The organism is Citrobacter sp. T1.2D-1 (genome assembly GCF_950098555.1).
Lineage (GTDB): Bacteria > Pseudomonadota > Gammaproteobacteria > Enterobacterales > Enterobacteriaceae > Citrobacter_A > Citrobacter_A telavivensis.
This window is the reverse complement of record NZ_CATNHH010000001.1, coordinates 170857-228527: the sequence shown is the minus strand read 5'-3', so window position 1 is coordinate 228527 and position 57671 is coordinate 170857. Positions and strand designations below refer to the sequence as shown.

The 57671-nt window shown below is 54.5% G+C and carries 50 protein-coding genes and 3 tRNA genes (2 of these 53 only partly in view); 30 read left to right on the top strand and 23 right to left on the bottom strand.

The window, feature by feature from the left end:
- From stbD to QQZ17_RS01075, 5 genes are all read right to left on the bottom strand, one after another.
- Nucleotides 1–995: the 5' portion of a fimbrial usher protein StbD gene (stbD, locus tag QQZ17_RS01095; RefSeq protein WP_152402330.1), read on the bottom strand. The gene continues 343 nt to the left of window position 1, outside the view; only the first 995 of its 1338 coding nucleotides appear in the window; its start codon is at nt 993–995; its stop codon lies beyond the left edge, outside the window.
- Between the two features lie 6 nt (nt 996–1001).
- Nucleotides 1002–3554: a fimbrial outer membrane usher protein gene (locus tag QQZ17_RS01090; protein ID WP_284554096.1), complete on the bottom strand. Its 2553-nt coding sequence runs from the start codon at nt 3552–3554 to the stop codon at nt 1002–1004.
- Nucleotides 3535–4293: a fimbria/pilus periplasmic chaperone gene (locus QQZ17_RS01085; RefSeq protein ID WP_152402334.1), complete on the bottom strand. Its 759-nt coding sequence runs from the start codon at nt 4291–4293 to the stop codon at nt 3535–3537. Before QQZ17_RS01085 ends, QQZ17_RS01090 begins: the two co-directional genes overlap by 20 nt.
- A gap of 52 nt (nt 4294–4345) precedes the next feature.
- Nucleotides 4346–4879, bottom strand: coding sequence for a fimbrial protein (locus QQZ17_RS01080; RefSeq protein ID WP_152402337.1), 534 nt, complete (start codon nt 4877–4879; stop codon nt 4346–4348).
- A gap of 834 nt (nt 4880–5713) precedes the next feature.
- A complete protein-coding gene (locus QQZ17_RS01075; protein WP_152402339.1) occupies nt 5714–6637 on the bottom strand; it encodes a nickel/cobalt efflux protein RcnA in 924 nt (307 codons plus the stop codon).
- Between the two features lie 119 nt (nt 6638–6756).
- On the opposite strand from QQZ17_RS01075, the gene rcnR reads away from it, so the two are divergent.
- Nucleotides 6757–7029 (top strand): Ni(II)/Co(II)-binding transcriptional repressor RcnR, encoded by a 273-nt coding sequence (rcnR, locus tag QQZ17_RS01070; protein WP_042999451.1) that lies wholly within the window; start codon nt 6757–6759, stop codon nt 7027–7029.
- Between the two features lie 27 nt (nt 7030–7056).
- On the opposite strand, the gene QQZ17_RS01065 is transcribed toward rcnR, so the two are convergent.
- Complete coding sequence (locus QQZ17_RS01065) at nt 7057–7368, bottom strand: hypothetical protein (protein WP_152402341.1); 312 nt, start codon at nt 7366–7368, stop codon at nt 7057–7059.
- A gap of 20 nt (nt 7369–7388) precedes the next feature.
- Entirely contained in the window at nt 7389–8090 is a 702-nt protein-coding gene (locus tag QQZ17_RS01060; protein WP_152406264.1) for a helix-turn-helix transcriptional regulator, read from the bottom strand.
- 593 nt (nt 8091–8683) lie between these two features.
- Here QQZ17_RS01060 and QQZ17_RS01055 point away from each other — a divergent pair.
- Together QQZ17_RS01055 and QQZ17_RS01050 are read left to right on the top strand one after the other, a co-directional pair.
- The gene (locus QQZ17_RS01055) at nt 8684–9487 is read left to right on the top strand and encodes a winged helix-turn-helix domain-containing protein (protein ID WP_152402343.1); all 804 of its coding nucleotides are present in this window, start codon (nt 8684–8686) and stop codon (nt 9485–9487) included.
- Nucleotides 9474–9944, top strand: coding sequence for a hypothetical protein (locus QQZ17_RS01050; protein WP_152402344.1), 471 nt, complete (start codon nt 9474–9476; stop codon nt 9942–9944). The genes QQZ17_RS01055 and QQZ17_RS01050 overlap by 14 nt, the downstream gene beginning before the upstream one ends.
- A 29-nt stretch (nt 9945–9973) precedes the next feature.
- Here the strand turns inward: QQZ17_RS01050 and QQZ17_RS01045 are convergent, their stop codons facing one another.
- Nucleotides 9974–11203, bottom strand: coding sequence for an amino acid permease (locus QQZ17_RS01045; protein WP_152402345.1), 1230 nt, complete (start codon nt 11201–11203; stop codon nt 9974–9976).
- A gap of 142 nt (nt 11204–11345) precedes the next feature.
- A complete protein-coding gene (locus QQZ17_RS01040) occupies nt 11346–11801 on the bottom strand; it encodes a multidrug/biocide efflux PACE transporter (RefSeq protein WP_152402346.1) in 456 nt (151 codons plus the stop codon).
- A gap of 101 nt (nt 11802–11902) precedes the next feature.
- On the opposite strand from QQZ17_RS01040, the gene QQZ17_RS01035 reads away from it, so the two are divergent.
- From QQZ17_RS01035 to kduD, 4 genes are all read left to right on the top strand, one after another.
- Nucleotides 11903–12790 (top strand): LysR family transcriptional regulator, encoded by an 888-nt coding sequence (locus QQZ17_RS01035; protein ID WP_152402347.1) that lies wholly within the window; start codon nt 11903–11905, stop codon nt 12788–12790.
- 99 nt (nt 12791–12889) lie between these two features.
- Nucleotides 12890–14068 carry an acetyl-CoA C-acetyltransferase gene (locus QQZ17_RS01030; protein WP_125369812.1) on the top strand — a complete coding sequence of 393 codons (1179 nt, stop codon included), beginning with the start codon at nt 12890–12892 and terminating at the stop codon, nt 14066–14068.
- Nucleotides 14069–14480: 412 nt separating this feature from the next.
- Nucleotides 14481–15317 (top strand): 5-dehydro-4-deoxy-D-glucuronate isomerase, encoded by an 837-nt coding sequence (gene kduI, locus QQZ17_RS01025; protein WP_042288966.1) that lies wholly within the window; start codon nt 14481–14483, stop codon nt 15315–15317.
- 55 nt (nt 15318–15372) lie between these two features.
- Nucleotides 15373–16134, top strand: a complete 762-nt coding sequence (gene kduD / locus QQZ17_RS01020) for a 2-dehydro-3-deoxy-D-gluconate 5-dehydrogenase KduD (RefSeq protein WP_042288962.1) — start codon at nt 15373–15375, stop codon at nt 16132–16134.
- Nucleotides 16135–16190: 56 nt separating this feature from the next.
- On the opposite strand, the gene QQZ17_RS01015 is transcribed toward kduD, so the two are convergent.
- Nucleotides 16191–16517 carry a cupin domain-containing protein gene (locus QQZ17_RS01015; RefSeq protein WP_152402348.1) on the bottom strand — a complete coding sequence of 109 codons (327 nt, stop codon included), beginning with the start codon at nt 16515–16517 and terminating at the stop codon, nt 16191–16193.
- A gap of 141 nt (nt 16518–16658) precedes the next feature.
- On the opposite strand from QQZ17_RS01015, the gene QQZ17_RS01010 reads away from it, so the two are divergent.
- On the top strand, nt 16659–17351 hold the full coding sequence (locus tag QQZ17_RS01010) for an aspartate/glutamate racemase (protein ID WP_152402349.1): 693 nt from the start codon (nt 16659–16661) through the stop codon (nt 17349–17351).
- On the opposite strand, the gene QQZ17_RS01005 is transcribed toward QQZ17_RS01010, so the two are convergent.
- Nucleotides 17338–18273, bottom strand: a complete 936-nt coding sequence (locus QQZ17_RS01005; protein WP_152402350.1) for a LysR family transcriptional regulator — start codon at nt 18271–18273, stop codon at nt 17338–17340. The genes QQZ17_RS01010 and QQZ17_RS01005 overlap by 14 nt on opposite strands.
- A gap of 117 nt (nt 18274–18390) precedes the next feature.
- On the opposite strand from QQZ17_RS01005, the gene lysA reads away from it, so the two are divergent.
- Nucleotides 18391–19653 (top strand): diaminopimelate decarboxylase, encoded by a 1263-nt coding sequence (lysA, locus tag QQZ17_RS01000; protein ID WP_152402351.1) that lies wholly within the window; start codon nt 18391–18393, stop codon nt 19651–19653.
- Nucleotides 19654–19758: 105 nt separating this feature from the next.
- Here the strand turns inward: lysA and QQZ17_RS00995 are convergent, their stop codons facing one another.
- Both QQZ17_RS00995 and galR read right to left on the bottom strand, forming a co-directional pair.
- Nucleotides 19759–20772 carry a LacI family DNA-binding transcriptional regulator gene (locus tag QQZ17_RS00995; RefSeq protein WP_152406265.1) on the bottom strand — a complete coding sequence of 338 codons (1014 nt, stop codon included), beginning with the start codon at nt 20770–20772 and terminating at the stop codon, nt 19759–19761.
- Between the two features lie 13 nt (nt 20773–20785).
- A complete protein-coding gene (galR, locus tag QQZ17_RS00990; protein WP_152402352.1) occupies nt 20786–21814 on the bottom strand; it encodes an HTH-type transcriptional regulator GalR in 1029 nt (342 codons plus the stop codon).
- Between the two features lie 590 nt (nt 21815–22404).
- Between galR and aas the strand changes: the two genes are divergently transcribed.
- On the top strand, nt 22405–24564 hold the full coding sequence (gene aas / locus QQZ17_RS00985) for a bifunctional acyl-ACP--phospholipid O-acyltransferase/long-chain-fatty-acid--ACP ligase (RefSeq protein ID WP_152402353.1): 2160 nt from the start codon (nt 22405–22407) through the stop codon (nt 24562–24564).
- Nucleotides 24557–25753: a lysophospholipid transporter LplT gene (gene lplT / locus QQZ17_RS00980; RefSeq protein WP_152402354.1), complete on the top strand. Its 1197-nt coding sequence runs from the start codon at nt 24557–24559 to the stop codon at nt 25751–25753. Before aas ends, lplT begins: the two co-directional genes overlap by 8 nt.
- A gap of 33 nt (nt 25754–25786) precedes the next feature.
- Here the strand turns inward: lplT and QQZ17_RS00975 are convergent, their stop codons facing one another.
- The 4 genes from QQZ17_RS00975 to mutH form a co-directional block, all read right to left on the bottom strand.
- On the bottom strand, nt 25787–26827 hold the full coding sequence (locus tag QQZ17_RS00975; RefSeq protein WP_152402355.1) for an NADP(H)-dependent aldo-keto reductase: 1041 nt from the start codon (nt 26825–26827) through the stop codon (nt 25787–25789).
- Nucleotides 26828–26934: 107 nt separating this feature from the next.
- Nucleotides 26935–27153: a lipoprotein YgdR gene (ygdR, locus tag QQZ17_RS00970; protein WP_046486633.1), complete on the bottom strand. Its 219-nt coding sequence runs from the start codon at nt 27151–27153 to the stop codon at nt 26935–26937.
- A gap of 137 nt (nt 27154–27290) precedes the next feature.
- Entirely contained in the window at nt 27291–28004 is a 714-nt protein-coding gene (locus QQZ17_RS00965; RefSeq protein ID WP_042322411.1) for a TerC family protein, read from the bottom strand.
- A 64-nt stretch (nt 28005–28068) separates the two neighbouring features.
- Nucleotides 28069–28764: a DNA mismatch repair endonuclease MutH gene (gene mutH, locus QQZ17_RS00960; RefSeq protein WP_046486629.1), complete on the bottom strand. Its 696-nt coding sequence runs from the start codon at nt 28762–28764 to the stop codon at nt 28069–28071.
- Between the two features lie 684 nt (nt 28765–29448).
- Between mutH and rppH the strand changes: the two genes are divergently transcribed.
- From rppH to recD, 12 genes are all read left to right on the top strand, one after another.
- Entirely contained in the window at nt 29449–29979 is a 531-nt protein-coding gene (gene rppH, locus QQZ17_RS00955; protein ID WP_152402358.1) for an RNA pyrophosphohydrolase, read from the top strand.
- 12 nt (nt 29980–29991) lie between these two features.
- A complete protein-coding gene (ptsP, locus tag QQZ17_RS00950) occupies nt 29992–32238 on the top strand; it encodes a phosphoenolpyruvate--protein phosphotransferase (protein WP_152402360.1) in 2247 nt (748 codons plus the stop codon).
- A 148-nt stretch (nt 32239–32386) separates the two neighbouring features.
- Complete coding sequence (gene lgt, locus QQZ17_RS00945) at nt 32387–33262, top strand: prolipoprotein diacylglyceryl transferase (RefSeq protein WP_152402362.1); 876 nt, start codon at nt 32387–32389, stop codon at nt 33260–33262.
- Nucleotides 33263–33268: 6 nt separating this feature from the next.
- Nucleotides 33269–34063 (top strand): thymidylate synthase, encoded by a 795-nt coding sequence (gene thyA / locus QQZ17_RS00940; RefSeq protein WP_152402364.1) that lies wholly within the window; start codon nt 33269–33271, stop codon nt 34061–34063.
- A gap of 184 nt (nt 34064–34247) precedes the next feature.
- Complete coding sequence (locus QQZ17_RS00935; RefSeq protein WP_152402366.1) at nt 34248–34718, top strand: prepilin peptidase-dependent protein; 471 nt, start codon at nt 34248–34250, stop codon at nt 34716–34718.
- Entirely contained in the window at nt 34709–35272 is a 564-nt protein-coding gene (locus tag QQZ17_RS00930) for a prepilin peptidase-dependent protein (protein WP_152406266.1), read from the top strand. The genes QQZ17_RS00935 and QQZ17_RS00930 overlap by 10 nt, the downstream gene beginning before the upstream one ends.
- Entirely contained in the window at nt 35269–35676 is a 408-nt protein-coding gene (locus QQZ17_RS00925; protein WP_152402368.1) for a DUF2509 family protein, read from the top strand. Before QQZ17_RS00930 ends, QQZ17_RS00925 begins: the two co-directional genes overlap by 4 nt.
- Complete coding sequence (locus QQZ17_RS00920; protein ID WP_152402371.1) at nt 35661–35981, top strand: prepilin-type N-terminal cleavage/methylation domain-containing protein; 321 nt, start codon at nt 35661–35663, stop codon at nt 35979–35981. The genes QQZ17_RS00925 and QQZ17_RS00920 overlap by 16 nt, the downstream gene beginning before the upstream one ends.
- Before the next feature lie 15 nt (nt 35982–35996).
- Nucleotides 35997–39365 (top strand): exodeoxyribonuclease V subunit gamma, encoded by a 3369-nt coding sequence (gene recC, locus QQZ17_RS00915; protein WP_152402373.1) that lies wholly within the window; start codon nt 35997–35999, stop codon nt 39363–39365.
- Between the two features lie 113 nt (nt 39366–39478).
- Complete coding sequence (ptrA, locus tag QQZ17_RS00910; protein WP_152402375.1) at nt 39479–42367, top strand: pitrilysin; 2889 nt, start codon at nt 39479–39481, stop codon at nt 42365–42367.
- A complete protein-coding gene (gene recB / locus QQZ17_RS00905; protein ID WP_152402377.1) occupies nt 42360–45905 on the top strand; it encodes an exodeoxyribonuclease V subunit beta in 3546 nt (1181 codons plus the stop codon). Before ptrA ends, recB begins: the two co-directional genes overlap by 8 nt.
- Nucleotides 45902–47719, top strand: a complete 1818-nt coding sequence (gene recD, locus QQZ17_RS00900; RefSeq protein WP_152402379.1) for an exodeoxyribonuclease V subunit alpha — start codon at nt 45902–45904, stop codon at nt 47717–47719. Before recB ends, recD begins: the two co-directional genes overlap by 4 nt.
- A 100-nt stretch (nt 47720–47819) precedes the next feature.
- Here the strand turns inward: recD and argA are convergent, their stop codons facing one another.
- Nucleotides 47820–49151, bottom strand: coding sequence for an amino-acid N-acetyltransferase (gene argA, locus QQZ17_RS00895; protein WP_042322440.1), 1332 nt, complete (start codon nt 49149–49151; stop codon nt 47820–47822).
- Nucleotides 49152–49385: 234 nt separating this feature from the next.
- Here argA and amiC point away from each other — a divergent pair, with 234 nt between their 5' ends.
- A complete protein-coding gene (gene amiC, locus QQZ17_RS00890) occupies nt 49386–50639 on the top strand; it encodes an N-acetylmuramoyl-L-alanine amidase AmiC (RefSeq protein WP_152402381.1) in 1254 nt (417 codons plus the stop codon).
- A gap of 71 nt (nt 50640–50710) precedes the next feature.
- Here the strand turns inward: amiC and QQZ17_RS00885 are convergent.
- From QQZ17_RS00885 to QQZ17_RS00875, 3 genes are all read right to left on the bottom strand, one after another.
- A tRNA-Met gene (locus QQZ17_RS00885) sits at nt 50711–50787 on the bottom strand.
- Nucleotides 50788–50880: 93 nt separating this feature from the next.
- Nucleotides 50881–50957, bottom strand: a tRNA-Met gene (locus tag QQZ17_RS00880).
- Nucleotides 50958–51051: 94 nt separating this feature from the next.
- A tRNA-Met gene (locus tag QQZ17_RS00875) sits at nt 51052–51128 on the bottom strand.
- A gap of 207 nt (nt 51129–51335) precedes the next feature.
- Here QQZ17_RS00875 and mltA point away from each other — a divergent pair.
- A complete protein-coding gene (mltA, locus tag QQZ17_RS00870) occupies nt 51336–52433 on the top strand; it encodes a murein transglycosylase A (RefSeq protein ID WP_042322444.1) in 1098 nt (365 codons plus the stop codon).
- Between the two features lie 108 nt (nt 52434–52541).
- Nucleotides 52542–53348 (top strand): tRNA cyclic N6-threonylcarbamoyladenosine(37) synthase TcdA, encoded by an 807-nt coding sequence (tcdA, locus tag QQZ17_RS00865; protein WP_152402383.1) that lies wholly within the window; start codon nt 52542–52544, stop codon nt 53346–53348.
- Nucleotides 53349–53372: 24 nt separating this feature from the next.
- Here the strand turns inward: tcdA and csdE are convergent, their stop codons facing one another.
- Nucleotides 53373–53819, bottom strand: coding sequence for a cysteine desulfurase sulfur acceptor subunit CsdE (gene csdE / locus QQZ17_RS00860; RefSeq protein WP_152402385.1), 447 nt, complete (start codon nt 53817–53819; stop codon nt 53373–53375).
- Nucleotides 53819–55024: a cysteine desulfurase CsdA gene (gene csdA / locus QQZ17_RS00855; RefSeq protein WP_152402387.1), complete on the bottom strand. Its 1206-nt coding sequence runs from the start codon at nt 55022–55024 to the stop codon at nt 53819–53821. The genes csdE and csdA overlap by 1 nt, the downstream gene beginning before the upstream one ends.
- 192 nt (nt 55025–55216) lie before the next feature.
- Here csdA and QQZ17_RS00850 point away from each other — a divergent pair, with 192 nt between their 5' ends.
- The 4 genes from QQZ17_RS00850 to rlmM form a co-directional block, all read left to right on the top strand.
- Nucleotides 55217–55444, top strand: coding sequence for a YgdI/YgdR family lipoprotein (locus tag QQZ17_RS00850; RefSeq protein ID WP_042322452.1), 228 nt, complete (start codon nt 55217–55219; stop codon nt 55442–55444).
- 351 nt (nt 55445–55795) lie between these two features.
- Nucleotides 55796–56713, top strand: coding sequence for a glycine cleavage system transcriptional regulator GcvA (gene gcvA, locus QQZ17_RS00845; protein WP_152402388.1), 918 nt, complete (start codon nt 55796–55798; stop codon nt 56711–56713).
- Between the two features lie 18 nt (nt 56714–56731).
- Entirely contained in the window at nt 56732–57127 is a 396-nt protein-coding gene (locus QQZ17_RS00840; protein ID WP_046486574.1) for a DUF423 domain-containing protein, read from the top strand.
- A protein-coding gene (gene rlmM / locus QQZ17_RS00835) for a 23S rRNA (cytidine(2498)-2'-O)-methyltransferase RlmM (RefSeq protein ID WP_152402390.1) crosses the window boundary here: on the top strand, nt 57120–57671 show its 5' portion. 549 nt of this gene lie beyond the right edge of the window; only the first 552 of its 1101 coding nucleotides appear in the window; the start codon lies at nt 57120–57122; the stop codon falls past the right edge of the window. The genes QQZ17_RS00840 and rlmM overlap by 8 nt, the downstream gene beginning before the upstream one ends.

The window sequence follows — 57671 nt, the reverse complement described above, 5'->3', positions numbered from 1 at the left end:
GCCGCCGTCAGGTTATTCACCAGAAACCCCATCGCCACATTCGCTTTGCTGGTGGTCGAGACCGCGGTACTGGAAATCGCGCCGGTTTCGCATTCGACGGTGATGTTAAAGGGCGTCTGCGCCGTGCCGCCGCCGCTCAGTTCACCAACGCTAATCGGCGGCAGGCGGACGATGGCGGGATAGTCGTCGATCCGACAGGCGGCGCCGCGCACAAAGTAACTTTGACTGGTGAGCGTCCAGCCGCCTGGCCACTGCATGGCACCCCAGCCGTCGTAATTGGTTCTGCTGTCTGCGCCGTCAAAGAGTCCGGAACTCATGCCACCGCCGTGAAAGGCGATATAGCCCGCCGGCCCCGCGTAGGTATAGCCATAGCGATTTGAACCGTTCACGCCTTTCGACGCGTCATCAACCCGAAAAAGCTCAACGAAAACATCGCTGAAGGCGCTGCCCGGGATGTAAATATAGGTCCCGTCATTAAACATCTCGCTTTCAGGGATGAGGCGTGTTTTCCAGTAGCGCGAGTAGTATTGCCCGGTTTTCAGGTTCGTCAGTCGGAGCGCCACGTTTTTGACGTAGGTGTAGTACGCGCCTTCAATACCCGCAACCGCTTCTCTGCCGCCCCAGGCGTCATCGCCGTTGGTGGCGTAATACTCATACACTTTGCCGATTTCTGCGACATCACAGCGGAAATAGATTTGGTTGGCGTTGACGCCCTGGGTGCGGCCGTTAGGCACAAAGCTGGCCGTTGAGCTGGCGAGCAGCGTGCCTTCACTCTGAAAGCCGGTGCCGCTGCTTAAGGTGATGACGCCGGGCAATCCCAGTTTGCCTTTTACTTCGCTATCGCCAACGCCACCCCAACTGGCGCCGACGTAGCCTGCGTCTTTTGCCACCTGCGACAGGTCGTTGGCTGAGGTCACCCTTTTACAGGCAGACCATGCGGGCGGTGTCAGTACGACAGCGACCAGCAGTAGCGGGAGGACAGAGGATAATTTCATGAGTCATCATTCCTGGCGACAAGGTAGCGTGAGTTGATACAACGGCGTGTCGCTCGTCGTCGGCAATTGATACCAGACCTGGCACCGCTGAGCGGCATTTTTGCCCCACTTAACAAACAGCACGCCGGACTGCGCGGCGATTCGGGCGTAGATTTGGCCGCCCTGACCCATGATGCCCACGTCGTCACCGTTGCCGTCCGTGACGTCCGCGCCCATCGGCGGCAGGCTGCCGTCGGGCAGGGTGGTATTGATCAGCGTCGCTTTGCCGTGAGTGGTCTTGAACGTCACGCGGGAAATCGCCCCTGCATAGGGGACAAGGCGCTTGCTGCCGCCCTGAAGTTCGACGTCATCGGCCATATTCTGGCTGTCGAGACTGATGGTGTTATAGCGATAGGGCGTTAGGGACGGGAGGATCGCGTAGCCGAAACGGTCTACCGTCGCGCCCTGACCATTACGTATCGTCGCACCGCGTGCGCCCGGGGCCTCTACCAGTGCGAAGGTGTCGCTGGTATACGGGCCAGCGGTAATTCCGCCGCGATGGGCGACCAGCGTACCGGACATGCCCAACCCATACTGCTGATAGCTGTCACCCCGGGAGGCCCAGGCGCGGAAGGCACCGACGGAGGTGCGGCGTTCAATATTACCGCCCCAGGTTGAGCTGTCGCCGCTATCATTGTTGTGCTCAATACCGCTGTAGAGCGCCCACGAGGTGGTACTTTTCTCGCCCGTTGTCCCACTCATCCCGACCGTTGCCGTCCGGCTGTCGCGACTGCGGTTCATGTCCAGATTGATCTGCGAACGGCTGGAGCCAAAGTCGAACGGAATCGAAATCCCCAGCGACACGGTGTTTTCGGTGTATTTACGCTGGTTCTCATTATCGAAATCGCGATCGTTGACGCTGCTGAAGTAGCGGCTGGAGTAAGTGCTACGCTGGCGTGCGGCGCTGACATTGAAGCTGATATCCCGCCAGCTATTGCTGTAGCCGAGCTGTAGTTGAGTGATGCGTGAGGCGTTGTTGTAGTAATCCGACGTGCTGCCGGTAAAGCTCAGCATGCCCCAGTTGCCCATCGGCTGGCTGAGGGTCGCCGAGAAGTTGTTCCGCTGATTGAGCGTGTCGGAGTAGTAGGTGGTGCCGCTTTTTTCCTGGCGACGCACGCCGAGTACGTCCTGCAAATCGCGATAGCCGCTGGTGGAATAGCGATACGCTGCGAGGACCAGGTTGGTTCCGGTGGTGAAGGTTTTACTATAACTCGCCTCGACGCGCCAGCCCTGTTGCTTCTCGTCATTTTCTACACGGGCGCTGGAAAATACCGTGTTCAGACCGAAGGCGCCGACAGAGGTCGCCAGCACGCCGCCCGCGAGAATGGCCTGATAATTATCCGCCAGTCGCGACCCCATGTTGGCCGTCAGCACGTTGCTCATCCCGCGCTGCAACACACCTTCTATAAACTTATTTTCCACGCTGTAGTACTGACGAACGTAGCCCATCGCCAGTTCGTAGTTCCAGTTACCGGGACGAATCGAGTCTGGTACGGCAGAGTAGGGGACGGTAAAGCGCGATACCTGTCCGTTGGCGTCAATCACATCGACCGTCAGATCGCCCTGACCGCGGGTGTTGTACAGATCGTTAATGACGAAGGCTCCGGGCGCGACAGTGGTCTCGTAGATGACTTTTCCCTGCTGGCGCACAACGACATGGGACGTTGTGGTGGCGACGCCGCGCACTTCCGGCGCATAGCCCCGTTTTCCCTGTGGCCACATGCGCTGATCGGTGCTGAGCTTGACGCCGTTGAATGACAGACTGCCAAACAGACTGCTGTTGGTGTAGTTATCACCGAAGGCAATGATGCTGTCCAGTTGCGGCAAAGGCCGTTGTACCGAGCTGGCGACCGCATTGTATTTGTAGTGACCTCCCGTCTGATTGTCATCGGCGTAGCGCAGGTTACCCTGATGACGAACCTGCCAGAGGCCAAGGTTGATCCCACCGTTGATATTGCTCCACAGATAGTCATAGCGCAGATGGCTGTCCGTGTTTTCGGTATGGTAAAAATTGGTGTTGTGGCGCAGAAACAGCGCGGTTTCACCGGCATCCCATTCGGATACCGGAATGAAGCCTCTTGGCGAATGTAACAGCCCCGCCTGAGGAATCACCATGTTCAGGCGTAACGTGCTTAAATCCACTTCCCAGTTGATTTTCTGTCCCAGACTGTCAATTGGCAGACACGCGTCGGGCGTAGAATTTTGCGTTGTACGAATAGCACTGGCGGCAATCAGTTCAGGTGACAGACAGGGCTGAACCCGCGCATTGTCGCCTTCCGGTTTTACCAGCGTGATTGACTCCTGGTGACGAATCAACTGGTTATTGAGATAGACGTCGAGCACATAGTTGCCCGTTGAAAGCGCGTCATCTCGCTGATTAAAGCGATCCAGATCCAGTGTCTTACCCACATCGGAACCCTGCAAAAGCGCCGGGTCAAAGTAATATTCCGCGCACGCCGTCGCCGGGGTTAACGCCAGGCCTATCAGGGGCGCGACGACGTTATAGCGGATAGTCGGCACTGATGCGTGCTCCCTGATCGTTGATCAAGGTAACGCGTACGCGCTGTGCGTCAGCGCCAGAGGTACGCGGAAAGTGAAACGTTTCGCTGGCAAAGGGCGAAATCATGTCGTTTTTGGGGTGCAGAATTTCCGATGAGCGACCGGGTTGCAGGACCGCAACCGTGACAAAATAAGGCTGGTTATTTTTTATGCTTATCGCCAGTTCTTTATTTCCGCTAATACGTTTGACCTGCAGATTTTCCAGCATTTTTTGCGGATCGCCGACGAGACCTGCCGGGCGATAAAAAAGTTTAACCCGATTGCGCAACATAATCAGCAGACTGTTTTGTTTTTCTGTGTGGGTCGCGGATTGTCCGGCATTGGCGGGCGGGATCTGCATGAAATTAAAATAGACCAGCGATTCCCTGTCCTGAGGTAATGCTTTCCCCCGGGTGTAAACAATACGAATGATTTGCCCTTCTCCAGACTGAATACGAAATGCCGGAGGTGTGGCAATAAACGGAACCTGCGCAGATTTATCCGGACCATCGGCCATATTGCCGTTATCGAACCAGCTCTGGACAACATAGGGAATGGCATCTTTATTTTTCAGATGCACATCGGTAGATTTCGCTGCACCATTATAAATAATACGCGTTCCTGTCATCGTAATACTGGCATTCACGTGGCTACAGCAGGCGCTAAAAAAGAGAAACAGGCAACCTGAAATAAACGGACGATAACGATGAGAAGTTCGCATTGTATTTTCCCTGAAGGTGGGTGGCGGGAGTTCATTCCCGCCAGGACTACTTTTACTGATAAGAAACGGCGTATTGCAGTGAGGCCAGCACCGTACCGGTGGTGGCGGCACCACCGCTGTAATACTGAGCTTTATAGGTCGCGCTCGCGGAGTCCTTGTTAGCGGCGAGAGAGAGGTCGCCGGTACCGGTAAAGGCGCTGCGGAAGTCAATTTCATCGCCGCTGGTATCGAGGATTTGGATCTCCACATCTGTCGCAGAGCCCGTGCTGCCGAGGTTCCCGGTGGCTGAACTGATGTTGTTGCCAACGAAGACCGTTGAGATCTGCACGCCAGAAGGTGAGCCGGTACAGTTGCTCACACCAACATCAAATGTCGTCGCGCCAGCCACCTGATTGGCATTCAGTTCGGTGGCCGTCACGGTCGGCAGCAATACCACCGGAGAGGCATCAGAGCCATTTACCGATATTGAACAGGTCTCGTCACTCACTTCACCCATAAACGTAATGGTGTTGTCAGAGGCTAGTGCATTCGTGGAAAAGAGCGCAGAGGCCATCAGCGCCGAAAGGAAGGCACGATTTAAGGTCATAATATAAACTCCATTTTTTTCAGTCGTGTTGATTTACCCTGCGGGACAGGGTTCTTCCATGCGCAGGGACATTTATCGCGATGGCTCTGTGCGGGAATGGGGACAAAATAAAATAATTGGTGATTTTCTTAAAAGGTGAATGCTTCCTGTATCAGGAATATCGTAACGGCAATGATTATATTTTCGTAGCGAGAATAAATTCACCCTGGTTAATCAGTTAATTTGTCTGCGTGGATATTACCGAGAATATCCATAAAGAGGAAAATCGTTTAAAACGAACAGATAGATTACTGGTGATAGGTTGAGTCTATTAAAATCTGGAAATAGATCGGCGGTAGCTTTATTAGGAATTTTAGATTATTAGATGATTAATGTTGAAGTGTTTCGCCGGGTGAAAAGCGTATTCCCGCCTGACAGGTTCCCGGACCAGGAAAATTCACACGCTATACATAAAGAAAAATGAATAGTGCACCGTGCTAATTATTTTGCTGATGACATTCAGGGATGAGAATTTTATTTGATTACAGAGTTGTTTCTGGAAGCTTAATGTCGGGGGTTCCAGTAATCGCGGACTGCTCAACATCAAAAAACAAGAAAAAATTTTTTCCTCTGCAATTGATGTCGCGTCATTTTTGCCAGGTTCATGGCAAAAAACGCGGTGTCAGACCCTGAAAGAGATGACTTTTGACAATTTTTTCACCAGCAATTTGTGCCATGCGGTACGCGTTGATTCTTTTGCGCTGACAAACCCTTATCTTCACAACGAGAAAAATGAGGTTTTTTTGGAAAGATGAGTGAGCACAGCGACAGGCGCTGTGCGTCAGAAACGTATTTTCAGGAAGCGTGAACAATCCCCATGTAGCCATGAATGCCCATATAAAGGCCGACCAGACCGATTAGCAGGCTGGAAAAATAGGGCGCTTTTCTTGCCAGTGCGTTGAATCCACTCCAGCGTTTGGCGACCTGGTGGACGCTAACTGCCGCACCCACGCCGACCGTCACCAGCGTTATAGCCAGTCCCAGACTAAAGCAGAGCACCATCGTTGCACCGAGAGTAAAGGCTTTCAACTGGATACAAATCAGCAGCACGGTAATCGCTGCGGGGCAGGGGATCAGCCCACCTGTCAGACCGAACAGCAAGATTTGCCCATTGGTCACCTCTTTGCCGTGAAAACGGCGCTGAATATCACTGGCATGCGCGCGCTCGTGGGCGTCCTGCCAGGCTTTCGATCCTTCCGACAGTTCCGCCAGAACGTTGTGGTTGTGCTGATGCTCGCGATCGTGATGCGCGTGATCGTGGTGGTCATGATGATCGTGAGCATGATGATCGTGATGATGATCGTGATGATGATCGTGGTCATGGTCGTGATGAGGGGCATGAGCGTGGTCGTCATGCTGCATATCGGTGAGCCAGTTTCGCTCCCCCTGCCACGTCCGCCAGAACATCCAGGTCGCAGTGCCCAGAATAATAAATGCGGAAATCAGTTGCAGCCAGGGCTCCACGGACTCTGCGGTAAACGCCCGACTGATATACATGCCGCCAAGAGCAATCAGCCAGACCACGGCGGTATGGGAGAGCGTTGCCGCCAGTCCCAGCATCACCGCCTGTTTGATGGTCCCTTTAATGGCGATGATAAATGCCGCCATCATCGTCTTCGAGTGGCCGGGCTCCAGTCCATGCAGCACGCCGAGAAGAATCGCGCTGGGAATAAAAAACCACGCGTTACCTTGCTGAAGAAGTGTTGAAAATTCGCCCATGATAATGATTCTTAGTTGCCTGTTTTGCCAGATTCTACCCCCCCCCAGTACCAAATACTACCCCCCAGTAGCAGCGTAATGCTATAATCCACAACGATTTATGTTAATGAGGTGTTGCGATGTCACATACCATCCGGGATAAGCAGAAACTAAAAGCCCGAACCAGCAAAATTCAGGGACAGGTCGTTGCGCTGAAGAAAATGCTCGACGAACCCCATGAGTGTGCCGCTGTGTTGCAGCAGATCGCCGCGATACGCGGGGCGGTAAATGGATTAATGCGGGAAGTGATCAAAGGGCATCTGACCGAGCATATCGTTCATCAGAGTGATGAAGAGAAGCGAGAAGAGGATCTGGACGTGGTTCTTAAGGTTCTGGATTCCTATATAAAATAGCCGGGAACGTTGTCCCGACTCTGTGTCTTAGCAATACACTACAGCCTGATTCCGCTGGGAAATATAGCGCTCAACGTGCTTATAGCCACTAATGGATTCCAGCGCATGCAACAGGCAGCAGACCGCCCGGGCATTCGTTCGATCGGTTTCGTCTTCACTATGACTTTGCAACGCCTCTTCGCATAGCTTGCGCACGGCAGGTGGAAAGGCGAGTTTTTGCAGAGAGCGCTCCAACTCTCCAAAGGCGAGCTCATTACGTGCCGTAAAGAGCGATAACAATATCGCACTCAGCGCGCGCGTTTCTTCTTCGTAGTATCCCACTTTATATCCCTTGTCCATTTCGTTCCCTGTTGTCGGACTCATCTGCGTCTTTGCAAATGCACTGCTGTACCATCCGTCTCTTTAAGCAACAGCGGATAAGATGACTTATCGCCAGAAACCGGATGCGAGTGAATAAACAACGAATTGATTCGTCCACCCATTCTTTTTTCAATTCTTTGCTTGTAGGCGTAGATGCTGCGGATATCCATGTCCAACAGTTGAGCGATCTGGTGCGGATTGCTGCCTGCAACCATATGGCCCAGAATGGTGAACTCCATCTGCGTCAACGTATTCCCTTTGGTGAACGACAAATGCCGTCCGATAAACACCTGGCGGATCTTCTCATTGGCGACATCCAGTCCGTCATCGTGGTAAATGATGGCGGAAATCGCAGGATGTTTTTTACGCCAGTAGTTGGCGAGCGACTGCATGTTGCGATCGCTTATCAAAATAATGCCCATGCGCGTGCTTGCGAGATATTCTATCCACTCTATATCCAAAAACAGGCGTAAAAAGCTGATAGAGAAATCTACAAAAATATAGCCACTAAGTCTGGCGTTGTGATTATTATTTAAAATCCCTTCAATGACCCCCTTATTAAAATAAATGCTTTCTTCTGGCCACATGCAAAAGCAAGCATTGGCACAATACTGTAAGCGGGGTGATTTTTCGGGCATTATTTTACAATGCAAGGTACAACTGCTGCATGTCAAATTCTTTAATTTAACGTCCAGCCCCATATTGAGAGCCTCCCTATCCGTAGATGATTTCATAATTTCATCCGTTTTAAAACATGTCAATACTCAACAAAATGCAACTTTGATAGAGAGAAAATCCGAAAATTTATTTATTGCTATTATTCTTAATCGTGACTTTTGTTAGGGCGTTGCCTCTGTATCAATTCAGGTTTCTATCGGGGTCATTCTCCAACGGGCGAAGCATGAAAAAACGCCTCCAGGAATTTTGTAACAACCACCAGGAAAATCTATATTGCAAAAATGTTTAAGTTTTATCGCTAAATGGCATTAATGGCAAAAAGTTGAACTTATGTTAAATTGTCTGAAACAATTGTAACAATGCTTTTGTCTTTTATTAAGTAATGCTATTTATCTGTTTGTCCGTTTTTTAAACGTGAAACAATAATAATGAGTGCTGAGTGATAAAGCATCTAAAATGGTCTTAATTAAGAATACATGATCTTTTTCAGCTGGAAGTGTATTGATTTATAAGAAATTTTATTTTTGAGCTATGACCGCACTGACATATCTATTATATATTTGGTGATCTCTGTATAAGATTTTTGTAGCATGTCATTCATCAAGTAAATGCGAGAATGCACACCGTGTTTGAGAAGTACACGCACACAACATTATATACAATTAATAACCTGGTTGACTTTCACCCGGGTGACAGAACGCTGACAAATAAAAATACGCAAAAAACGGTCATTCTTCAAAACCCTGCGAGTTTCATTCTTTTATATCTCCTCACAAATTGTGGGGTTGTTATTCCACAAACCCAGCTCGTAGAGGTGGGCTGGGGGGATAAAAACACTATCACCTCCGTCAATACGTTATATCAGACGGTGCTCACGCTCAGAAATGCGTTAACTGAAGTCGGGTTGCCGCGCGATCTGATTAAAACCGTTGCCCGGCGCGGTATGATGATGACCGCGGAAATTCAACGTACGGAGATGGAATCGGTTGATAATGCGGGAGAGAGCGTTACCGGGGAGGAGCCAACATCACCCGCGCTGACGGCACCTCCGCTCAAAATGCGGCCTTCAAGGGAAACGCTAATGGTGGGTGCCGTTTTACTGTCGGTATTGCTGATCGGTGTCGGCCTTTCTTTTGGTTTGTTATATCCGACGGCAGAATCGCTGTTTTCTTCCTATGCTATTGTTGATACCACCTCCTTTTCATCCTGTACCCTGTTACTGAAAGGCAATAGTACGCTAAATACTCGCTATGCAACATTCCTGACAAGACACCCGGATATCTGTCAGAACCATAAATATGTGTATCTCTCGGGAATGAACAGCGCGAAAAATATTGCGGCAGTCGCCTGTCAGTTAGATATAAGGGAAAACCCTCAGACCAAATGTACGACGTGGTACTCGATTAATGATAAAAATTAAAATAGTAGTATTCATTTCACTGGTTGTAGTAGTGATATTGGCAGGCGCAGGTTATTGGTATTCACATAAAGGCAAAAGTGGGATTGATTGCCAGGGTCGCGTGGTATGGGAAATTAATAATGAGGAGTTCCGGGGAGACGTCGCCTACCAGATGCAGAATAACCAGGGGATAGTCACAATCACCGGCGATTTGCATACGCCGGAAGCTGATAATTATAAAATTAGCCGGATTATCTATTTCACTTATTACAAGGTGCGGGACAACTATGTTATTAGCAGCAATAACCTCGTGCGGTTTCCGAGTGATAATTTAGAGGCGAAAAAAGGATACCGGTCACTGCCCTCGCTCTATCTCTCCGAGCGCGCTTCTTTCTCGCTATTGATTAAACGTTATCGGGAAGGGTGGGTCTTTACGACGGTAGGCGCCCCTTCGCTGCTGTGTCGCAGTATTGAGTAAACGGCCCGGACGAGCCGTTTACTCCAGCATTAGCCGAGAAACATCACGGACACGCAGAGCAGGCCGACAATCAGGGTGATCAGATTACCAGGAGAACGGTACGGTTTTAACGCCGGGATCAGGTATGTCGACAGGGTCGGCATAATGAACAAAATCATGGCGATGAGCGGTCCGCTGATGGCGTAAATCATCGAGATGGCATTCGGGTTGATGCAGCAGACAATAAAGGTGATAGCTGACACCAGCATGATGGACAGGGCGCGGTTAAAGGCCCGGCTTTTCTTCACACCAACCTGTTGCAGACCGGTTTTGACCACCTCGGTTGCCCCTTCGATAACGCCAAAGTAGGTGCCGAGAAAGGATTTCGACATTGCCACCACGGCGACGATGATACCCGAAACAGAGAGCCACGCCGGGGCGGCAGGCATCATGGATAAGGCCGAAAGGATAGTGACGCCCTCATTTTTGGCGGCTTCGATATACGACGGCGGAATCGATAACAGGCAGCTAAAGACGAAGAACAGCACGCTTAAGCAGATAATCAGATAGGCTACCTTCATGATTTTTTTGCATTTACCCATGGCCAGCTCGCCATATTTCTCACGTCTGTCGATGGCAAACGTGGAGATAATAGGCGTATGGCTAAAAGCAAAAACCATCACCGGAATCGATATCCAGACCTGACGCAGGGTGTGCTGATCGAACGCCATTTGTCCGGTGAGTAACGAGGGTTGCCAACTGCCGGTCAGATACAGCGAGAGAAATAAGAAGTAAGCGATCAGCGGGAACACCAAAAATCCCATCACCCGAATGGTCGCATGGCGGCCCATCAGAAAAATCAGGTTCAGGGTTAACACCACACCGAGGCTGACGCCCATGCGGATGCCCAGGCTAATCTCAAGATACCGGGCTAACTGCTCTGTCAGGGAGTTGGTTATGGCGACGGCATAAATCAGAACCACAACAAAAAAGGCAACAAAGTACAGCGCGGTGATGAGGCTGCCGATCTTCTTACCATAATAATGTGTCACCGCGCCGGTGATCCCTTCTCCTGCGGAGGTTTTAGACGAGAGAATGAACTGACATAAGGCTCTGTGCGGCCAGTATGTGAGAGGCCAGGCGACCAGGGCGGTGACAAACAATACCATCGCGCCCGCGGAGCCAAGCTGGATGGGGAGAAACAGGGTTCCTGCGCCAACGGCAGTCCCATATAACGCAAAGCTCCAGAGCGTCTCTTCTTTTGACCAAATTTTCGACATTTCTTGAACGTATCAACTATAAAATAAACAAAAAGAAGCGCAATTTACCATAAATGAGCGGGCGGGCGTGAGGACTGAACGGGAGAAGGGGTGGCAACGGGCCTTGCCGGAACCCAGGTGATTCCGGCAAATGTGAGAATTATCAGGCAGTCACGCGCTGTTCGCGACGCTTCATAACGCGTACGCGTAACGTGTCGTAAGCCCAGTTGTAGAACATGGTGTAGGGCAGGAAGAACAGGAAGAAGCCAATCTCCAGCGTAAAGGCCTGTATCAGGCTAACGTTCAGCACGTACGCCACGATACTCACGCCAATGACGATAAAGCCGCTTTCAAACCCCAGCGCGTGAAATGCACGCACTTTCGCCGTTCGCTTCACCAGATGTGAAGGCCAGAAACGGTCAAACAGCGCGTTGTAGATGATGTTCCAGATCATCGCCGTGGTCGCCAGCAGGATCGTCAGTCCGCCCATTTCCAGCACCGATCGCTGCATTAACCAGGCCGTGGTCGGTGCCAGGATCGCCGTGGCAATCCCTTCAAAACATACGGCGTGGAAGACACGCTCCAGTAACGAACGACGTTGAACCGCATTGTGTTGCATAACTTACCTTTATTAAAAACGCCCGGATAACGGAATAGAGGGTATTTTATCGCTTTATATGATATCTAAAAGATAGTATCCATCGATAAAGTAGATAGTTTATGCGTTACTCACCTGAAGCTTTAACCGCATTTGTCGAGACCGTTTCCTGTGGGTCTTTCTCGGCTGCAGCACGCAGACTGCGTAAAAGTCAGTCCACCATTAGCACGGCGATTGCCCATCTTGAAGCCGATCTTGGCGTTCAACTTTTTGACCGTTCCTCGCGTCAGCCGGTGCTGACGGAAGAAGGAAAGAAAGTGCTCGTCTACGTTCAGGCGATTCTCTCGGCCAGCGAGCGTCTCGATGAGGTAGCGCTTTCGCTGGCCGGAGAAACCGAAGCGCGGCTGACGTTTGTGCTCTCCGATACCCTGCACCCCGATGTGCTGGAGGAACTGATGGTGCAGTTTGATCGCCAGTTTCCGCATACCGAGTTTGAATGTTTGATTGGTGAGGATGTGGACGTCATCGATCTGTTGCAAAAAGAGCGGGCGCAGGTCGGTTTGATTGAAGCCAGGGACCACTATCCCACGGATATCGGTGCGACGCGCTTGCCAATGCAAACGTGGATGGGGCTCTACGTTGCCGCTTCCCATCCCCTGGCGAAAGAGAAGAAACTGCAATGGGATCAACTGCACGTCTGGCGTGAGTTGCGCCTTAACACCTACATCGATCGTGGCGCTCCGCTTGCCCGTGGTCCGGTGTGGTCCGCGCCGAACTATTTGCTGTTGTTGAGTATGGCAGTACAGGGTTTTGGCTGGTGCGCGCTCCCCTGTGCGTTGGTGGAGGAATTTGCGGCGGAAAAACCACTGATGCAACTCGATGTTCCGGGATGGCCCAAAGCGATTGCTATCGATCTGCTCTGGAACAAAAAATCACCGCCCGGCGCGGCGGGGAACTGGCTTAGATACCATTTACAGCAAGGCAGTGTCCCAGGCCGCGGGGCGTTATAACGATTTCCTTTGTGATAAAACTCACTTTTCTTAAACAATCAAGATAACTATTTTTAACAATCCTCTACTATTGCGGTGTTATTTTGCGCTGAGGTCGTAATGAAAGAGGTGGTGATAGTCGGGGCGTTGCGTACGCCAATTGGTTGTTTTCAGGGGACGCTGGCACGTCATTCTGCCGTGGAATTGGGCAGTATGGTGGTCAAAGCGTTGATTGAAGCCAGCGGCGTGAAGGCGCATGCCGTTGATGAAGTGATCCTCGGGCAGGTGCTGACGGCGGGGGCGGGACAAAACCCGGCGCGTCAGTCAGCAATCAAAGGGGGATTACCGAATACCGTTTCTGCTATCACCATCAACGACGTTTGTGGCTCAGGGCTTAAAGCGCTGCATCTTGCCACGCAGGCGATCCAGTGTGGCGAAGCGGACATTGTGATTGCGGGTGGGCAAGAGAACATGAGCCGTGCGCCGCATGTCCTCACCGACAGCCGGACCGGCGCGCAGTTGGGCAACAGCCAACTGGTCGACAGCCTGGTGCACGATGGCCTGTGGGATGCCTTCAATGATTACCACATGGGCGTGACTGCCGAGAATCTGGCGCGTGAATACGGCATCAGCCGGGAACTGCAGGATGCGTATGCCCTCAGTTCGCAGCAAAAGGCGCGAGCGGCCATCGATGCCGGTCGCTTTAAAGCGGAAATTGTTCCGGTTGCCACCCAGCGTAATGGGCAAACCGTGATGGTTGATACTGACGAGCAGCCGCGAACCGATGCCAGCGCAGAAGGTCTGGCGCGGCTGGATCCGGCCTTCGAACTGTCAGGATCGGTGACCGCCGGCAATGCTTCTTCGATTAATGATGGCGCAGCGGCGGTGATGATGATGAGCGAGTCCAAAGCGCAGGAGCTGGATTTGCCCGTGCTGGCCCGCATCCGCGCTTTTGCCAGCGTCGGCGTAGATCCTGCTCTGATGGGCATTGCCCCCGTGTATGCTACTCGCCGCTGTCTGGAGCGGGTCGGCTGGCAGCTGGCCGATGTGGATCTCATTGAAGCGAATGAGGCGTTTGCCGCCCAGGCGCTTTCCGTGGGCAAAATGCTGGAGTGGGACGAGCGCCGGGTGAACGTCAATGGCGGCGCGATTGCCCTTGGACATCCGATTGGCGCTTCCGGCTGTCGTATTCTGGTTTCTCTGGTTCACGAAATGGTCAAACGCAATGCCCGCAAAGGTCTGGCGACGCTGTGCATTGGCGGTGGGCAAGGCGTAGCATTAGCCATCGAACGCGATTAACTCCCCTTTTTTCTCTCCCTCTACATTCCCTTTATACCCGTTATGCCGTGCGAGAAATCGTGACGGCATTACTGCGTTTTGTTTTGTATTCCCTTCATTATTAGCATCAGACAGATGAACTAAGCGAATGAACATACAGCGGTTTGCCTGGGAGCGTGGGTGTCGCAGACTCGGGGTTAAATCCTATTTCTTTGTTTTACTATACGATTTTACCCCTGCGCTTAATCATGGAATGAATCGATCGTGATCGGAATTACACTTTTGACAATAAGATGCAGAAAAAGTGAAACGATGTTTTATTTGTAATTGAAAACGGGTTCCTGGAGGACTATCATGGGCGCATAACGTAAAACGGAACAGCGTTTCGCTCTCCGTCGAGGAATTCCCGCTCAGTACATCACTGGAGGTAAATGTGGACGTAAGACAAAGTATTCACAGCGCGCACGCCAAAACACTGGATACCCAGGGGCTACGCAAGGAGTTTTTGGTTGAGAAAGTGTTCGTGGCTGACGAATACACAATGGTTTACAGCCACATTGACCGCATCATCGTCGGCGGCATTATGCCGGTGGCAAAAACGGTCTCCGTCGGCGGCGAAGTCGGTAAACAACTCGGCGTGACCTATTTCCTGGAACGTCGTGAACTGGGTGTGATCAACATCGGCGGCGCAGGCACCATCACCGTCGACGGTCAGTGCTATGAAATCGGCCACCGCGACGCGCTGTATGTCGGCAAAGGGGCAAAAGAAGTGGTCTTCGCCAGCGTGGATAGCGCGACGCCAGCCAAGTTCTACTACAACTGCGCGCCGGCTCATACCACCTACCCAACCAAAAAAGTGACGCCTGCCGATGTTGCGCCCGTGACGTTAGGCGACAATCTCACCAGCAACCGTCGCACCATCAATAAATATTTCGTGCCGGATGTGCTGGAGACCTGCCAACTGAGCATGGGCCTTACCGAACTGGCACCGGGCAACCTGTGGAACACTATGCCGTGCCACACCCATGAACGCCGCATGGAAGTGTACTTCTATTTCAATATGGAAGAAGACACTTGTGTCTTCCATATGATGGGGCAGCCTCAGGAAACGCGTCATATCGTTATGCACAATGAACAGGCGGTCATTTCGCCAAGCTGGTCGATCCACTCCGGGGTGGGCACCAAAGCCTATACCTTCATTTGGGGCATGGTCGGTGAAAACCAGGTCTTTGATGACATGGACCACGTTGCGGTGAAAGATCTGCGCTAGTCGCGGGCGCTCATAACGCCTGTCCGTGACAGGTATGAAAAACTAAGGATTTACAATGATTTTGAATGCATTCTCTCTCGAAGGTAAAGTCGCTGTCGTGACCGGTTGTGATACGGGTCTGGGCCAGGGCATGGCGCTCGGTCTGGCGGAAGCCGGCTGCGATATCGTCGGGATTAACATCGTTGAACCGACCGAAACCATCGAGCGAGTGACCGCACTGGGCCGTCGCTTTTTGAGCCTGACCGCAGACCTGCGTCAGATCGACGGGATCCCGGCGCTGCTGGAGCGTGCGGTTGCTGAGTTTGGTCATATCGATATTCTGGTTAACAACGCTGGCCTGATCCGCCGTGAAGATGCGATCAATTTCAGCGAAAAAGACTGGGATGACGTGATGAACCTGAACATCAAGAGCGTGTTCTTTATGTCTCAGGCGGCGGCAAAACATTTCATCGCGCAGGGTAACGGCGGCAAAATCATCAATATCGCTTCCATGCTCTCCTTCCAGGGCGGTATCCGCGTCCCGTCTTACACGGCTTCCAAAAGCGGCGTAATGGGGGTAACCCGTCTGATGGCGAACGAATGGGCGAAGCACAATATCAACGTCAACGCGATCGCACCGGGTTACATGGCAACCAACAATACCCAGCAGCTGCGTGCCGATGAACAGCGTAGCGCTGAAATCCTCGACCGCATCCCGGCTGGCCGTTGGGGTCTGCCGAGCGATCTGATGGGACCGGTGGTGTTCCTGGCATCCAGCGCATCGGATTACATCAACGGCTACACCGTGGCTGTTGACGGTGGCTGGCTGGCACGTTAATTCGCCCCCGTTTATCGAAAAACCCTGCCATCGCGCAGGGTTTTTTATTGATGAAATCAGGCGTTGAGAAAATCCTCGCGAACCGGTGTAAAAGTATCCAGCAGGGTTCCCGGTTTCAGGCAGACACAGCCGTGCACAATATCCGGTTGCTTATATAACGTATCCCCTGCGCGTACCACCTGCTTCTCGTCACCGATGGTAAATTCAAATTCACCGGATAAGACATAGGTCAGTTGTTCATGAGGATGATGATGCAGCGGGCCGATCGCCCCTTGTTCGAAATTCACCTCAACGGCCATCATGTTGCCATTATGCGCGAGGATGCGGCGGGTGACGCCATTGCCCAGATCTTCAAGCGTCGTCTCGTTATGGAAAACAAACATGCGGGATCCTGTTAGTGTTTGAAACAATGTTTCATTCAAGCTAACTCAGGCACGCGATAAAGAAAACGGCAGATCGAATGAACTGGAAACTTGATCACAAGTTTGCTTCACTGCTGTAAATCACTGATGAAGGAGCAGGTAATGAAGACGATCGGCTTGTTAGGCGGCATGAGTTGGGAATCGACGATCCCGTACTACCGGTTAATTAATGAAGGGATCAAACAGCAACTGGGTGGGCTTCATTCTGCGAGCCTGCTGCTGCACAGCGTTGACTTCCATGAGATCGAAGCGTGTCAGAGTCGCGGTGAGTGGGACAAAGCCGGAGAGATACTTGCGCAAGCCGCGATCGGGCTGCAGCAGGCGGGGGCGGAAGGGATCGTCTTATGTACCAACACGATGCACAAAGTGGCGGAAGCCATTGAATCGCGCTGCTCGCTGCCTTTTCTACATATTGCCGATGCAACCGGTCGCGTCATCTCCTCGCAGGGAATGCGCCGGGTTGCACTGCTGGGTACGCGTTACACCATGGAGCAGGATTTTTATCGCGGTCGTCTGGAACAGCAGTTTGCTATTGAGAGCCTGGTGCCAGATGCGCAGGCTCGGGCGAAGATCAACCAGATTATCTTTGATGAGCTTTGCCTGGGACACTTTACCGAGACCTCGCGCCAGTACTATGTCGAGGTGATTGAAGACCTCGCGGCGCAGGGTGCAGAGGGCGTCATTTTTGGCTGCACCGAGATTGGCCTGTTGGTACCGGTAGAGCGCAGTCCAATTCCCGTGTTCGACACCGCCGCGATCCATGCCGCAGACGCCGTGACGTTTATGCTGTCGTAACCGGTCCGAGGATCTGCTCCAGCGCCGTCACCAGAAGGTGATGGCGGGTTTGCAGATGATCGCTGAAGGCCTCGACCAGTGCGGAAGCGGGACGGTGGACCGGACGAACCAGGCTGACGGTAAACGGCACGGAAATACTGAAACGGCGCACGACCACGCCGCTCGCCGCATAATCCAGCGCGGTGAACGGGTTTACGACTGAAAGACCAACGCCGGCGCGCACCATTGCGCACACTGACGCCGCGCTGTGGGTCTCCACGACCATTCGCCGTTTAACGTCGTGCTCATTAAACAGCGCGTCCAGCAGCTTCCGGTAACTGTCCGTGCGCGACAGGCTGATGTAGTTCTCCCCCTGAAAATCCTGCGGCGTTAATACCGGCTTTTCCGCCAACGGATGCCCCGGCGGCAGCACGCAGACTTCATCGAGCGAGAAGAGTTCCGTACGTTGCGTTCCGGCAGGCGTATGCAGCGTCTCTGTTAACCCCAGATCGTGACGCTGGGCGGAAAGCCACTCTTCCAGCAGCGGTGACTCCTGAGGCACGATGTTCAGGCTGACGTCCGGGTAGCGGGCGAGAAACGGCTGAATCAACGCAGGCAGCAGCGACTGCGAAAAGACCGGCAGACAGACAATCGACAACTCTCCCTGGCGAAACTCCCGCAGGCTTTCCGCCGCGCTGACAATTCGATCCAGCCCGTACCAGGATCGCTGAACCTCTTCAAACAGACGTAACCCCTGGACCGTCGGATGCAGGCGACCGCGTGTGCGTTCAAACAGCGTTAATCCCAGCACTTTTTCAAATCGTGCCAGTTCGCGACTGACGGTGGGCTGTGACGTATGCAGCAGTCGCGCGGCTTCAGTCAGGTTTCCGGCGGTCATGACCGCATGAAAAATTTCAATATGACGTAAGTTAACGGCAGCCATAGTCACCTCGTTTGATTCAACCCATATCATTTTTGCATAGAGTCGATATAAAACGATATTTTTTATTCTCTTCGTACTGTGGCGTAATGATAAAAAACGTCATGTCCGGAGTCCGTTATGCCTCATTCACTGTATTGCACCGATACCGATCTCACTGCGGAAAACCTGCTCAGGTTGCCGGCTGAATTTGGCTGTCCGGTCTGGGTTTACGACGCACAGATCGTTCGTCGCCAGATTGCGGCGTTGCAGCAGTTTGATGTGGTGCGCTTCGCGCAGAAAGCCTGCTCCAATATTCATATTCTGCGTTTAATGCGTGAGCAGGGCGTCAAAGTGGACTCTGTGTCATTAGGCGAAATCGAGCGTGCGCTGGCGGCGGGATACGATCCGCAAGCGCACCCGGATGACATCGTTTTTACCGCCGATGTGATTGATAGCGCCACGCTGGCCCGCGTCAGCGAATTGCGCATTCCGGTCAATGCCGGCTCTGTCGATATGCTCGATCAGCTTGGACAGGTTTCGCCGGGCCATCGTGTCTGGCTGCGCGTTAATCCTGGTTTTGGTCATGGTCACAGCCAGAAAACCAATACCGGTGGCGAAAACAGTAAACATGGCATCTGGCATACCGATTTGCCGCAGGCGCTGGCGGTGATGCAGCGCCATCAGTTGAAACTGGTCGGTATTCACATGCACATTGGTTCAGGCGTTGACTATGAACATCTGGAGCAGGTGTGTGGCGCGATGGTGAGTCAGGTGGTTGATTTTGGTCAGGATCTGGAGGCCATTTCCGCCGGTGGCGGCCTGTCGATTCCTTATCACGATGACGAAGAGGCGGTGGACACCCGGCATTACTTTGGCCTGTGGAACGCCGCGCGCGAGCAGATCGCCCGTCATCTGGGACATCACGTGAAGCTGGAAATTGAGCCTGGACGTTTTCTCGTCGCTCAGTCAGGCGTACTGGTTACCCAGGTACGCAGCGTGAAGCAGATGGGCAGTCGTCATTTCGTGCTGGTGGATGCGGGTTTTAACGATCTGATGCGCCCGGCGATGTACGGCAGTTATCACCATATTACCGCGCTGGCGGCGGATGGCCGCTCGCTGGAGAAGGCACCGCGGGTCGATACGGTCGTCGCAGGACCACTGTGTGAATCGGGCGACGTCTTTACCCAGCAGGAGGGAGGCAAGGTGGAGACGCGTGCGCTGCCGGTCGTGGCACCGGGAGATTATCTGGTGCTGCATGATACCGGCGCATACGGTGCGTCGATGTCGTCGAACTACAACAGCCGTCCGCTGTTGCCGGAAGTGTTATTTGACAACGGTCAGGCGCGACTGATTCGCCGTCGCCAGACCATTGAAGAACTGTTAGCGCTGGAAGTGTTTTAATTTCTTGTCGGGCAGCGGCTTATCCGGCCTGCGGAGTTACCGTCGTTTGTAGGCCTGATAAGCGAAGTGCCATCAGGCATTGCGTCGCGCAGATAACATTACGATTTATATGTTAAAATACGGCCCGGTGGTCACCGAGTCGCGCAGGACCAGCGTGCCGGTAAAGGGCGGGATCGGTTCAACCTCTTCACCATTGACCATGCGAATTGCCTGGTCAATGGCGGTGGTGATCATCGTGTCGATGGGGAGATAAACCGTCGACAGTCCTGGCTCAAGCCATTTCGCACTCGGCGCATCGTCAAACCCAAACAGCGACACATCCTGCGGAATGTTAAGCCCGGCCTGGTGCAGGGCTTTCGATGCGCCCAGCGCCATATCGTCGTTACAGGCGAACAGGGCGCTGAACGTTACCCCTTCCCGCAGCAGTTCGTTACAGGCGTCATAGCCGCGCGTCATGCTGGAATCGCCATACTTCACCTTCGCCGGATCCCAGGCGATGCCATTTTTCTCCAGCGCCTTACGGTAGCCCATCAGACGCGACTTCCCGGTCGGCGTGTGTCCCGGCACGGTAATACAGGCAATCTCGCGGTGTCCCTGAGAAATCAGGTAATCCACCGCCTGAAATGCCGCATCTTCCTGTTCAAAAAAGATGGCGCGTTCACGGGCGAGGCTGACGTCGCGGTTGATGATAATCAACGGCATCGTAATCGAATCCGCCAGCGCCAGGATCGCCTTTTCGCTCATATAACGGGTGTAGAGAATGATGGCGTCACACTGCCGGTCGGCCAGCATCTGCACCGCTTCCTGTTCGCGCTCTGGTGTATCGTGACCATCGGTGACAATCAACTGCTTGCCATGAGATTCAGTCTGCCGCGAGGCCTGCTGTAGCAGGCGGCCAAAGTAGAAGCCATCAAAGGTCGATACGACCAGTCCAATGCTGTTGCTGGTCCGGTTCGCCAGCGATCGGGCCAGAAAGTTTGGGCGATAGTCCAGCGCCTGCATCGCCTTAAACACTTTCTGACGTGTACTCTCTTTAACCTGACCGGTGCCGTTCAGCACGCGAGAAACGGTGGCTTTCGAGACACCGGCACGACGGGAAACATCCAGCATTGTTATCATGACGCGTTCCTGATTACTCGTTTGATGACGCATTGCCCGACTCCACTGGCGTCGTCACGGAATGGCGACGGACCAGCGTAGGGCTGAAGACATGGGTGACATCCGGCAGCGGACGTTTTTCCGCCAGCGCGAGCGCCAGTTCTGCGGCCTGCGTCGCCATCGTCACGATGGGATAACGCACGGTGGTCAGCCGCGGGCGAACGTAACGCGAAACCAGCACATCATCAAAGCCGATAAGCGAAATTTCCGCCGGGACGTCCACGCCGTTATCATTCAGCACGCCCATTGCGCCTGCGGCCATGGAGTCGTTATAACAGGCTACTGCAGTGAAGTTTCTGCCCCGACCCAGCAGTTCGGTCATCGCCTGCTCCCCGCCGCTCTCATCCGGCTCGCCAAACGTCACAAGGCGATCGTTAACCGGGAGATGGCTCTCTTCAAGGGCATCGTAATAGCCTTTGAGGCGATCTTCCGCATCCGAAATAGAATGATTCGAGCAGAGATAGCCAATGCGGGTGTGGCCCTGTTGGATCAGATGACGGGTCGCCAGCCAGGCGCCGTAGCGGTCATCCAGCGCCACACAGCGTTGTTCGAAACCGGGCAGGATCCGGTTGATCAGCACCATGCCGGGCATTTGCTTCATTAATGACGCCAGATCGGCATCCGGGATCATCTTGGCGTGAACGACGAGCGCTGCGCAGCGGTGACGAATGAGTTGCTCGATCGCCTGGCGCTCTTTTTGTTCATTATGGTAGCCGTTGCCAATCAGTAAAAAATTCCCAGTGTTATAGGAGACCTGCTCCACGGCTTTCACCATCGCGCCGAAAAAAGGGTCGGAAACATCACCAACCACCAGGCCTATGGTCTCGGTGGACTGCTGCGCCAGCGCGCGCGCGTTGGCGTTGGGATGGTAGCTGAGCGACTCCATCGCACTGGTTACCGCCAGGCGTGACGCCTCGCTGGCTTTGGGGGAATGGTTGATGACGCGGGAAACGGTGGCGACTGATACACCAGCCAGTCGGGCTACATCCTTTATGGTCGCCATGACAGTACCTATTGTGGGTAAACGCTTACATTCTGTCAGTGTTACGGAAAACGTCTGCTGGTTCAAGCAGATTGCCTGTTACGACGCGGCAAATGTGAGCAACACCCTCGGAATTAAGACAAAAATCGAAAGATGCAAACCATTAGTTACACTTTGCGAAGGGCTGTTGCGATTGTTCGCTGGCGACGTTTCCTGGCGGCTTGATAAAGTTGAGATCCCAGAGGTATTGATAGGTGAAGTCAACTTTCGGGTTGAGCACACGAATTACACCAACCTGCGCCAGTTGCGCAGGTTTTTTTTTGCGATTTCCGCAATCTGTAACAGTAAGCGATAATTTACACAACTGGTTGCATTTCCCTTCATTCCTTTGCGTTTTCTCGCTGGCGAAGCGGTCACGTACCGACCACAATCAAGATCCCAGAGGTATTGATTGGTGAGATTATTCGGTACGCTCTTCGTACTCTGTCTCTTGCACCAACCTGCGCGGATGCGCAGGTTTTTTTTCGCCCCGACTTTACTGTCGCTCCTGTTGCCTTGTTCGTGTAATCTGCCACCATTATTTTACCGAATCGTGCGCAAAGGGAGTTGAAATGTTATTTGGCTTTTTCCGTAACCTGTGCCGTGTGCTCTACCGGGTACGCGTGACGGGGGATATGCAGGCGTTACAGGGAGAGCGCGTCGTAATCACCCCTAACCACGTTTCTTTTATCGACGGTATTCTGCTGGCGTTGTTTCTGCCGGTACGCCCGGTGTTCGCGGTCTACACCTCAATTAGCCAGCAGTGGTACATGCGCTGGTTAACCTCGCTGATTGATTTTGTGCCGCTCGACCCGACGAAGCCGATGGCGATTAAACATCTGGTTCGCCTGATCGAGCAGGGTCGTCCGGTAGTGATTTTCCCGGAAGGACGCATATCGGTGAGCGGCTCGCTAATGAAAATCTACGACGGTGCCGGATTTGTCGCCGCGAAATCCGGCGCGACGCTGGTGCCGGTACGGATTGAAGGGGCAGAGCTCACCCATTTTAGCCGCCTGAAAGGGCTGGTGAAACGTCGCTTCTTCCCGCAGATCCATCTGCATGTTTTGCCGCCAACTCGTCTGCCTATGCCAGACGCGCCGCGCGCGCGCGATCGTCGTAAAATTGCTGGCGAAATGCTGCATCAAAAAATGATGGAAGCGCGAATGGCGGTGCGCCCGCGCGAAACGCTGTATGAATCGCTCCTGGCAGCGAAGTACCGCTATGGCGCGAGCAAGCACTGTATCGAAGACATCAACTTCAAGCCGGACAGCTACCGACAGTTGCTTACTAAGACGCTGTTTGTCGGGCGTATTCTGGAAAAATACAGCGCAGAGGGCGAAAAAATTGGCCTGATGCTGCCGAATGCCGCCATCAGCGCGGCGGTGATTTTCGGCGCGGTGTCTCGCCGTCGTATCCCGGCAATGATGAACTACACGGCGGGCGTCAAAGGGCTGACCAGCGCCATCACCGCCGCGGAAATCAAAACCATTTTTACCTCCCGTCAGTTCCTGGATAAAGGCAAACTCTGGCACTTGCCGGAGCAACTGACGCAGGTTCGCTGGGTCTATCTGGAAGATCTCAAAGCTGATGTGACCACCGCAGACAAGCTGTGGATCTTTGCGCACCTGCTGATGCCGCATCGGGCGCAGGTCAAACAGCAGCCGGAAGAGGCGGCGGTGATCCTTTTTACCTCTGGCTCTGAAGGCCATCCAAAGGGCGTGGTGCATAGCCACAAGAGCCTGCTGGCTAACGTCGAGCAGATCAAAACCATTGCTGACTTCACTGCCAATGACCGCTTTATGTCGGCGCTGCCGCTGTTTCACTCCTTCGGCCTGACGGTGGGGCTGTTTACGCCGCTGCTCACCGGCGCTGAAGTGTTCCTCTATCCCAGTCCGCTGCATTATCGCATTGTGCCGGAACTGGTTTACGACCGGAACTGCACGGTGCTGTTCGGCACCTCCACGTTTCTTGGGAACTATGCGCGCTTTGCCAATCCGTATGATTTCTATCGCCTGCGCTATGTGGTGGCGGGAGCGGAGAAACTCCAGGAGAGTACAAAACAGCTCTGGCAGGACAAGTTTGGTCTGCGCATTCTCGAAGGTTACGGCGTGACGGAATGTGCGCCTGTAGTCTCGATTAACGTCCCGATGGCAGCGAAGCCTGGAACCGTAGGGCGGATCCTGCCCGGCATGGACGCGCGCCTGCTGGCGATCCCCGGCATTGAAGAGGGAGGACGTTTGCAACTGAAAGGACCAAACATCATGAACGGTTACCTGCGCGTGGAAAAACCGGGCGTGTTGGAAGTGCCGGTGGCGGAAAACGCTGCGGGAGAACTGGAGCGCGGCTGGTATGACACCGGAGATATCGTGCGCTTTGATGAACAGGGATTCGTGCAGATTCAGGGACGTGCCAAGCGCTTTGCGAAAATTGCCGGTGAGATGGTCTCGCTGGAGATGTTGGAGCAACTGGCGCTTGGTATATCGCCGGAGAAAATGCATGCAACGGCTATCAAGAGTGATGCCAGCAAAGGCGAAGCGCTGGTGCTCTTTACCACCGACAGCGAACTGACGCGTGACGTTTTACAGCAGTACGCCCGCGCGCACGGCATCCCTGAACTGGCGGTGCCGCGCGATATCCGTTACCTGAAACAACTCCCGTTACTCGGCAGCGGTAAGCCGGATTTCGTTACGCTGAAAAGCTGGGTTGATAATCCGGAAAAACAAAATGCCTGAGTCAGTACATACCAATACCTCTGTCTGGTCGAAAGGGATGATGTCGGTTATCGCGGCGCAGTTTCTCTCGGCGTTTGGCGATAACGCCCTGCTGTTTGCCACGCTGGCGCTGCTGAAGGAACAGTTCTATCCGGACTGGAGTCAGCCGATTCTGCAAATGGTGTTTGTGGGCGCTTACATCCTGTTTGCGCCATTTGTGGGGCAGGTCGCTGACAGCTTTGCCAAAGGTCGGGTGATGATGTTCGCCAACGGCCTTAAACTGCTGGGGGCGGCAAGCATCTGCTTTGGCTTCAATCCGTTTCTCGGCTATACGCTGGTGGGCGTTGGCGCGGCGGCTTACTCACCGGCCAAATACGGCATTCTGGGTGAACTGACCACCGGCGATAAGCTGGTGAAAGCCAACGGTCTGATGGAAGCATCCACCATTGCGGCGATCCTGCTTGGCTCGGTGGCCGGTGGGGTGCTGGCCGACTGGCATGTCATTGCCGCACTGGTTGCCTGTGCGCTGGCCTACGCCGGAGCCGTGGTGGCAAACCTCTCTATTCCCAAACTGGCCGCCGCGCGTCCTGGGCAGTCCTGGCATCTGGCAAAAATGACCCGCAGTTTCTTCTGCGCCTGTGTTTCACTGTGGCGCAACGGCGAAACACGTTTCTCGCTGGTGGGCACCAGTCTGTTCTGGGGCGCGGGAGTGACGCTACGTTTCCTGCTGGTGCTGTGGGTGCCGGTGGCGTTAGGCATTACCGATAACGCCACGCCAACCTATCTTAACGCGATGGTCGCGGTCGGTATTGTGGTCGGGGCGGGTGCCGCTGCCAGACTGGTGACGCTGGATACGGTGGTGCGTTGCATGCCTGCGGGGATCCTGATTGGCGTCGTCGTGCTGATTTTTTCTCTGCAACACGCGCTGCTGCCTGCCTATGCGCTGCTGATGCTGATTGGTGTGCTGGGCGGCTTCTTTGTGGTACCACTGAATGCGCTGTTGCAGGAGCGCGGTAAGAAGAGTGTCGGCGCGGGTAATGCGATTGCGGTACAGAACCTCGGTGAGAACAGTGCGATGCTGTTGATGCTGGGGCTCTACTCGCTGGCGGTATGGGTAGGGATCCCGGTCATTGCCGTGGGTATCGGTTTTGGCGGTCTGTTCGCACTGGCCATTGCGGCGCTGTGGATCTGGCAGCGCCGTCAGGCGTAATCAACGCGCCGGAATTCCTCCGGCGCGCTTCTGTTACGGTGCAGGATAGGTGTAAACCTGATGCACCGCTTCAATTTCTGCCAACACCTCTTCGCTTAACTCCAGATGTAAGCTCTCAACGTTGGTTTTCAGTTGTTCCATGGTGGTGGCGCCAAGCAGCGTACTGGCAACAAACGGCTGACGACGAACGAATGCCAGCGCCATCTGCGCCGGACTGAGGTTATGGCGTCTGGCTATCTCCACATACGCAGCCACGGCTTTTTGCGTCTGCTCGCCGCTGTAGCGGGTAAAACGACTAAACAGCGTATTGCGCGCCCCGGCCGGTTTCGCGCCGTTCAGGTATTTACCGGTCAGCGTGCCAAATCCCAGACAGGAATAGGCCAGCAGTTCGACGCCTTCGTACTGGCTCACTTCCGCCAGTCCCACTTCAAAACTGCGGTTGACCAGACTGTAAGGGTTCTGGATGGTGACAATGCGCGGCAGGTCATGTTTATCCGCCAGGTGCAGATAGCGCATCACGCCAAAGGCCGTTTCATTTGAGACGCCGATGTAGCGAATCTTACCCGCGCGCTGAAACTCGGCCAGCGCATCCAGCGTATCCAGCAGCGACACCACCGGCGCGGCATCGGTCCAGCTGTAACCGAGCTTGCCAAAACAGTTGGTCGGGCGCTGCGGCCAGTGAACCTGGTAGAGATCCAGATAATCGGTTTGCAGACGCTTCAGGCTGTCGTGCAGCGCTTCGCGGATGTTCTTACGATCCAGTGCCTGGTTCGGACGAATGCTGTTGTCGTTATTACGCGACGGGCCGCTGACCTTGGAGGCGACAATCAGTTTTTCACGGTTGCCATGTTTGGCCAGCCAGTTTCCGACGTAAGTTTCGGTGAGCCCCTGGGTTTCCGGGCGCGGCGGGACCGGGTACATTTCGGCCACGTCGATCAGGTTAATGCCGTTGGCGACGGCATAGTTGAGCTGTGCATGTGCGTCGGCTTCGCTATTTTGTTCACCAAACGTCATTGTGCCCAGCCCCAGTGTACTAACTTCAAGCGAGCTGTGGGGTATACGGTGATATTGCATAGCCGTTTCCTTTTTATAATCACGACATAAGGATTATAAAAATGGCTGAGGGAAGGGAAAAAGGGAAGAAAAATTGTTAAGGCCAGCAGCGTGGCTGACCTCAACCCTCAACGTTCAATGATCTGAGAAACCTCGTCACGGTTAATTTGCATGGCGTTGCCCTGCTGGTCGTGGTAGCTCACCAGACCGGTATCATCGTCAATCTCGGGTTTCCCGTCGGTCAGGATCATCCGACCATCTTTGGTCGCCATCACATAGTCGCTACTACAGCCGGAAACAGCAAAAGCCAGTCCAACTGCGGAAATTATCACTGCCCATTTTTTCATCCATTTATCCTCACGTGGCCTGCGTCTGATAATAGTCTAGTAATAACCTGACGTTATGGGCAGGAAAAGCAGGAAAATCTTAAACTGGGAGGGGAAAAGGAAAGAATTTCGCTCCCCAACGGGAGCGAAAAAGACAATTACAGCGGGTTTTTTTTATTTCGCAACAGGTTCAGGCTCTCGACCGCAATCGAGAAGAACATGGCGAAATAGATGTAACCCTTCGGCACGTGAACATCGAAACTTTCCAGAATCAGGGTGAAGCCCACCAGAATCAGGAACGACAGCGCCAGCATCTTCACGGACGGGTGTCGGTCGACAAACTCGCCAATAGGACGTGCTGCAAACATCATTACGCCAACGGCAATCACCACCGCCGCCATCATAATGAACAGATGATCGGACAAACCGACCGCCGTGATCACCGAGTCCAGACTGAAGATGATGTCGAGCAGCATGATTTGCACGATTGCTCCCAGGAAGGAGGTGACGCGCATGTTCATCCCTTCTTCTTCACCTTCAATGGATTCGTGGATCTCCTTACTCGCTTTCCAGATCAGGAACAATCCGCCGAGCAGAAGGATCAGGTCGCGGGCGGAAATGGCCTCACCAAACACGTCAAACAGCGGATTGGTCAGCCGGGTCACCCAGGCGATGGAGGCCAGCAGCGCCAGACGCATGATCATCGCCGCCGCAAGACCCAGACGTCGGGCATGTGCGCGTTGCGCAGTCGGGAGTTTTGCAACCACCAGAGAGAGGAAAATAATATTATCGATCCCAAGCACGATCTCCAGCAGCGTCAGCGTACCGAGCGCAAGCCAGGCGTTAGGATCGGTTATCCATGCAAATAACATTGAACAAAGTCCTGCCAAAAAAAAGAAGCGCTAATTATATGCTTCCGGGGCACCGGGCGAAAGTCTAACGCTGCTGTAACAAAAAGTGGCGTTCCAGCAGGGCGCGTGTGAAGTTCTTTTTCAGATAAAAACCACGCGGCAACGTCAGTATTGGCTCGCCCTGGGCGCCGATGGCCTCGGTGAGCGCTTTGGCGTTTGCCGCCTTTGGTCTCAGTTGTAAAAATTCGCCATGCCGGGCGGTAATGCGTTCAACCTGACCGAGCACAATCATGTCCATTAACTCTTCCCAGTCCAGACGCAACTGACGGTCTTCTTCTTCATCGGGACTCCACAGCACCGGCGAACCCACCCGCCGTTGTGCGAGGGGAATGCTGCGCTCGCCTTCTACCGGGATCCACAGCACTCGCTTCAGTTTGTGCCGCACGTGGCTGGTTTCCCACGTTACGCCACTGTTTCCCGTCAGCGGCGCGACGCAGACAAAGGTGGTTTCGAGCGGGCGCCCAAGGCTATCCACAGGAATGGTTTTCAACTCGACGCCGAGTGCGGCGAAATCCTGCTCAGGCTTACTTCCGGCGCTGGCGCCCAGCCAGAGTTCCAGCAACACGCCGATCCAGCCTTTGTCCCGCTTGAGATCTTTCGGCGCAACAATGCCCGCCAGCGCAGCCAGTTCGCCTAACGAATAGCCCGAAAGCTGCTGCGCCTGCTGGAGCAGAAGGGCTTCAGATTCCGGCGGAAAGCGTAAAGGATGGAGTCCGGACATGGCGTCATACCTTAGGTGAAAAAATAAACAATGATTTTATACCGTGGAAAAGAAGTTTATCGTTTTCCACATGTGATATCCAATGCCATGATTTATATTGATTTTTAGTTTACGGCATCACGTGTTGCGCAACACCAGAATGGGTTTTCCATTTCTGGTCACTGAAAATAAACAGGATCTTACACCATGTTATCCACAGAAAGATGGGATAACTGTGAAAAACCCCGACTACTGTTTCCATTTACAGCCTTGACGTGCGACGAAAATCGAATTTTCACACAATTTGTGTTTAACTTATTGGCACAATCTGTGGATAAAGTCGGCGCTGTTCGATCTTTCATCAGCCTGAGGATCGTCAGTGTGATACTTGTCACTTTTTTGCCTGATAACAGGTGGGATGACCAAGTAACCTCATGAATATAAGAAAAGATTTTTTTCACCCTGTCGGCAGTTTATTCAAACTGTACCGGTTTTTCCCGGAGTAATTCCGTACTTCTTCACAACTCTATCCACAGAAAAGGTGAATAAAATCGCCCATATGGGTGAGTGTCTGTTTATAACTTTGTCTTTAACTGTGAGTTATTCAATTGTTATTAGATGCACACCGTCTTAACTCAGTGGTTTACCGTCTGTCAGGAGTGTGAAACAATCATTCTCATATAAGGTTTATATTGAGGTAGTCCGGTGATTGATGACGATGGCTACCGCCCAAATGTAGGTATCGTAATTTGTAATCGTCAGGGGCAGGTGATGTGGGCCCGGCGGTTTGGTCAGCACTCCTGGCAGTTCCCACAGGGTGGGATAAACCCAGGAGAATCAGCAGAACAGGCGATGTACCGGGAACTGTTTGAAGAAGTAGGGTTAAGCCGTAAAGATGTGCGAATCCTTGCCTCTACTCGCAACTGGTTGCGTTACAAGTTACCAAAACGTTTGGTGCGTTGGGATACAAAGCCGGTATGTATCGGCCAGAAACAAAAGTGGTTTCTTTTGCAGTTGATGAGCGGGGACGCGGAAATCAATATGCAAACCAGCAGCACTCCTGAGTTCGACGGCTGGCGTTGGGTAAGTTACTGGTACCCGGTCCGGCAAGTGGTTTCATTTAAACGCGATGTCTACCGCAGGGTGATGAAAGAGTTCGCAAGTGTTGTGATGGCGCTTCAGGAAACGACGCCGAAGCCGCAAAGTACACCTGCTTATCGACGTAAAAGAGGTTAAGCCACGCAAATTATGCTCACCCGCCTGCGCGAAATAGTCGAAAAGGTGGCCAGTGCTCCGCGTCTTAATGAAGCGCTGAATATTCTGGTTACTGACATCTGTCTTGCGATGGATACAGAGGTCTGCTCGGTTTATCTGGCCGATCATGACCGGCGTTGTTATTACCTCATGGCGACGCGGGGGCTTAAAAAACCGCGCGGTCGCACTGTCGCACTCGCGTTTGATGAAGGTATCGTCGGCCTGGTTGGCAGGCTGGCGGAACCTATCAACCTTGCCGATGCGCAAAAACATCCCAGTTTTAAATATATCCCCTCGGTAAAAGAAGAGCGCTTCCGTGCCTTCCTCGGGGTGCCGATCATTCAGCGTCGTCAACTGCTGGGCGTCCTCGTTGTACAGCAGCGTGAACTGCGCCAGTATGACGAAAGTGAAGAATCTTTCCTCGTGACGCTCGCCACGCAGATGGCGGCGATCCTGTCACAATCTCAGCTTACCGCCCTGTTCGGCCAGTATCGCCAGACGCGTATTCGTGCGTTACCGGCGGCACCGGGCGTGGCGATCGCAGAAGGCTGGCAGGACGCGACGCTGCCGCTGATGGAGCAGGTGTATCAGGCCTCGACGCTGGATCCTGCTCTGGAGCGTGAGCGCCTGACCGGTGCGCTGGAAGAGGCGGCAAATGAGTTTCGCCGTTACAGCAAGCGTTTTGCCGCAGGCGCGCAGAAAGAGACCGCTGCGATATTCGATCTCTATTCACACCTGCTCTCCGACGCCCGCCTGCGACGCGAACTGTTTACCGAAGTCGATAACGGTTCGGTGGCAGAGTGGGCGGTCAAAACGATCATCGAAAAGTTTGCCGAACAGTTTGCCGCGCTGAGCGATAACTACCTCAAAGAGCGTGCGGGCGATCTGCGTGCGCTGGGTCAGCGACTGCTGTTTCATCTTGATGATTCCGTACAAGGGCCAAATGCCTGGCCAGAACGCTTCGTGCTGGTGGCTGACGAACTCTCCGCCACGACGCTGGCGGAACTGCCGCAGGACCGACTGGCGGGTGTTGTGGTTCGCGACGGGGCGGCCAATTCCCATGCTGCCATTATGGTGCGTGCGTTGGGCATTCCCACCGTGATGGGGGCTGATATCCAGCCGTCTGTACTGCACCGGCGTACGCTGGTGGTGGATGGCTATCGCGGTGAGCTGCTGGTCGATCCTGAACCGGTATTGATCCAGGAATATCAGCGGCTTATCAGTGAAGAAAACGAGCTTAGCCGTCTGGCGGAAGATGACGTCAATTTACCTGCACAGTTGAAAAGCGGCGAGCGGGTCAAGGTCATGCTGAACGCGGGACTCAGCCCGGAGCATGAAGAAAAGCTGGGCAGTCGTATCGACGGTATTGGCCTGTATCGCACCGAAATTCCCTTTATGCTGCAAAGCGGTTTTCCTTCTGAAGAGGAGCAGGTGGCGCAGTATCAGGGTATGTTGCAGATGTTTAACGACAAGCCAGTGACGCTACGAACGCTGGACGTTGGGGCGGACAAACAGTTGCCGTACATGCCGATCAGCGAGGAGAATCCCTGCCTGGGTTGGCGAGGGATCCGCATTACGCTCGACCAGCCAGAGATCTTCCTTGTCCAGGTCCGCGCCATGCTGCGCGCCAATGCGGCGACGGGCAACCTGAGTATTCTGCTGCCGATGGTAACCAGTATTGACGAGGTGGATGAAGCGCGCCGCCTGATTGAACGTGCCGGGCGTGAAGTGGAAGAGATGATCGGTTACGCGATCCCGAAACCGCGTATCGGCATCATGCTCGAAGTGCCGTCGATGGTCTTTATGCTGCCGAATCTGGCAAGTCGTATCGATTTTATCTCCGTCGGCACGAACGATCTGACTCAGTACGTGCTGGCGGTGGATCGCAACAATACGCGCGTCGCCAGCATCTACGACAGCCTGCATCCGGGGATGTTACGTGCGCTGTCGATGATTGCGCAGGAAGCCGAGCGCAGCGATATCGACCTGCGCGTGTGTGGCGAAATGGCGGGCGATCCGATGTGCGTGACCATCCTGATTGGGCTGGGTTTCCGCCATCTCTCAATGAACGGTCGCTCCGTGGCGCGCGTGAAATACCTGCTGCGCCGTATTGATTACGAAGAGGCAAAAACGCTTGCCCAGCGTAGCCTTGAGGCGCAACTGGCAACGGAAGTGCGCCATCAGGTGGCGGCGTTTATGGAGCGTCGCGGGATGGGTGGTCTGATCCGTGGAGGGATGTAAAAGCGCTATACAGATCTTTTACATCTTCGGCGCAGCCTCGTTAACCCCCTTATGCTATCATTCGCTCCTTTGGAGCGCCTGTAAGCAGTGGGTGCGCATATCGCTCGCTGAGTTTTTTCAGCGGAATAACAAGAACTTGTGGTGACAGATGACCAGTAGCTATCTGCATTTTCCGGAATTCGATCCGGTCATTTTCTCAATTGGGCCCGTTGCACTTCGTTGGTACGGCTTAATGTATCTGGTGGGCTTCATTTTCGCGATGTGGCTGGCGACGCGTCGTGCCAATCGCCCTGGCAGTGGCTGGACTAAGAATGAAGTCGAAAACTTACTCTATGCAGGTTTCCTCGGGGTCTTCCTCGGTGGGCGTATTGGCTACGTACTGTTCTATAACTTCCCGCTGTTCCTGGATAATCCGCTCTACTTGTTCCGCGTCTGGGACGGGGGCATGTCCTTCCACGGTGGCCTGATTGGCGTGATTCTGGTGATGATTATTTTCGCCAAACGCACGAAGCGCAGTTTCTTCCAGGTCTCTGATTTCATTGCTCCGCTGATCCCCTTTGGCCTGGGGGCCGGGCGTCTGGGCAACTTTATCAACGGCGAACTGTGGGGCCGTGTCGACCCGAATTTCTCTTACTCCATGCTGTTCCCTGGGTCACGCACCGAAGATATTCTGCTGCTGCAAACCAACCCGCAATGGCAATCCATTTTCGATACCTACGGCTCCTTGCCGCGTCACGCGTCTCAACTCTATGAGATGGCGCTGGAGGGGGTAGTGCTGTTTATCATTCTTAACCTGTTTATTCGTAAACCGCGCCCGATGGGGTCCGTCTCCGGGCTGTTTTTGATTGGCTATGGCGCGTTTCGTATCATCGTTGAATTCTTCCGTCAGCCGGATCAGCAGTTCACCGGCGAATGGGTACAGTACATCAGCATGGGACAGATCCTCTCGATTCCGATGATTGTCGCTGGTGTTGTCATGATGATGTGGGCCTATCGCCGTCGCCCACAGCAACACGTTTCCTGAGGAACCATGAAACAGTATTTAGAACTGATGCAAAAAGTGCTGGATGAAGGCACACAGAAAAACGACCGCACCGGAACCGGAACGCTTTCCATTTTTGGTCATCAGATGCGTTTTAACCTGCAGGACGGATTCCCGCTGGTGACGACAAAACGTTGCCACCTGCGCTCCATCATCCATGAACTGCTGTGGTTCCTGCAAGGTGACACCAACGTGGCCTATCTGCACGAAAATAACGTCACCATCTGGGACGAATGGGCGGATGAAAACGGCAATCTGGGCCCGGTGTACGGCAAACAGTGGCGTGCCTGGCCGACGCCGGATGGTCGCCACATTGACCAGATCACGACCGTGCTGAACCAGTTGAAAAATGATCCCGATTCGCGCCGTATTATCGTTTCGGCGTGGAACGTCGGCGAACTGGACAAAATGGCGCTGGCACCGTGCCACGCGTTTTTCCAGTTCTATGTCGCGAACGGCAAGCTCTCCTGCCAGCTGTATCAGCGCTCCTGCGACGTGTTCCTCGGCCTGCCGTTTAACATCGCCAGCTATGCGCTGCTGGTACACATGATGGCGCAACAGTGCGATCTGGAGGTTGGCGATTTCGTCTGGACCGGTGGTGACACGCATCTGTACAGCAACCACATGGAGCAGACGCACCTGCAACTGACTCGCGAACCGCGCGCGCTGCCGAAGCTAGTGATCAAACGTAAACCCGATTCTCTCTTCGACTACCGCTTCGACGATTTTGAAATCGAAGGTTACGACCCGCATCCGGGGATTAAAGCGCCGGTTGCTATCTAAACTGACCTTATCCTGTCATAGCCGACGCCTCCGTGCGTCGGTTTTTTTTATCCAGATGCTGGTTTTTCGGCGTGGATTCCTGAAATGTTGCAACCAGCTGCAACAGAGGAAATTTCCCTCGTAACGCGCCGAAAAACCTGAATTCTCGCCTCGTTTTAACTTCCCGACGCGTCATACTGCCGCCATGAATACACAGCAGGGCTATACGCTCATCGAAACGCTGGTCGCGATGCTTATTATTGTCAGCCTGAGCGCAACGGGTCTCTACGGCTGGCAGCAGTGGCAGCAACAGCAACATCTCTGGCAGACAGCCTGTCAGCTGCGCGATTTCTTGCTGCAGCTACGGGAGGACGCCAACTGGCATAACCGCGACCACATCATTACCGCCATCAGGGAGGACGCGTCATGGTGTCTTGTCAGTTCGACAGCCTCACGAAATACCTGTACGCCGCGCTCTGCGCTCGTTTTTGTGCCGCTCTGGCGCGATGTCGATCTCGTCGGGGTCACCGCCTCGCTGGCGTTTTATGGTCAACGCAATACCGCGTGGCCGGGGAATATTCGCCTGAAAAATACGGCAGGAGAGTGGCGAGTGGTGGTTTCGCCCTGGGGACGCATTCGCCTGTGCGAACGCGACGATACCCAGGGCTGTCGGTGAGTGAGCGTGGTTTTTCTCTGCTTGAGGTACTGATTGCGATGGCAATCAGTAGCGTACTGTTGTTGGGGGCTGCCCGGTTTTTACCGGCGTTACAGCGCGATATTTTGCAGCAGACCCGCAAACTCGCGCTGGAGGATGACGTGTGGCAGCGGGTGTATACCGTCGCGAAGCACCTTCAACGCGCGGGATATTGTCACGGTAGTTGTCGTGGCGAAGGGGTAAACATTGCCGAGGCGGGCCAGTGCGTTATCGTACAGTGGGACGCAAACGCGAATGGTATCTGGGAAACCGAGCCGGTAAAGGAGGCTGAACAAACCGGATTTCGTCTGAATGACAACGTGCTGGAGACGCAGCGCGGCGCGAAAACGTGCGGCGGAAAAGGATGGGATAAAATGACCGATCCTGATGTTGTGCAGATTACGGCATTTGAGGTCACGCGCCAGGATATCGCGGGCTTTGCACCCGAACTGACCTTACATCTGCGCGGCAGTAGTCGGGCAGATCCGCAAACCGTGGCCGACGCGCGCTACAGCGTCAGCGGCTTTAATTTATGAATCGCGAGCGGGGCGTTTCCTCTCTGGCGCTGGTTCTGATGCTGTTGGTCCTCGGTAGCCTCCTGTTGCAGGGCGTTAATCAGCAGCAGAGCAGTTTTGCTTCGCGGGTGGCGATAGAAAGTCAGGCTTTGCAGCGCCAGGCTGTCGTGCAGTCAGCCATGGAGTGGGGCAGGATGCAGCAATGGTCAGTAAACTCCGATAAACCGTGTCGGTACTATGGAGAGGACAATGTTGCTGTTTGCCTGCGCAGACTCGCTGACAGTCGCGCGTTGCTTATTGCCAACTATCAGGGAACGTCCGTATGGCGAGAAGGCGAACAAAAGGAGGAATTCGTTATTTTTTCTCCTCATGGCTGGAGCGATTTCTGTCCGCTACGGGAGGCCGCATTATGCCAGATCCCCTGAGCCGACAGCGTGGGTTTAGCTTGCCGGAAGTGATACTGGCAATGGTCCTCATGGTGATGGTGGTGACGGCGCTTTCCGGGTATCAGCGCGCGTTGATGAACAGTTTTTTCATCAGAGGTCAGTATCTTCAGCTCTGGCGGCAGGGCTGGCAGCAGACGCAACTGCATTCGTTTTCGCCACCTGTTAACTGGCAGGTTAACCGGATGCAGACAACGCAGGCGGGATGTGTCAGCATCAGCGTTACGCTATCTTCACCTCAGGGCAGGCAGGGGAAAATGACGCGCCTGCACTGCCTAAACCGTTAGTTGCCAGGAGTCTCTATGTTAAGGGTCTACCACTCAAACCGTCTGGATGTGCTGGAAGCATTGATGGAGTTCATCGTCGAGCGCGAACGGCTGGACGATCCCTTTGAGCCAGAAATGATTCTGGTGCAGAGTACCGGGATGGCGCAGTGGTTACAGATGACCCTTTCGCAGAAATTTGGTATTGCCGCCAACATAGAATTCCCACTCCCGGCAAGCTTTATCTGGGATATGTTCGTCCGCGTACTGCCGGAGATCCCCAAAGAGAGCGCCTTCAACAAACAAAGCATGAGCTGGAAGTTGATGACGCTGCTCCCGCAACTGCTGGATCATGACGACTTTGCGCTTTTACGCCACTATCTGACGGACGATACCGACAAGCGTAAGCTGTTTCAGCTGTCGTCGCGCGCGGCGGATCTTTTCGATCAGTACCTGGTGTATCGACCGGAATGGCTAACGCAGTGGGAAGCGGGGCGAACGGTCGAGGGGTTAGGCGAGGCGCAATGCTGGCAGGCGCCGCTGTGGAAAGCGTTGGTGGAGTACACCGATACGCTGGGTCAGCCGCGCTGGCATCGTGCTAATCTCTATCAACGGTTTATCCAGACTCTCGAAAATACCGATACCTGCCCGCCAGGCCTCCCTTCCCGTGTGTTTATCTGCGGGATCTCCGCGTTGCCGCCCGTGTACCTACAGGCATTGCAGGCGCTCGGCAAACATATCGACATTCATCTGCTCTTCACCAATCCCTGCCGCTACTACTGGGGCGATATAAAAGACCCGGCGTATCTGGCAAAGCTGCTGGCGCGTCAGCGGCGACATAGTTTTGAAGACCGCCATTTACCCCTGTTCCGTGACAATTCGAATGCCGAAAGTTTGTTTAACGGCGATGGTGAACAGGATGTCGGTAACCCGATGCTGGCCTCGTGGGGGAAACTGGGACGTGACTATATTTATCTGCTCTCAGAACTGGAAAACAGCCAGGAGCTTGATGCGTTTGTCGATGTGACCCCGGATAACCTGCTGCATAACATTCAGGCCGATATCCTTGAGCTGGAAAACCGCGCAGTGGCGGGGGTGAGCCTGGAAGAGTATTCGCGCAGCGATAATAAGCGACGCCTTGACCTGGATGACACCAGCGTCACCTTTCACGTCTGTCATAGCCCACAGCGTGAAGTTGAAATCCTCCACGATCGTCTGCTGGCGATGCTGGAAGCGGACCCAACGCTCACCCCGCGCGACATCATCGTGATGGTGGCGGATATCGACAGTTATAGCCCGTTTATTCAGGCGGTCTTTGGCAGCGCCCCTGCAGAGCGTTATCTGCCTTATGCCATTTCCGACCGCCGGGCGCGTCAGTCGCATCCGGTATTGCAGGCGTTCATCAGCCTGCTGTCACTGCCTGACAGTCGCTTTATTTCTGAGGATGTGCTGGCGCTGCTGGATGTCCCGGTGCTGGCGGCGCGCTTCAATATCAACGAAGAAGGGCTGCGCTATTTGCGACTGTGGGTCAATGAGTCGGGCATTCGCTGGGGAATTGATGATGACAACGTGCGGGAGCTGGAACTTCCGGCAACGGGACAGCATACGTGGCAATTTGGCCTCACGCGTATGCTTTTGGGCTATGCCATGGAAAGTGCGCAGGGCGAGTGGCAGTCCGTTCTGCCTTATGATGAGTCCAGCGGGCTGATAGCCGAGCTGGTGGGGCATCTGGCGTCATTACTGATGCAGCTTAATCTCTGGCGTCGTAGTCTGGCACAGGAGCGTCCGCTGGAAGAGTGGCTGCCGGTGTGTCGTGAGATGCTCAACGACTTCTTCCTGCCGGACACTGAAACCGAGGCGGCCATGACGCTTATCGAGCAACAGTGGCAGGCGATGATCGCCGAAGGATTGAAGGCTGAATATGACGACGCGGTCCCCCTGTCACTGCTGCGCGATGAGCTGGCGCAGCGGTTGGATCAGGAGCGGATCAGCCAGCGTTTTTTAGCCGGGCCGGTGAACATCTGTACTCTGATGCCGATGCGTTCTATTCCCTTCAAAGTCGTCTGCCTGCTGGGAATGAACGACGGTGTCTATCCGCGCCAGCTTGCGCCGCTCGGCTTTGATCTCATGAACCAGAAACCGATGCGTGGGGATCGCAGTCGTCGTGATGACGACCGTTATCTGTTCCTTGAGGCCTTAATTTCTGCCCAGCAGTCGCTTTACATCAGCTACATCGGGCGCTCGATCCAGGATAACAGCGAACGCTTCCCTTCCGTGCTGGTTCAGGAACTGCTCGATTACATCGGACAAAGCCACTATTTGCCGGGTGACGAAGCATTGACCAGCGATGAGAGCGAGAAACGGGTCAAAGCGCATATCGCCCGACTGCATACCCGCATGCCGTTCGATGCGCAAAATTTCCTGCCCGGCGAGCAGCAGAGCTACGCCAGCGAGTGGTTGCCCGCGGCAAGCCGTTGCGGAGAGGCCCATAGCGATTTTGTGCAGCCGTTGGCCTTTGACATGCCAGAGATGCTGAGTCTGGAAACGCTGCAACGTTTCTGGGCGCATCCAGTACGGGCGTTTTTTCAGCAGCGCTTGCAGGTCAATTTCCGCTCCGAAGAGAGTGAAATCCCGGATACCGAACCATTTACCCTGGAAGGACTAACCCGTTATCAGCTCAACCAGCAGTTACTGAATGCACTGGTCGAACAGGAGGATGCCGAACGTCTGTTCCGTCGCTTCCGCGCGGCGGGGGATCTGCCGTATGGGGCTTATGGCGAGATCCTCTGGGAAGTTCAGCATCAGGAAATGCAGACGCTGGCGGACAGGATCGTGGCCTGCCGTCAGCCGAGCCAAAGTCTGGAGGTCGATCTGCACTGTAACGGCGTACAGTTGACCGGGTGGCTACCGCAGGTGCAGGAAGATGGGCTGCTGCGCTGGCGGCCTTCGTTAATCAGCATTTCACAAGGCGTGCAACTTTGGCTCGAACACCTTGTCTATTGTGCCTGCGGGGGAAAAGGTGAAAGCCGGCTGTTTTTGCGAAAAGACGGAGAGTGGCGTTTCCCACCGCTGGAAAAAGAGCAGGCATTGGGTTACCTGGCGCAACTGATTGACGGATATCGCGAAGGAATGTCCGCACCGCTGCTGGTGCTTCCGGAAAGCGGCGGCGCGTGGATAAAAACCTGTTATGACGCGGCAAATGATGCCATGTTAGATGACGATGATACGCGACAAAAAGCCCGCGTGAAGTTTATGCAGGCTTACGAAGGCAACATGGTCGTGCGTGGCGAAGGCGAGGATATCTGGTATCAGCGCCTGTGGCGGCAACTGGACTCCGAGACCCTGGAGGCCATTATTTTGCAGTCACAACGTTACCTGCTTCCGCTTTTCAGATTTAATCAGTCGTGATGATTGTATAAAAATTGCGCAATTTTGATGCTTCCTTTATGATGCGTTGCCCTGCTCAGAGAAGCATCCAACATGTCTTTGCGCAGAAAGAAAGTTAATGATGAGGTTCTTGAATGCCCCGCAGCACCTGGTTCAAAGCGTTACTGTTGTTGGTCGCCTTTTGGGCGCCCTTAAGTCAGGCAGACACCGGTTGGCAGCCCATTGCGGAAACCATCCGTAAAAGCGACAAAGATACCCGCCAGTATCAGGCCATTCGTCTGGATAATGGCATGGTGGTATTACTGGTATCCGACCCGCAAGCGGTGAAATCGCTTTCTGCGCTGGTGGTACCCGTGGGGTCGCTGGAAGATCCCGATGCGCATCAGGGACTGGCACATTATCTTGAGCACATGTGTCTGATGGGATCGAAAAAGTACCCACAGGCCGACAGCCTGGCGGAATACCTGAAATTGCACGGCGGCAGCCACAATGCCAGTACCGCGCCGTACCGTACCGCGTTCTACCTGGAAGTGGAGAACGACGCGCTTACCGGTGCTGTTGATCGTCTGGCCGATGCCATTGCCGAACCGCTGCTGGATAAAAAATATGCCGATCGTGAGCGCAATGCGGTAAACGCAGAGCTGACGATGGCGCGCACCCGTGACGGGATGCGGATGGCGCAGGTGAGTGCGGAAACCATCAACCCGGCGCATCCTGGTTCACGTTTTTCCGGTGGTAATCTGGAAACCTTAAAAGACAAACCGGGTAACCCGGTGCAGCAGGCATTGCGCGATTTTCACAGCAAGTATTACTCCGCCAATCTGATGAAAGCGGTTATCTACAGCAATAAGCCTTTGCCGGACCTGGCAAAGATTGCTGCAGAGACCTTTGGGCGGGTGCCAAACAAGAATATCGAAAAGCCGGAAATTACCGTTCCGGTTGTCACCGATGCGCAGAAGGGCGTCATTATCCATTACGTTCCTGCGCTGCCGCGTAAAGTGCTGCGCGTTGAGTTCCGAATTGACAACAACAGCGCGCAGTTTCGCAGTAAAACCGACGAGCTGATCACATATCTGATTGGCAACCGTAGTTCGGGTACGCTTTCTGACTGGCTGCAAAAGCAAGGGCTGGTGGAAGGCATTCGCGCGGATTCCGATCCGGTGGTCAACGGCAACAGCGGTGTGTTAGCCATTTCCGCCACGCTGACCGATAAAGGCCTGGCAAATCGCGAAGAGGTTGTCGCGGCTATTTTCAGCTATCTCAACCTGTTACGTGATAAGGGTGTGGATAAACGCTACTTTGACGAGCTGTCGCATGTGCTTGATCTCGACTTCCGTTATCCGTCGATCACCCGTGATATGGATTACGTCGAGTGGCTGGCGGATACCATGATCCGCGTGCCGGTGGCGCATACGCTGGATGCGGTGAACATCGCCGATCGGTACGATGCGAAAGCGATTCAGGCGCGTCTGGAGATGATGACGCCGCAAAATGCGCGTATCTGGTACATCAGCCCGAAAGAACCGCACAACAAAACTGCTTACTTTGTTGATGCCCCTTATCAGGTCAATAAAATCAGCAAGCAGACCTTCAGCGACTGGCAGAATAAAGCGCAGGGTATTGCGCTGTCTCTGCCGGAACTGAACCCCTATATTCCTGACGATTTCACGCTGATTAAACCGGAAAAGAAATATGACCGTCCGGCGCTGATCGTGGATAAGCCTGATCTGCGCGTGGTGTACACCTCGAGCCAACATTTTGCCAGCGAACCAAAGGCGGACGTGAGCGTCATTCTGCGTAATCCGCAGGCGATGGACAGCGCCAGGAATCAGGTTATGTTTGCGCTGAACGACTATCTGGCGGGGATTGCGCTCGACCAGTTAAGTAATCAGGCGGCAGTGGGGGGCATCGGTTTTTCAACCAACGCCAACAATGGCTTAATGCTCAACGCTGACGGCTACACACAGCGTTTACCGCAGCTTTTCCAGGCATTGCTTGAAGGCTACTTCAGCTACACCGCAACCGAGGAGCAGCTTGAGCAGGCGAAATCCTGGTATAGCCAGATGATGGATTCCGCCGAGAAAGGGAAAGCTTACGAGCAGGCGATTATGCCGGTGCAGATGATCTCTCAGGTGCCCTATTTCTCGCGCGATGAGCGGCGCGCGCTGCTGCCGTCGATCACCCTGAAAGAGGTGATGGCCTACCGTGAAGCGTTAAAATCGGGTGCCCGTCCGGAATTCCTGGCAATTGGCAACATGAGCGAAGCGCAGGTCACAACGATGGCGCGGGATATCCAGAAACAGCTTGGCGCGAACGGTTCCGAATGGTGTCGCAACAAAGATGTGCTGGTGGATAAGAAGCAGTCGATCATTTTTGAAAAAGCGGGCAGCAGCACCGACTCTGCACTGGCGGCGGTATTTGTTCCCACCGGCTATGATGAGTATGCCAGCGCGGCCTACAGCGCCATGCTGGGTCAGATTGTTCAGCCGTGGTTCTACAATCAACTGCGTACGGAAGAGCAGTTAGGATATGCGGTGTTCGCCTTCCCGATGAGCGTCGGACGTCAGTGGGGGATGGGCTTCCTGCTGCAAAGCAGCGATAAACAGCCGTCATATCTTTGGGATCGCTATAAGGCGTTTTTCCCCACGGCGGAGGAGAAGCTGCGGGCGATGAAACCGGAAGAGTTTGCCCAGATTAAGCAGGCTATCGTCGCGCAGATGTTGCAGGCACCGCAAACGCTGGGTGAAGAGGCATCGAAATTAAGCAAAGATTTCGATCGCGGTAATATGCGATTCGATTCACGTGATAAAATTGTGGCTCAGATAAAACAGCTGACGCCGCAAAAACTTGCTGATTTCTTCCATCAGGCGGTGGTAGAGCCGCAAGGCGTGGCGGTACTGTCGCAGATTTCCGGTGGTCAAAACGGGAAGCCACACTATGTGCACCCGGAAGGCTGGAAAGTGTGGGACAACGTCAGCGCGTTGCAGCAAACTTTGCCCCTGGTGAGAGAACAGAATGAATGATGTCGCCGAGTCCCTTGATCCCCTGCGCTTGCCCCTCACGGGCGAGCGCCTGATTGAAGCCTCTGCGGGCACCGGCAAAACCTTTACTATCGCGGCGCTCTATCTGCGTCTGCTCCTCGGACTTGGCGGTTCCACTGCCTTTCCCCGTCCCCTGACCGTTGAAGAACTGCTGGTGGTGACCTTTACCGAGGCCGCCACCGACGAGTTGCGTGGTCGCATCCGCAGTAATATTCATGAGCTGCGGATAGCCTGTCTGCGCGAATCGACCGACAATCCCCTTTATGCCCGTCTGCTGGACGAGATCGACGATAAAAAGCAGGCGGCTCAGTGGCTGCTGCTCGCCGAGAGACAGATGGATGAGGCGGCGGTGTTCACCATCCACGGTTTTTGTCAGCGCATGCTGAGTCTGAATGCCTTCGAATCCGGCATGTTGTTTGAGCAACAGTTGATCGAAGATGAATCTCTGCTGCGCTACCAGGCCTGCGCGGATTTTTGGCGTCGACACTGTTACCCCTTATCACGTGACATTGCCCAGGTAGTGTTTGAAACGTGGAAAGGACCGCAGGCGCTGCTGGCAGATATTAACCGTTACCTGCAAGGGGAAGCGCCGGTCATCAAAGCGCCGCCGCCGGATGATGAAACGCTGGCGTCCCGTCATCAACAGATCGTGCAGCGAATCAACGCGCTTAAACAACAGTGGTGTGACGCGGTGGGTGAGCTTGAGGGATTGATGGAAGCCTCAGACATCGACCGGCGTAAATTTAATCGTGGCAACCAGGGTAAATGGATCGAGAAGATCAGCGTCTGGGCTCAATCCGGGACGCAAAGCTACCAGTTGCCAGAGGCACTGGAGAAATTCTCGCAGCGTTTTCTTGAGGATCGCACCAAAGAAGGCGGTGCTGTGCCGCAGCATCCGCTGTTTGTCGCGATAGATGAACTGTTGTCAGAACCTTTGACCCTCAGAGATCTGCTGATCACCCGTGCGCTGGCGGAGATCCGTGAGACGGTGGCGAAAGAAAAACGTCGCCGGGGTGAGCTGGGATTTGACGATATGCTCAGTCGACTGGATGGCGCGCTGCGCAGTGAAAGCGGCGATGCGCTGGCAGCGGCGATTCGAGCCCGCTTCCCGGTGGCGATGATCGATGAGTTCCAGGATACCGATCCGCAACAATACCGCATTTTCCGTCGCATCTGGCAGCATCAGCCGGACACCGCGCTGTTGCTGATAGGCGACCCCAAGCAGGCGATTTATGCGTTTCGCGGCGCGGATATTTTTACCTATATGAAGGCCCGCGGTGAGGTCAGCGCGCACTATACCCTCGACACCAACTGGCGTTCCGCGCCGGGCATGGTGAACAGCGTCAACAGGCTGTTCGGCCTGATGGACGATGCCTTTATGTTTCGCGAGATCCCGTTTCAGCCGGTGAAATACGCCGATAAAAATCAGTCGCTGCGTTTTGAATTTCATGGCGAAACTCAGCCCGCGATGACGATGTGGCTGATGCAAGGGGAAAGCTGCGGAGTAGGGGATTATCAAAGCTATATGGCGCAGGTGTGCGCCGCGCAGATCCGCGACTGGCTGAAGGCCGGGTTGAGCGGTGAGGCGATACTTTTCAACGGCAAGGATGCGCGTCCGGTGAGTGCGGCGGATATCAGCGTGCTGGTACGTAGCCGTCAGGAAGCGGCGCTGGTGCGCGACGCCCTGACGCATCTGGCGATCCCTTCCGTGTATCTTTCCAACCGCGACAGCGTGTTTGAAACGCTGGAAGCGCAGGAGATGCTCTGGGTTTTACAGGCGGTGATGGCACCGGAAAAGGAAAATACGCTGCGTAGCGCACTGGCAACCTCCATGATGGGGTTGAACGCGCGCGACATTGACATGCTCAACGACAATGAAAATGCCTGGGATCAGGTGGTCGAAGAGTTTGTCGGCTACCGCCAGATCTGGCAGAAACGGGGCGTGATGCCGATGCTGCGCGCGCTGATGTCGACGCGAAAGATTGCGGAAAATCTGCTGGCGACGGCGGGGGGCGAACGTCGCCTGACCGATATTTTGCACATTAGCGAGTTGTTGCAGGAGGCGGCTTCGCAACTGGAAAGCGAGCATGCACTGGTACGCTGGCTTTCGCAGCATATTCTTGAGCCTGACAGCAACGCCTACAGCCAGCAAATGCGCCTGGAAAGCGACAACCATCTGGTGCAAATCGTCACTATCCATAAGTCAAAAGGGCTGGAGTATCCGCTGGTCTGGCTGCCGTTTATCACTCATTTCCGCATTCAGGATCAGGCGTTTTATCACGATCGCAACTCGTTTGAAGCGGTACTGGATCTGAGCGAAGCGGACGAAAGCGTGGCGCTGGCAGAAGCCGAACGGTTGGCGGAAGATCTGCGTTTACTGTACGTGGCGCTGACCCGTTCAGTCTGGCACTGTAGTCTGGGCGTCGCCCCTCTGGTGCGTCGTCGGGGCGATAAAAAGGGCGATACCGATGTGCATCAGAGCGCGCTGGGGCGTCTGCTGCAAAAGGGCGAACCGATGGATGCCGCCGGGCTACGCGCGGCGATAGAGGCGGTTTGCGATGAGAACATCATCTGTCTTGTCCCGGAAGCGGTCAGCATGGAGCCGTTGCCCGTCACTGCGGCGAGCGGGGCGTCGCTGAATGCCCGACGAGTACAACGAACGCCTGGCGACAGTTGGCGGGTGACCAGTTATTCTGGCCTGCAACAGCGCGGTCATGGTATTGCGCAGGATCTCATGCCGCGACTGGATATCGATGCGACTGGCGTCGGTGAGGTGGTTGAGGAACCTGAACTGACGCCGCACCAGTTTCCGCGCGGTGCGTCGCCGGGGACGTTTTTACACAGCCTGTTTGAAGATCTCGATTTTACCCAACCGGTAGAGGCTGCCTGGGTGCAGGACAAACTGGCGCTTGGCGGTTATGACGCCGGTTGGGAGCCGGTGATTACCGCGTGGGTGACGGCCATTCTCCATGCGCCGCTGAATGAGACAGGCATCAGCCTGAGCCAACTGTCTGCGCGTGAAAAACAGGTCGAGATGGAGTTTTATCTGCCCATTAGCCAACCGCTTATCGCGGAGAGGCTGGATGCGCTGATCCGTCAGTTTGACCCGCTTTCGGCGGACTGCCCGCCGCTGGAGTTCGCCCAGGTTCGCGGGATGCTCAAGGGCTTTATCGATCTGGTGTTTCGTCACAACGGGCGCTATTACCTGCTGGATTACAAATCGAACTGGCTGGGTGAAAACAGCTCGGCTTACACCCCACAGGCGATGGCCACGGCAATGCAGGCGCATCGCTACGATTTGCAGTATCAGCTCTATACCCTCGCGCTGCACCGGTATTTGCGCCATCGCATTGCGGATTACGACTACGAGCGCCATTTTGGCGGCGTGATTTATCTGTTCCTGCGCGGTGTGGACAGCGAACAGCCGCAGCAGGGGATTTACACCACCCGCCCGTCTGAGGAGCTGATTGCCCGGATGGACGAGATGTTTGCCGGTGTGGCACTGGAGGACGCATCGTGACGCTACAAAAGCGATTGCTTGAGGCCGTCGAGCAGAAGCAACTGCGCCCTCTGGATGCGCAATTCGCGCTGGCGGTGACCGGCGAACATGAACCTGCCGTCACGCTGGCAGCGGCGTTACTCAGCCGGGATGCCGGAGAAGGGCACGTTTGTTTACCGCTCGCCCGACTGACGATGGGGGCTGACCTGCCTCCTCTGCTGGCAGCCTGCCTGAGTGAGACAGGTGAACCGACTGACTGGGCGGAATGTCTGCTCGCATCGGACGCCGTCAGTCGTGGAGAGCGGCCATCGCCGATGATCCTCCACGGCGATCGGCTGTATCTGAACCGGATGTGGCGCAACGAACGCACGGTCGCCCGTTTCTTTAGCGAGGTGAATCGACCCATTGCGGTAGATGAAGCCTTACTGACGCAAACGCTGGAAGCGCTGTTCCCGACAACAAACGAAATCAACTGGCAAAAAGTTGCCGCTGCGGTGGCGCTGACCCGCCGCATTTCGGTGATTTCCGGCGGGCCGGGTACGGGGAAAACAACGACCGTGGCGAAACTGCTGGCGGCGCTGATCCAGATGGCGGAAGGCGAGCGTTGCCGTATTCGCCTGGCGGCACCGACGGGCAAAGCCGCCGCGCGTCTGACTGAGTCCTTAGGCAAGGCGCTGCGCCAGTTGCCGCTGACGGATGAACAAAAGCAACGCATCCCGGATGATGCCAGCACCTTACACCGACTGTTGGGCGCTCAGCCTGGCAGCCAGCGCTTACGTCATCACGCAGGCAATCCGTTGCATCTGGATGTGCTGGTGGTGGATGAGGCGTCGATGATCGACCTGCCGATGATGTCGCGACTGATAGATGCATTGCCACCGCACGGGCGCGTCATTTTCCTCGGCGATCGCGACCAGCTCGCCTCGGTTGAGGCGGGGGCGGTGCTGGGCGATATCTGCGCCTGGGTGAATGCGGGCTATACCCCAGAACGGGCGCAGCAGCTGGCTCGCCTGACGGGGATGCCCGTTCCGGCAGGCGTGGGCAACGACGCCGCCACGCTGCGTGACAGTCTCTGCCTGCTGCAAAAAAGCTATCGTTTTGGCCGTGATTCCGGCATCGGACAACTGGCTGCGGCGATCAACCGTGGTGATAAGGCCGCGATAAACGGCGTTTTCCAGCAGGGCTTCAGCGATATCGATAAACGGACGCTGGAGAGCAGTGAAGATTACACCGCCATGCTTGAAGACGCGCTGACAGGTTACGGACACTACCTGACGTTGCTTCAGGCGCGCGCGGAGCCGGCGTTAATCATTCAGGCATTCAATGAATTCCAGCTGCTGTGTGCGCTGCGTGAAGGGCCGTTTGGCGTGAGCGGACTGAATGAACGCATCGAACTGGCTATGCAGCAAAAGCGTAAAATTCATCGTCTGCCCCATTCCCGCTGGTATGAAGGGCGACCCGTAATGATTACCCGTAACGACAGCGCGCTGGGATTGTTTAACGGCGATATCGGCGTGGCGCTCGATCGTGGGCAAGGATTACGGGTCTGGTTTGCGATGCCGGATGGCAGTATTAAATCTGTACAACCCAGTCGTCTGCCGGAGCATGAAACCACCTGGGCGATGACGGTGCACAAATCGCAGGGCTCAGAGTTCGATCATGCCGCGCTGGTGTTACCCACGCAGCGTACGCCGGTGGTAACAAGGGAGTTAGTGTATACCGCTGTCACCCGCGCACGTCGCCGCCTGTCGCTGTATGCTGATGAACGCATTCTTGGCAGTGCGGTTGCGACCCGTACCGAACGTCGCAGCGGGCTGTCGACGTTGTTTAAATGACAGGTTACCGGATGGCGTTTGCGCTTATCCGGCCCGTGTTGAATTCATGACGCCAGGCCGGATAAGGCGTTTACGCCGCCATCCGGCAATTCAATAACCGCTAACCCAGATCGGCCATCAGCACTTTGGATTTCCGCTGATAGTTGTACATCTCTTTCTTGCTTTCTGGCAGCAGGTCAATATCCACGGGCGTGAAGCCGCGCTCCTGGAACCAGTGAATACTGCGGGTCGTCAGGACGAACAGCTTGCTCAAACCAATCTGCTTCGCCTGGGCGGCGATTCGCTCCAGCAACACTTCTCCTCTTGAAGAACTGCGGTAGTCAGGATGGACAGCCACGCAGGCCATTTCACCAATCTTCTCTTCCGGGAAGGGATACAGCGCGGCACAAGCGATGGTCATGTTATCGCGCTGAATAATGGTGAATTTGTCGATCTCCATCTCCAGCTGTTCGCGCGAACGACGCACCAGAATACCCTGCTGCTCCAGCGGGCGGATCAGCTCCAGGATCCCACCGATATCGTTAATGGTGGCGCGGCGGATCTGCTCGGCGCTCTCCATCACAATTTGCGTCCCGATACCGTCGCGCGAGAACAGTTCCTGCAACAGCGCGCCATCTTCCTGATAGCTGATCAGGTGACAGCGACGGACCCCGCTCCGGCAGGCTTTTACCGCGCCACGCAGGAAGCGTACGGTACCCGAGTTGTAATCGCCTTTTTCTTCCTGTGCTTCTACGCGCGCCTGTGCTTCATTTGGGAACAATTCAGAGACGATATCGCCATCATCATTGGTCACCCCCTGCGAGGAGCAAAAGCCGATCATCTTTTCGGCTTTCAGCTTGATAGCCAACTGCGTGGCGATCTCTTCCGACGTCAGGTTAAAGCTTTCGCCGGTGACAGATACCGCGACGGGGCCCATCAGCACAATGGCGCCGCTGTCGAGTTGACGATGGATCGCCTCTTCATCGATTCGACGGATGCGCCCGCTGTGGCAGTAATCCACACCATCATCAACGCCCAGCGGCTGCGCAATGATAAAGTTGCCGCTGACCACGTTGATATGCGCGCCCTGCAGCGGCGTATTGTTCAGGCTCATCGACAGACGAGCGGTGATATCCAGTTGCAAAGTGCCCGCCGCCTGCTTAACCAGCTCCAGCGTTTTGGCGTCAGTGACGCGGGTATTTTTGTGATACATCGGTTCATGGTGGTGGGTGACGAGGTTGGCGTCGATTTGCGGACGCGCGCCATAGACCACCACCAGGCGAATGCCGAGGCTGTGTAGAAGCCCAATGTCATTGACGATGCTGGAAAAGTTTTCATGCTCAATGGCTTCGCCGCCGAGCATAATGACAAACGTTTTTCCCCGATGGGTATTGATATAGGGAACAGAATGGCGGAATCCCTGTACCAGTTCGGTTCTACGTTCCTTCACCACGGCATATCCTCATTGCATGATTATTCGTAATTAGTGTATTTTTATTCTGTTTTTTCGCCGCGCGCAAGCGCAAATTTTGACCCTGACAAAGTTTTTTCTCAGTAATACCGTGAATACAATAACAATGTTTACCCTTTTATAGATGACAGATTATGCGTCATTCGTTAAAGTTTCCGGTCAATTTAGACGTTTAGTATCTCATCACCATTACGTTTTATTTTGCTCGGGAGAAGCATGTCAGGATCCAATCCACCTATCAGCCGCCGTCGTTTACTGCAAGGGGCGGGCGCCATGTGGCTATTGAGCGTCAGTCAGGTCGGTCTGGCTGCGGTCAGTCAGGTCGTTGCGGTTCGTATTTGGCCAGCATCCAGTTACACCCGTGTGACGGTGGAATCGAATCAACAGCTGAAGTACAAGCAGTTTGCGCTGAGCAATCCTGAGCGCGTGGTGGTGGATATTGAAGGTGTGAACCTGAATTCCGTGCTGAAAGGTATGGCGGCGCAAATTCGTCCCGACGATCCTTATATCAAGTCGGCACGCGTGGGGCAGTTCGATCCACAGACCGTACGTATGGTGTTTGAACTGAAGCAAGATGTGAAGCCGCAGCTGTTTGCACTGGCACCGGTGGCAGGCTTTAAAGAACGTCTGGTGATGGATCTCTATCCGGCCAATGCGCAGGATATGCAGGATCCGCTGCTGGCGCTGCTGGAAGATTACAACAAAGGCGATCTCGATAAGCAGGTTCCCCCCGCGCAAAGTGGCCCGCAGCCAGGTAAAGCCGGTCGCGATCGCCCGATTGTGATCATGCTCGATCCGGGGCATGGCGGTGAGGATTCTGGCGCCATTGGTAAGTACAACACGCGTGAGAAAGACGTGGTGTTGCAGATTGCCCGGCGACTGCGGGCTTTGATCGAGAAAGAAGGCAACATGAAGGTCTACATGACGCGTAATGAAGATATCTTCATTCCGCTGAAGGTGCGCGTGGCGAAAGCCCAGAAGCAGCGTGCGGATCTCTTTGTCTCGATTCATGCGGACGCCTTCACCAGTCGACAACCCAGCGGTTCATCCGTGTTTGCGCTGTCGACCAAAGGGGCAACCAGTACGGCGGCGAAATATCTGGCGCAGACGCAGAACGCCTCGGATTTGATCGGTGGCGTAAGTAAAAGCGGCGACCGCTATGTCGACCACACCATGTTCGATATGGTGCAATCGCTGACCATTGCCGATAGCCTGAAATTTGGTAAAGCGGTGCTCAACAAGCTCGGCAGGATTAACAATCTGCATAAAAATCAGGTGGAACAGGCCGGGTTTGCGGTGCTGAAAGCGCCGGATATCCCATCGATTCTCGTCGAAACGGCGTTTATCAGTAATATCGAAGAAGAACGGAAGCTGAAAACGGCAACCTTCCAGCAGGAAGTGGCGGAGTCGATTCTGGCAGGGATCAAAGCGTACTTCGCCGATGGGGCGACGCTGGCGAGAAGAGGATAATAAAAAGCGCTGAAAAGCGCTTTTTTTCTGGACCGCAGAAACAAAAAAACACCCGTTAAGGTGTTTGATGTTGGTTGCGGGGGCCGGATTTGAACCGACGACCTTCGGGTTATGAGCCCGACGAGCTACCAGGCTGCTCCACCCCGCGTCCGTCTTTCTGCTGTGCATTTCAAACCACATAAGCGTTGGCTTTCCTGTGATTCGAACGACTATGCAGAAGCTTTACTGCATCAAATTTGATTGGTTGCGGGGGCCGGATTTGAACCGACGACCTTCGGGTTATGAGCCCGACGAGCTACCAGGCTGCTCCACCCCGCGTCCGTCTTTCTGCTGTGCATTTCAAACCACATGAGCCTTGGCTTTCCTGTGATTCGAACGACTATGCAAAAGCTTTACTGCATCAAATTTTAATTGGTTGCGGGGGCCGGATTTGAACCGACGACCTTCGGGTTATGAGCCCGACGAGCTACCAGGCTGCTCCACCCCGCGTCCGTGGATGCGCACTATACTCTGCTCGCATTTTCATGCAACCCTTTTTTCACCTTGATCACGGTTTCGGGATGAAAATGAACAAAAACAAGGCATTTCAGTTTAAATAATGTGCAAAATTTGCGTCAGGGCAGCGGTGCTCGTTTCATTAGCGGGCCGGGTTTGTTATCTTCATTGCGCATGATTTACAGCTAAAAGAAGAGAACAATGAAAGGACGTTGGGTCAGTTACCTTCTCGTGGGCGCGGTAGTTGCAATGCTGGCTGCCTGTTCCTCTAAACCAACCGATCGCGGGCAGCAGTATAAAGACGGGAAGTTTACCCAGCCTTTCTCACTGGTGAACCAGCCGGATGCCATCGGCGCACCGATCAACGCCGGCGATTTTGCCGAACAGGTCAATCAGATCCGCAGCGCTTCTCCGCGCTTGTACGGTAATCAAAGCAACGTTTATAACGCCGTACAAGACTGGCTGCGCGCCGGGGGCGATACGCGCACCATGCGCCAGTTTGGCCTTGATGCCTGGCAGATGGAAGGCGCTGATAACTACGGCAACGTGCAGTTTACCGGTTACTACACGCCAGTGATTCAGGCGCGTCATACGCGTCAGGGCGAGTTCCAGTATCCTATCTATCGTATGCCGCCGAAGCGAGGTCGTCTGCCGTCACGCGCTGAGATCTACTCCGGTGCGCTGAGCGACAGCTATATCCTGGCGTACAGCAACTCCCTGATGGATAACTTCATTATGGACGTGCAGGGCAGCGGCTATATCGACTTTGGCGACGGTTCCCCGCTGAACTTCTTTAGCTATGCCGGGAAAAACGGTCACGCCTACCGCAGTATTGGCAAAGTGCTGATCGATCGCGGTGAAGTGAAGAGAGAAGATATGTCGATGCAGGCGATTCGCCACTGGGGCGAAACGCACAGCGAAGCACAAGTGCGTGAATTGCTTGAGCAGAACCCGTCATTCGTCTTCTTTAAACCGCAATCTTTTGCCCCGGTGAAAGGGGCCAGTGCGGTACCGCTGATTGGCCGCGCATCGGTGGCGTCTGACCGCAGTATTATCCCGGCGGGCACGACGTTGCTCGCAGAAGTTCCGCTGCTGGACAACAACGGGAAATTTAACGGTCAGTATGAGCTACGTCTGATGGTGGCGCTGGATGTTGGTGGGGCGATTAAAGGTCAGCACTTCGACATTTACCAGGGCATTGGACCGGACGCCGGACACCGCGCGGGCTGGTATAATCACTATGGTCGCGTATGGGTACTGAAGAGCGCGCCTGGCGCGGGTAACGTGTTTAGCGGCTAGTCGCCGGATGGCGCTTCGCTTATCCGGCCTACATCATCGGGTAGGCCTGATAAGGCGCAGCCGCCATCAGGCAGTCATCCCGCTCGGTATTAATGAATTTGAGGTGTTATGTCTGTTGTAATTAGTGATGCCTGGCGTCAGCGTTTTGGCGGCACCGCGCGTCTGTATGGTGAAAAAGCGCTACAGCTGTTTGCCGATGCGCATATCTGCGTGGTTGGGATCGGCGGCGTCGGCTCCTGGGCGGCGGAAGCGCTGGCGCGAACCGGGATCGGCGCGATTACGCTTATCGATATGGATGACGTTTGCGTGACGAACACCAACCGCCAGATCCATGCGCTGCGCGACAATGTCGGGCTGGCAAAGGCGGAAGTGATGGCCGAGCGTATTCGCCTGATCAACCCCGAGTGCCGGGTGACGGTAGTCGATGACTTTGTTACGCCGGATAACGTCGCGGAATATATGAACGCGGGATTCAGCTATGTCATTGATGCCATTGACAGCGTACGGCCAAAAGCGGCGCTGATTGCCTACTGTCGACGCAATAAGATCCCGTTAGTGACCACCGGTGGTGCGGGTGGTCAGATCGATCCTACGCAGATTCAGGTCGTCGATCTGGCGAAAACTATCCAGGATCCGCTGGCGGCAAAACTGCGCGAACGGCTGAAAAGCGATTTTGGCGTAGTGAAAAACAGTAAAGGCAAACTCGGCGTCGACTGTGTGTTTTCAACGGAAGCGCTGGTGTATCCACAGTCAGACGGTAGCGTCTGCGCCATAAAGGCGACGGCAGAAGGACCAAAGCGGATGGACTGTGCGTCGGGCTTCGGCGCGGCAACGATGGTCACCGCCACGTTCGGTTTCGTGGCAGTATCCCATGCGTTGAAAAAGATGATGGCAAAAGCGGCACGCCAGGGGTAGGCCGGATAAGACGCTTCAGCGTCATCATCCGGCGGAATGAGCCGCATTAATGACTGCCTCGTTCAACGCCGCCAGACCCTGGCCGCGCGACGCGCTGAGCTGAGTTCGTAGCCCCAGCTCATCAAACAACGCCAGCGGCGAATGGGCCAGAAGTTCCGCCGGCGTTTTCCCTTCTGCGGCGGTCAGCAATACCGCCAGCAGTCCGCGCACAATGCGACCTTCACTGTCGCCGAAAAAGTGTAGCGTGCCCTTTTCAGAGCATGTATATCCCAGCCAGACGCGATTTTCGCAGCCAGCAATCTCTTTGGCCTGCGCTTTGAGATAGTCGGGCAATGCCGGAAGCTGTTTACCGAGCAGGATCAACTGACGATATTTGTCTTCCCACTGGGTCAGCGGGAGAAAGGTATGGCGCAACGTCTCTTCGGTTATGGTTGTGCCGAACGGGTGTCCGGCAAACATTGGGCTAGTCATTAATCCACCAGTATTTCCAGTGCGCGATCAACAGCGTTGACCAGCGCATCCACATCACTTTGGGTATTATACGGCGCAAATGAGGCGCGTAGCGTACCCGTGACGCCAAGTTCAGCCAGCAGCGGCTGCGCGCAGTGCTGACCGGCACGCAGTGCGATGCCATACTCCGCCAACAGGGTGACCATATCGCTATGGTGAACCCCGGCAAAATCAAAGGCCAGCAGACTGGAGTCCTGACAGCGAAACGAACGGAACCCCGGACGCTGAGCCAGCGCCTCTTCCGCCAGCGTGGCCAGCCCACGACTCCAGCTTTCCGCCTGGATGATATCAATGTCGGCCAGCCACTCCAGCGCGGCGCTCATGCCAATCACGCCAGCGACGTTAGGAGTACCCGCTTCCAGCTTCCACGGTGCGGCTTGAGTAGTGAAGCCCTCGAAACTGACTTCGTTGATCATCTTACCGCCACCAAGCCAGGGCGACATGGCTGCCAGCAACGCTGGTTTGCCGAAAAGCACGCCGATGCCGGTTGGGCCGTACAGCTTATGTCCGGAGAAGGCGTAGAAGTCGATATCGAGCGCCTGGACATCCGCCGGGAAATGGACCGCCCCCTGCGCGCCATCCACCATCACCACCATGTCAGCGGCATGGGCGAGCGTAATGGCTCGGGCTAAGTCCGGGCAGCCGCCGGTAACGTTCGACATCTGCCCTAGTGCGAGAATTCGGCTTCGCGGGGTGATAATTTCCGGCAGGCGTTCGACATCAGGCAGGTGCTGGGTATTGAGCGGTAGCTTGACCACTTTTGCCCCGGTTTGCTCCGCGACCATCAGCCACGGCACAAGGTTCGCATGGTGCTCCGCGACGCTGACGATAATCTCATCACCCGGTTGCAGGCGAGGGCGGGCATAGCTCTGCGCCACCATGTTGATGGCCTCCGTGGTGCCACGGGTCCAGACGATGGTTTTGTCATCAGGCGCGTTCAGCAAACGCGCCACCTTTTCCCGCGCGGCCTCATAGCGCGCGGTCAGGCGCTGGGCTTCGGCAAACTGACTGCGGTGGACGTTGCCGGCGCTCAGACTATAGAACTGTCGGGTCGCCTCAATAACGGCCTGTGGTTTGAGGGCCGTCGCGGCGCTATCAAGATAGACGCCCGCGTCAGCTAATGCGGGAAATTGCGCGCGAAACTGCGCGGGATTGAAAGCGTTCATGGTATTCCTCGATTCAGTGATCCGATCGTGGCGCAAATTGGTCGCTGATTCAAGGATTGTGCGGCCACCAGGAATACTCTGGATGTTGTGGCGAAATCAGACCAGTAGCTTATGCTGAATTATGTTAGGTAAATATTTATGCCTGTTACGGAGTACGTTTTAAATAGCATAAACAGCTTTAAGGAGAAGAAGATGAAAAAGACTGCCGCAATTATCTCTGCATGTATGCTGACTTTTGCCCTGAGCGCCTGTTCCGGTCCGAACTATGTGATGCACACCAATGATGGTCGTAGCATCGTCGCGGACGGTAAGCCGAAAACCGATGATGAAACCGGGATGATTTCGTACAAGGACGCTAATGGCAACAAACAGCAGATCAATCGTACCGATGTGAAAGAGATGGTCGAGTTGGATCAGTAGTCGCCAGATATCAGGTAAAAAAAAAGCACCGCAAATTGGCGGTGCTACATTAATCACTATGGACAGACAGGGTAAATGTACAGGAAGTGAAAAAGGGTAGCGTTGCTACCGTGGTCTGAATCGCAGACCAATTGCAAACACAACAACACAACATCACAACCGTAAGCCAAAAGCCCACCAGAACACGCATTCCGATAAAACTTTTCGTTCCGGCTCAGGAAGTGCCGCCACTATAGGTATTTGCTGGTAGTTCCTCAACGGACAAATTATAATGGCTCAGATTAAAAAAACTAATAGGTTACATAGTGTAGCCTAATTGTTAAATTCTTTTAACATCAAAGTTTAAAAGCCATGTCAAAACGACTTCCACCTCTGAACGCATTACGTGTTTTTGATGCCGCCGCACGGCATCTGAGCTTCACCCGCGCAGCAGAAGAGCTTTTTGTGACGCAGGCCGCAGTAAGCCACCAAATCAAGTCACTTGAGGATTTTTTGGGGCTGAAGCTGTTTCGTCGACGCAACCGTTCTCTTCTTCTTACCGAAGAAGGGCAGAGCTACTTCCTCGACATAAAAGAGATTTTTTCGCAATTAACCGAAGCGACGCGTAAACTTCAGGCGCGGAGTGCAAAAGGGGCGCTGACGGTCAGTTTATTGCCCAGTTTTGCGATTCAGTGGTTGGTGCCACGACTCTCTAGCTTTAACTCAGCTTATCCGGGAATTGACGTCAGGATCCAGGCGGTGGACCGTCAGGAAGATAAACTGGCGGACGACGTCGACGTGGCGATTTTTTATGGCCGCGGCAACTGGCCTGGACTGCGCGTAGAAAAATTGTACGCCGAGTATCTGCTGCCGGTGTGCTCGCCGCTGCTGCTGACGGGGGATAAGCCCCTGAAATCGCCCGCGGATTTGGCTTCGCATACTTTGCTGCATGATGCCTCACGTCGTGACTGGCAAACCTATACGCGACAGTTGGGGCTGAATCACATCAACGTCCAGCAAGGGCCTATCTTTAGCCATAGCGCGATGGTGCTGCAGGCCGCTATCCACGGACAGGGTGTGGCGCTGGCGAATAACGTGATGGCGCACTCAGAAATTGAGGCGGGACGACTCGTCTGCCCGTTTAATGATGTGCTGGTCAGTAAAAATGCATTTTATCTGGTTTGTCATGACAGTCAGGCAGAACTGGGTAAAATAGCCGCGTTCCGTCAGTGGATACTGGCGAAAGCGGCCACGGAACAAGAGAAATTCCGCTTTCGTTACGAACAATAACTTACTTAGGGTATTACCATGACCAGCCGTTTTATGCTGATTTTTGCCGCGATCAGTGGCTTTATTTATGTCGCTCTGGGGGCTTTCGGTGCGCATGTCCTGAGCAAAACCCTCGGTGTGGTTGAAATGGGCTGGATCCAGACCGGCCTGCAATATCAGGCGTTTCATACGCTGGCTATCTTCGGGCTGGCGGTGGCGATGCAACGCCGGATCAGCATCTGGTTTTACTGGAGTAGTGTTTTTCTTGCCCTGGGCACGGTGCTGTTTAGCGGTAGCCTGTATTGCCTGGCGCTGTCTCATCTGCGCCTGTGGGCGTTTGTTACCCCTGTCGGCGGCGTCAGCTTCCTGGCAGGTTGGGTGCTGATGTTAATTGGCGCCATCCGTTTGAAGCGTAAGGGCGTAGTTCATGAATAAGGTTGTGTTGTTGTGTCGCCTGGGCTTTGAAAAAGAGTGTGCCGCCGAAATTACCGACAAAGCAGGGCGTCGGGAGCTTTTCGGTTTTGCTCGCGTCAAAGAGAACGCGGGCTATGTCATCTATGAGTGCTATCAGGCAGAAGACGCCGAAAAAATTATCAGCGAGCTGCCGTTCAGTTCACTGATTTTTGCTCGTCAGTGGTTTGTGGTTGGCGAGTTGCTCCAGCATCTGCCACCGGAAGACCGCATTACGCCGATTGTTGGCATGTTGCAGGGCGTGGTGGAGAAAGGCGGCGATCTGCGCGTGGAAGTGGCCGATACGAATGAAAGCAAAGAGCTGATGAAGTTCTGCCGCAAATTTACGGTGCCATTGCGTGCCGCGCTGCGCGACGCTGGCGTTCTGACGAATTATGAGACGCCGAAGCGTCCGGTGGTGCACGTCTTCTTTATTGCGCCAGGCTGCTGCTATACCGGCTATTCCTGTGCCAGTAATAACTCGCCGTACTATATGGGCATTCCGCGCCTGAAGTTCCCGGCCGATGCG

Coding starts and splice junctions, on each gene's coding strand:
- QQZ17_RS01085 (WP_152402334.1), bottom strand. CDS start 4,293: ATGCGAACTTCTCATCGTTATCGTCCGTTTATTTCAGGTTGCCTGTTT.
- QQZ17_RS01080 (WP_152402337.1), bottom strand. CDS start 4,879: ATGACCTTAAATCGTGCCTTCCTTTCGGCGCTGATGGCCTCTGCGCTC.
- QQZ17_RS01075 (WP_152402339.1), bottom strand. CDS start 6,637: ATGGGCGAATTTTCAACACTTCTTCAGCAAGGTAACGCGTGGTTTTTT.
- rcnR (WP_042999451.1), top strand. CDS start 6,757: ATGTCACATACCATCCGGGATAAGCAGAAACTAAAAGCCCGAACCAGC.
- QQZ17_RS01065 (WP_152402341.1), bottom strand. CDS start 7,368: ATGGACAAGGGATATAAAGTGGGATACTACGAAGAAGAAACGCGCGCG.
- QQZ17_RS01060 (WP_152406264.1), bottom strand. CDS start 8,090: ATGGGGCTGGACGTTAAATTAAAGAATTTGACATGCAGCAGTTGTACC.
- QQZ17_RS01055 (WP_152402343.1), top strand. CDS start 8,684: ATGCACACCGTGTTTGAGAAGTACACGCACACAACATTATATACAATT.
- QQZ17_RS01050 (WP_152402344.1), top strand. CDS start 9,474: ATGATAAAAATTAAAATAGTAGTATTCATTTCACTGGTTGTAGTAGTG.
- QQZ17_RS01045 (WP_152402345.1), bottom strand. CDS start 11,203: ATGTCGAAAATTTGGTCAAAAGAAGAGACGCTCTGGAGCTTTGCGTTA.
- QQZ17_RS01040 (WP_152402346.1), bottom strand. CDS start 11,801: ATGCAACACAATGCGGTTCAACGTCGTTCGTTACTGGAGCGTGTCTTC.
- QQZ17_RS01035 (WP_152402347.1), top strand. CDS start 11,903: ATGCGTTACTCACCTGAAGCTTTAACCGCATTTGTCGAGACCGTTTCC.
- QQZ17_RS01030 (WP_125369812.1), top strand. CDS start 12,890: ATGAAAGAGGTGGTGATAGTCGGGGCGTTGCGTACGCCAATTGGTTGT.
- kduD (WP_042288962.1), top strand. CDS start 15,373: ATGATTTTGAATGCATTCTCTCTCGAAGGTAAAGTCGCTGTCGTGACC.
- QQZ17_RS01015 (WP_152402348.1), bottom strand. CDS start 16,517: ATGTTTGTTTTCCATAACGAGACGACGCTTGAAGATCTGGGCAATGGC.
- QQZ17_RS01010 (WP_152402349.1), top strand. CDS start 16,659: ATGAAGACGATCGGCTTGTTAGGCGGCATGAGTTGGGAATCGACGATC.
- QQZ17_RS01005 (WP_152402350.1), bottom strand. CDS start 18,273: ATGGCTGCCGTTAACTTACGTCATATTGAAATTTTTCATGCGGTCATG.
- lysA (WP_152402351.1), top strand. CDS start 18,391: ATGCCTCATTCACTGTATTGCACCGATACCGATCTCACTGCGGAAAAC.
- QQZ17_RS00995 (WP_152406265.1), bottom strand. CDS start 20,772: ATGATAACAATGCTGGATGTTTCCCGTCGTGCCGGTGTCTCGAAAGCC.
- galR (WP_152402352.1), bottom strand. CDS start 21,814: ATGGCGACCATAAAGGATGTAGCCCGACTGGCTGGTGTATCAGTCGCC.
- aas (WP_152402353.1), top strand. CDS start 22,405: ATGTTATTTGGCTTTTTCCGTAACCTGTGCCGTGTGCTCTACCGGGTA.
- lplT (WP_152402354.1), top strand. CDS start 24,557: ATGCCTGAGTCAGTACATACCAATACCTCTGTCTGGTCGAAAGGGATG.
- QQZ17_RS00975 (WP_152402355.1), bottom strand. CDS start 26,827: ATGCAATATCACCGTATACCCCACAGCTCGCTTGAAGTTAGTACACTG.
- ygdR (WP_046486633.1), bottom strand. CDS start 27,153: ATGAAAAAATGGGCAGTGATAATTTCCGCAGTTGGACTGGCTTTTGCT.
- QQZ17_RS00965 (WP_042322411.1), bottom strand. CDS start 28,004: ATGTTATTTGCATGGATAACCGATCCTAACGCCTGGCTTGCGCTCGGT.
- mutH (WP_046486629.1), bottom strand. CDS start 28,764: ATGTCCGGACTCCATCCTTTACGCTTTCCGCCGGAATCTGAAGCCCTT.
- ptsP (WP_152402360.1), top strand. CDS start 29,992: ATGCTCACCCGCCTGCGCGAAATAGTCGAAAAGGTGGCCAGTGCTCCG.
- lgt (WP_152402362.1), top strand. CDS start 32,387: ATGACCAGTAGCTATCTGCATTTTCCGGAATTCGATCCGGTCATTTTC.
- thyA (WP_152402364.1), top strand. CDS start 33,269: ATGAAACAGTATTTAGAACTGATGCAAAAAGTGCTGGATGAAGGCACA.
- QQZ17_RS00935 (WP_152402366.1), top strand. CDS start 34,248: ATGAATACACAGCAGGGCTATACGCTCATCGAAACGCTGGTCGCGATG.
- QQZ17_RS00925 (WP_152402368.1), top strand. CDS start 35,269: ATGAATCGCGAGCGGGGCGTTTCCTCTCTGGCGCTGGTTCTGATGCTG.
- QQZ17_RS00920 (WP_152402371.1), top strand. CDS start 35,661: ATGCCAGATCCCCTGAGCCGACAGCGTGGGTTTAGCTTGCCGGAAGTG.
- recC (WP_152402373.1), top strand. CDS start 35,997: ATGTTAAGGGTCTACCACTCAAACCGTCTGGATGTGCTGGAAGCATTG.
- ptrA (WP_152402375.1), top strand. CDS start 39,479: ATGCCCCGCAGCACCTGGTTCAAAGCGTTACTGTTGTTGGTCGCCTTT.
- recB (WP_152402377.1), top strand. CDS start 42,360: ATGAATGATGTCGCCGAGTCCCTTGATCCCCTGCGCTTGCCCCTCACG.
- amiC (WP_152402381.1), top strand. CDS start 49,386: ATGTCAGGATCCAATCCACCTATCAGCCGCCGTCGTTTACTGCAAGGG.
- mltA (WP_042322444.1), top strand. CDS start 51,336: ATGAAAGGACGTTGGGTCAGTTACCTTCTCGTGGGCGCGGTAGTTGCA.
- tcdA (WP_152402383.1), top strand. CDS start 52,542: ATGTCTGTTGTAATTAGTGATGCCTGGCGTCAGCGTTTTGGCGGCACC.
- csdE (WP_152402385.1), bottom strand. CDS start 53,819: ATGACTAGCCCAATGTTTGCCGGACACCCGTTCGGCACAACCATAACC.
- csdA (WP_152402387.1), bottom strand. CDS start 55,024: ATGAACGCTTTCAATCCCGCGCAGTTTCGCGCGCAATTTCCCGCATTA.
- QQZ17_RS00850 (WP_042322452.1), top strand. CDS start 55,217: ATGAAAAAGACTGCCGCAATTATCTCTGCATGTATGCTGACTTTTGCC.
- gcvA (WP_152402388.1), top strand. CDS start 55,796: ATGTCAAAACGACTTCCACCTCTGAACGCATTACGTGTTTTTGATGCC.
- QQZ17_RS00840 (WP_046486574.1), top strand. CDS start 56,732: ATGACCAGCCGTTTTATGCTGATTTTTGCCGCGATCAGTGGCTTTATT.